Below are 55952 nucleotides of genomic sequence, written 5' to 3'. Positions count from 1 at the left end.
GGCGCTGTACTACCACTTCAAGACCAAGGAAGAGATCATCGTCAGCCTCTTCGAGGACCTGACGCAGCCGATCGAGGCCCTGATCGAGTGGGGCAGGGGACAGCCGGGCACCCTGGAGACCAAAGAGGAGATCATCCGCCGCTACAGCGAGGCGCTCGCGGGTGCGGAACCACTGTTCCGCTTCATGCAGGAGAACCAGGCGACGGTGCGCGAACTGCGCATCGGCGACACCTTCAAGGACCGGATGCGCGGCCTGCGGGACATCCTCGTCACGCCCGGGGCGGAGCTGGTGGACCAGGTGCGCTCGGTCAGCGCGATGTTCACGCTGCACGCCGGGATGTTCGTACTGCAGGACGTCGAAAGCGACTCCGAGAAGCGGCGCGAAGCCGTTCTCGAAGTCGCCCTGGACATGATCCGGCAGGCGCACGAACACGCCCGCCGCAAGGACTAGGTCAGACCGCCACGCCGTGGGAGCGCAGGAACGCGACCGGGTTGACGGCGGAGCCGTAGTTCGGGGTGGTGCGGATCTCGAAGTGCAGGTGGGGACCGGTGGAGTTGCCGGTGGAGCCGGACAGCGCGATGTGCTGGCCGGTCGCCACGACCTGGCCGATCCGCACGTCGATGCGGGACAGGTGCGCGTACTGCGAGTAGGTGCCGTTGCCGTGCTTGATGACGATGGCGTTGCCGTACGCCGGGCCGTCACCGGCGCCGTTGGGGCCGGCCTTGACGACGGTGCCGCCGTGCGCGGCGACGACCTCGGTGCCGGTCGGCACGGCGAAGTCCTGGCCGCTGTGCTTGGCGACCCAGTGGCCACCGGCCTGCATGAAGCTGGCGGAGAGCGTGTAGTGCTTCACCGGGTCGACCCAGGACGTGGCGGACGCGGTGGCGGCGCTCGCGACCCCGGTGCCCAGGACGGCCGTGGCGCCGAGACCGGCGGCCATGACGGCCACGCGGGCGCGGAGCGAGGACGTGCGGGCGGAGCGGGACGTGAAGCGTCGGAACATCGTGACCTCGTGAACTCGGGGACTGGTCGGCCACCCGGCACACGGACGTCCGTCGAGGACGTCCACCGAAGCGGCCATTACTTGGTAACCGAGCACCCCGAGGGCTGACAAAGGGTGCCTCTACGGCACCGAGTAGTAGATGCCCTCTAAAACCGGTCGATTCCCGGCACGTGCCGCATCCGGCGGACACCGCCCCTGACGTCGGGGTTCTCTCCGCTTTCCGCCCTCGACTTCGGCAATAAAAGTCCCTTTTATCCGCCTATTTCCGTTCACCGGGCGGGTTAGTAGGTGACTTACCTCTCGTGCGGCATGTCACCGGCCGCATAAACGGCCGGGCACGGAATTGTGACGCGGACCTCTATCCCCCTACCGCCCGGTAACCCTACGGTTCCCCACACGCCACCCCCGGCTCGGATCATGTCCCTGACCTTCGGGACGCGTACGGACACGCGTACGGACGTGAGAGGACCCCCACCGATGACCAGACGCCCCTGGGCACGCCGCAGCTCCGTGACCGCCGTCTCCCTGGCCGCGCTGGCCGCCCTGGCGGTACAGGCCGCACCGGCGCAGGCCGCACCGGCCCGGACCGCGGCCGACGCCACGGCCGCGGCCGGCGCCACGGCCCCGGCCGGCGCCACGGCCGCGAAGGTCGACCGCGCCACCTGGCAGAAGGACTGCCAGGCGGTCATGGGCCAGGCCCTGCCCTATCTGAAGCAGCGCGTCGCCGCCGCCCGGCCCGGCGAGAAGCAGGCCATCGTCTTCGACATCGACAACACCACGCTGGAGACCGACTTCGGCTTCAGCTACCCCCAGCCCGCCAATCGCCCCGTCCTCGACGTCGCCCGCTACGCCCAGGAGCACGGCGTCTCCCTCTTCTTCGTCACCGCCCGCCCCGGCGTCCTGTACTGGCCCACCCAGTACAACCTCGAACACGACGGCTACGAGGTCACCGGCCTGCGCGTCCGCGGCCTGACCGACCTCTTCAAGGACGTCGCCGCCTACAAGACCGCCCAGCGCGCCGGCATCGAGAACGACGGTTACACGATCATCGCGAACATAGGCAACAACACCACGGACCTCTCCGGCGGCCACGCCGAGAAGACCTTCAAGCTGCCGGACTACGACGGGCAGCTGTCGTAACACCGCACGTTTGCACTGACTAGGCTCACCCCATACGTCGGTACGCACACGGGGGTGGCGGATGGAGCCGGCCGTACTGGGCAGCAAACTGGCCTCCGGCCTGATCGGCCCGCTGGTGAGGAAGCTGTTCGTCCAGGACGGCCCCGGCGCGGGCCTGGCCGACCGCCCGGTACGGCTGTCGGCGCTGGTGTCGTTCCGGGGCGAGAAACGGACGCTGGGCGAGAAGGACGTCCACCGGCTGGCCGGGCGGATCGTGGCCCGGGCGGTGGAGTCGCCCGGCGAGCCCCCGTTCCCCGCCGACGAGCGGGAGGCGGTCGCCGACGCGCTCGCCCGCCGCCTGCTCGCCCTCGGCGAGCTGGAGATGGAGGACGTCCAGGCCGTACGGCTGGGCAGCGCGGAATTCGCCCGGCGGCTGCTGCGCCACGCCCCGGCCCCGGACGGTCTGTCCGCCGACGCCTGCGCCTTCCTCGACTCCGCCGCCGAGTGGGCTTGCCTGCACATCCTGGAGTTCTTCACCCGGCGGTCGACCTTCGTCGCCCGCACCCTGGTGGAGCAGAGCCGCGCCCAGGCGGAGCTCATCGCCAAAGTGGACGAACTGATCGCCCGCACCCCGCGCCCCGACGCCCGCGACACGGCCTTCGAACGCCGCTACCTCCCCTACCTCGCCGACCGCCACGACCACATCACCATCTACGGCATCGACCTGCGCGACTCCCCCGACCGGTGGCCACTCGAAGTCGCCTACCTCAGCCTGGAGGCGACCGCCCAGGACGAGTGGCCGCGCGATCCGGAACCCGCGGAGCACCCGCACGTCACGGCCGGCCGGCTCTCCGCCGAGGAGGCGCTGACCGGCGGCTCCCGCGTGCTGCTGCGCGGGGACGCCGGTTCCGGCAAGACGACGCTGGTGCAGTGGCTGGCGGTCACCGCGGCCCGCGACGCCGACCGTGTCCCCTTCGTCCTCCCGCTGCGCACCCTGGTCCGCACCGGCCCGCTGCCCGCGCCGGACGGCTTCCTGACGGCGGTGAGCTGCCCGCTGACCCCGCCGGAGGGCTGGACCGAACGGCTCCTGGCCGCGGGCCGGGGCCTGCTCCTGGTCGACGGCCTGGACGAGATCCCGGCCGCCGACCGCCACCGCGTCCGCGACTGGCTGCGCTCGCTGCTCGCCGCCTACCCCGGCAACGCCGTCCTCCTGACCTCCCGCCCGACCGCCGCACGCCCCGACTGGCTGGCCCCGGAAGGCTTCCGGGAACTGACCCTCGCCCCGATGCGCCGTACCGAGGTGGCGACGTTCGTGCACCGCTGGCACGAGGCGGCGCGGGCACCGGAGTACGAGCAGCCGCTGCTGGATTCCCTGCGCACCAAGCGCGATCTGGCCCGGCTGGCCACCAACCCGCTGATGTGCGGCCTGATCTGCGCCCTGCACCGGGAACGCCGGGGCTATCTCCCCACCGGCCGCAAGGAGTTGTACGACGCCGCCCTCACCATGCTCCTCGCCCGCCGGGACCGGGAACGGGGCATGGGCGCCGAACTCGGTGAGGAGGCGCAGCTGGAACTGCTCCAGCGGCTGGCGTACGCGCTGGTGCTGAGCGGCCGCACGGAGATGGACCTCGATACGGCCGAGGGGATCGTGGAGCGGTGTCTGCCCGCGATCGCGTCGGCGTCCGGGGACGCGGCCACGGTGCTGCGAGCGCTGCTGCTGCGCAGCGGCCTGCTGCGGCAGCCGGCGGAAGAGGTGGTCGACTTCGTCCACCGCACCTTCCAGGACTACCTGGGCGCACGGTACGCGGTGGAGGAGGGCCACCTCGACGTCCTCCTCGGCCACGCCGACGACGCCCAGTGGGAGGACGTCATCCGCATGGCGGTGGCCCACGCCCGGCCACGCGAACGGGCATCCCTGCTACGGCGGTTGCTGGCCCGGGGCACTCCCCGCCTGACCCTGCTGGCACTGGCCTGCCTGGAACACGCGACCGCCCTGGACCCCGGGGTGCGGGCGGAGGTCGAGGACCGGGCGGGCGCGCTGATCCCGCCACGGACGACGGAGGAGGCGAGGACCCTGGCGGAAGCGGGACCGCTGGTTCTGGAGCTGCTGCCCGGGCCCGAGGGCCTGACCGCCGAGGAGGCCCGCGGGGTCACGGTCACCGCCTCCCTGCTGGGAACGGAGGAGCCGGACGCCGCGCTGGCCGTACTGCGACGGTTCCGGGACCACCCGGACCTCGATGTAAGACGGCAGCTCGTGGGCACCTGGGGACGCTTCGACGCCGATGTCTACGCGGTCGAGGTGCTGGACCATCTGGACCGCACGGACCTCGTCCTCACCTGCGATTCGGCCGAACAGCGCGCCACCCTCGCCCGGATGCGTCCCTGGCAACGCCTGCACTTCCGGGGCGTGCACCTGATCGGGGACCTCCTCGCCGCGGTTCCGGCACCCGACACGGTGCTGGCACTCACCCTGTCGGCCAATCCGCATCTCACCGATCTGGGCGCCCTGACGCGGTTCCGTGCACTGCACGGCCTGTCGGTGTACGCCTGTCCCACGGTAAGCGGCGTGGACCGCCTCGCCGAGCTGCCGCTCGCGCAGTTCGACTGCCCGGACATCGCCGATCCGGCCCAGCTGCGTGCCTTGCGGTCGCTCTCCAGGCTCGCCGTGACCCAGCGGTTGCCGGGCACCGATCTCCGCCACGCCCTGCCCGTCGATGCTCCGCTGAGGTTCCTGCATCTCGGTGGGGACAGCACCGAGAGCACGGGACTGCGCGGGCTGGAGCACTGGACCGAGCTGCGGACGCTGAGCCTCGGACTGCTGACCACAGAGCTGACGGCCGACGACTGGAGACGCGTCACCGGACTGCCCTGCCTCGTCCGGCTTCAGCTGAGGGGGAGCACCTGCCGGGGCTCGCACCTCATGCCGGAACTTCCCGGCATTCGAGAGTTGTGTGTCTCCTCGGCCCTCGGCCCGGAGGAACTGTCCGCTCTGGCGTCTCGTCTGCCGGGCCTCCGCTCGGTGAGCGTGGTGCCCCACCCGGGCGTTCCGCCCTCCCGCGTCGAGCCGTTCTTCCCCCACGCGCAAGTGGCCCTGGAACAACGCTGAAGGGGCCGGTGCCCACAGGCACCGGCCCCTTCAGTTCGGTCGAACCGCCGGAGGCTTACGCGTCCTTGCTCAGGTTGGGACCCGCCCCACCCGCGGCCTGCTCGATCGGCGGGGCGTCCGGCAGGGCCGACTTCTCCTCACCGCGGAAGGTGAAGGTGGCGGCGTCGCCCTCGCCCTCGGTGTCCACGACCACGATGTGACCGGGACGCAGCTCGCCGAAGAGGATCTTCTCCGAGAGCGTGTCCTCGATCTCGCGCTGGATCGTGCGGCGCAGCGGCCGGGCACCCAGCACCGGGTCGTAACCCTTCTTGGACAGCAGCTCCTTGGCGGACTGGGACAGCTCGATGCCCATGTCCCGGTCCTTCAGGCGCTCGTCCACCTTGCCGACCATGAGGTCGACGATCCGCAGGATGTCCTCCTGCGTGAGCTGCGGGAAGACGACCACGTCGTCGACGCGGTTGAGGAACTCGGGGCGGAAGTGCTGCTTGAGCTCGTCCGACACCTTGTTCTTCATGCGCTCGTAGTTGGTCTTCGTGTCACCCGCGGCGGCGAAGCCGAGGTTGAAGCCCTTGGAGATGTCCCGGGTGCCGAGGTTGGTCGTCATGATGATGACCGTGTTCTTGAAGTCCACGACCCGGCCCTGGGAGTCGGTCAGGCGACCGTCCTCCAGGATCTGCAGCAGCGAGTTGAAGATGTCCGGGTGGGCCTTCTCGACCTCGTCGAAGAGGACGACCGAGAACGGCTTGCGGCGGACCTTCTCCGTCAGCTGGCCGCCCTCCTCGTAGCCCACGTAGCCGGGGGGCGAGCCGAAGAGACGGGAGACCGTGTGCTTCTCGCTGAACTCCGACATGTCGAGGGAGATCAGGGCGTCCTCGTCACCGAAGAGGAACTCGGCGAGCGCCTTGGACAGCTCGGTCTTACCGACACCGGACGGGCCGGCGAAGATGAACGAACCACCCGGACGCTTCGGGTCCTTCAGGCCGGCGCGAGTACGGCGGATCGCCTTCGACAGCGCCTTGACGGCGTCGTTCTGGCCGATGACCCGCTTGTGCAGCTCCTCCTCCATGCGGAGCAGGCGGCTGGACTCCTCCTCGGTCAGCTTGAAGACCGGGATGCCGGTGGCCGTGGCGAGGACCTCGGCGATCAGCTCGCCGTCGACCTCGGCGACGACGTCCATGTCGCCGGCCTTCCACTCCTTCTCCCGCTTCGCCTTCGCGGCCAGGAGCTGCTTCTCCTTGTCGCGCAGCGACGCGGCCTTCTCGAAGTCCTGCGAGTCGATCGCGGACTCCTTGTCCCGGCGGACGCCGGCGATCTTCTCGTCGAACTCGCGCAGGTCCGGCGGAGCGGTCATCCGGCGGATGCGCATCCGGGAACCGGCCTCGTCGATCAGGTCGATCGCCTTGTCCGGCAGGAAGCGGTCCGAGATGTACCGGTCGGCCAGGGTGGCCGCCTGGACCAGGGCCTCGTCCGTGATGGAGACGCGGTGGTGCGCCTCGTACCGGTCGCGCAGGCCCTTGAGGATCTCGATCGTGTGCGGCAGGGACGGCTCGGCGACCTGGATGGGCTGGAAGCGGCGCTCCAGGGCCGCGTCCTTCTCCAGGTGCTTGCGGTACTCGTCCAGCGTGGTGGCACCGATGGTCTGGAGTTCGCCGCGGGCCAGCATCGGCTTGAGGATGCTCGCCGCGTCGATGGCGCCCTCGGCGGCACCCGCACCGACCAGCGTGTGCAGCTCGTCGATGAACAGGATGATGTCGCCGCGGGTGCGGATCTCCTTGAGCACCTTCTTCAGGCGCTCCTCGAAGTCACCGCGGTAGCGGGAGCCGGCGACCAGGGCGCCGAGGTCCAGCGTGTAGAGGTGCTTGTCCTTGAGGGTCTCGGGCACCTCGCCCTTGACGATGGCCTGGGCGAGGCCCTCGACGACGGCGGTCTTGCCGACGCCCGGCTCACCGATGAGGACCGGGTTGTTCTTCGTGCGGCGGGACAGCACCTGCATGACCCGCTCGATCTCCTTCTCGCGCCCGATGACCGGGTCGAGCTTGGACTCGCGAGCGGCCTGGGTGAGGTTCCGGCCGAACTGGTCCAGGACGAGAGAGGTCGAGGGGGTGCCCTCGGCCGGGCCGCCCGCGGTGGCGGTCTCCTTGCCCTGGTAACCGGAGAGCAGCTGGATGACCTGCTGCCGCACCCGGTTGAGGTCTGCGCCCAGCTTGACCAGGACCTGGGCGGCGACGCCCTCGCCCTCGCGGATCAGGCCGAGCAGGATGTGCTCCGTGCCGATGTAGTTGTGGCCCAGCTGAAGGGCCTCGCGGAGCGACAGCTCCAGGACCTTCTTGGCACGGGGGGTGAAGGGGATGTGCCCGGACGGAGCCTGCTGGCCCTGACCGATGATCTCCTCCACCTGCTGGCGGACCGCCTCAAGCGAAATGCCGAGGCTCTCCAGGGCCTTAGCGGCGACACCTTCGCCCTCGTGGATGAGACCCAGGAGGATGTGCTCGGTGCCGATGTAGTTGTGGTTGAGCATCCGGGCTTCTTCCTGAGCCAGGACGACAACCCGCCGCGCGCGGTCGGTGAACCTCTCGAACATCGTTAATCGCTCCTCAGAGCGGTCAGGCAGTGGGGGGAACTTCCCCTCCCTGTCCTTCCGCAGCTTAGTCCCGCAAGCGGGGACCGCTCATTCCAACTGCCGACACCGTCGATGGCCTCCTGACCGTGTGCGCCGACATCTGCTCCAACCCGATGGTGCGAGACGATGTTCCCGCAGGCCAGGCAGTTACCCCACTCGCCAGTACGCCGTTGGCGAACGTGAGACGGCCCGTTCTGCGTGTCGCCCCCTCCCACTAGGGATGTCTTACCCGCAGGGACTGACACTCCATGCCGCGCGCACCGGTTCCCTCCGCTACGGGCGAACAGCCTTGCGCGGCCCCCGGCCCCCACCCGCCCCCTCTTCCGGCACTCAGCGCGGCCGACGAGGCACCCAGCGTAACCCTGACGCCTCTCCCGCGGTTGCAGTGGGCATGGCTGGCTCCGTCCCCGTGACGACCTCGGTCCCCCCGCCCCGCCGGCCCGTCGTGGCGGCCGCGCCGCCCGGTGGCCCGGGCGCCGGCCCGGACGCCCGGGCCCGGCACTGGTACGAGAACGAACTGGGCTGGCCGACCGCGCCCGGACGGCCGCTGCGGCTGGTCACGGGGGTGCGGTTCGACGTGCTGGACGTGCCGGCCGAGGCGGGCGCGCGGGCGCTGCGGCATCTCGCGCCGGGCTCCCCGGTGATCCTCCGGGGCGATCGCATGGAGCTGCTGGTGGCTCCGGGCGGCGCGGAGGAGCTGCCGGGACTGCTGGAGTGGCTGGAATGGGGTCCGGTGTCCCTGGACCTGCGGGCCCTGGGACCGGGCGGCACGCTGTGCGCCCCGGCGCCGGCCGGGTGCGGGCGGGCCGGGTCAGCGCAGGGGGCCGCCGTGTGGCTGCGGCCCCCCGGACCGGGGCGCGAGGACGTCGGGTCCTCGCTGCCGGCCATGCCGGGCGTGCCCGGTGTGACGGCCGTGCCGGCCATGGGGCGCGAGGGGAGCGCCCCCGATCTCGTACGGCTGGTGGACACGGTGGCAGCGCACTGTCACCGGGTCCGGCTGCGGCGCGGGTGCGCCGGGCGTTCCGCCGGCCGGCGGGATCAGCCGTTGGCCTTCTCGTAGGCCTCGCGAATCGACGCGGGAACGCGGCCCCGGTCGTTGACCTCGTAACCGTTCTCCTTCGCCCAGGCGCGGATGGCCGCGGTGTCCTGGTTGCCGCCGGAAGCGGCACGCGCCTTTCCGCGCCCGCCGGAAGCACGGCCCCCGGTACGGCGCCCGCCCTTCACGTAGGGGTCGAGGAGACCGCGCAGCTTGTCCGCGTTGGCGGTCGTGAGGTCGATCTCGTACGTCTTGCCGTCCAGCGCGAACGTCACGGTCTCGTCCGCCTCGCCGCCGTCGAGGTCGTCGACAAGAAGGACCTGAACCTTCTGTGCCACCGCATTTCCTTTCATCGATAACGTTGAGGACCAGGGGTGTGCGGCGTCCGCCGTTTCGCCGCCCCTGTTATATGCAGTACTGCAGTACGTCGGAAAGCAAACCGCTTTTGCCGGAAAAACACAAACCCTCGGGAGTGCCCCGGCACCCCGGCCCGGCCCGGAAACATGCGCGTTTCGGACATAGGGCACCGCTGGCAATGACGATCACAGATGCAGAAGCATCCGACTGTTGCCCAAGGTGTTCGGCTTCACTCGTTCGAGACCGAGGAACTCCGCGACGCCCTCGTCATAGGAACGCAACAGCTCCGCGTACACATCGGTGTCGACCGGCGTCTCCCCGATCTCCACGAAGCCGTGCTTCCCGAAGAAGTCCACTTCGAAGGTCAGGCAGAAAACCCGGCGAACGCCGAGCCAGCGCGCGGTCTCCACCAACTTCTCCAGCAACCGATGTCCCACGCCGGCGCCCTTGAGGCCGGGCTTCACCGCGAGAGTGCGCACTTCCGCCAGGTCCTCCCACATGACGTGCAGCGCGCCGCAGCCGACGACCTCGGCGTTGTCGTCGCGTTCGGCGACCCAGAACTCCTGGATGTCCTCGTAAAGCGTGACGGTGGCTTTGTCGAGCAGGATGCGGTCGCGGACGTAGGCGTCGAGGAGGCGGCGCACGGCCGGGACATCGCTGGTCCGGGCCCGCCGGACGGTGATGGCTTTTGCGGAGACTTCGGCACGCTCTGCTGACATGAGCGGACGCTATCGCCCGCCGGCGCCCTCTGCCGAGCCGGGGTTCTCCTCTTGCCGGGCTTCGGGCGCTTCCCGTTGCCGGGCTTCGGCGGCTTCCCGGGTTTCTTCCGGCCCCTGGACGATGCGTACGGCGTCCCTGAGGGCCTGGCGCTGTTCCTCGCTCATCATGCCGAAGAACGCGACGAGAGCGGCCGCGGGGTTGTCGCTCTGGGACCAGGCGTCGTTCATCAGGGCGGCGGCGTACGCGGCGCGTGTCGACACGGCCTCATATCGATAGGCCCGGCCTTCCGCCTCACGGCGCACCCAGCCCTTCTGATGGAGATTGTCCAAAACGGTCATCACGGTGGTGTACGCGATGGAGCGTTCCTGCTGGAGGTCTTCCAGGACTTCTCGAACGGTCACCGGGCGGTTCCACTTCCACACCCGCGTCATGACCGCGTCTTCGAGTTCTCCCAATGGGCGAGGCACAGCTCAGAACAATAGTGGGAGAACCGGTCAATGGCGTGCCGGACGTGCGCTAAGACGGCAAACCCGAACAAAAAGGCGCGTCGAGGGGGAAGCGGGGCCTTGCGAGCGAGGGTGCCGGGCCCACCGGGGCGGACGACGCCGCCGGGCAGCGCACGGCGGCCGCGCGGGCGTCCCGCGCGGCCGGGTCCCACCCGGGTCCGCGTCCGGCCGGGGCCGCTCAGACGTCGGCGGCGGGGCGCGTGGGCGCGCCGTCCACGCGGGCGAGGGCGGCGTCGACGGCCGCGTCCTCCTTGGCCTTGGCGGCCCCGCCCTGGGTCTTCACGATCACCCTGACCACACCGATGAAGAACGCGGCCATGACGACCGGGGGCACGAGCGCGGAGACGTAGTCCATGCCTCCAGAGTAGCCACGGCGACCCGCGCGAAAGGCCCGGGGTGCGACGAACCACCCCCACGCACCACAAGCCCCACCGACAACCGCGGAAACGCCCGCCCCGGCCGGCCGCACGCCGTGAACGGTGAACCGCCCGGCGGGGCGGGGCGCCTCAGACCGCGGCCAGCCGCTGCGGAGCCGCCGGCCCGGCGGGCGGTGCCGGCTTGCGGCGCGGGAAGACCTCGCCCGGCGTGGGAATGGGCCGCTTGGGTGCCCCCGGCTCCGCACCGGGCCGCTCCTCCGGGGGCACGGGCGCCGGCTTCTCCGCCGGCTTCGGCGGCTCCCCGGCCGCCACGGCGCCCTGCCGCGCCCCGGACTCCCCCGCCCCGCCCGCGAGGGCCAGCAGCCGCGTCCGCGCGGCCGGCACGGCGGGCGCCGGCACCCTGCGCGCCCCCTGGGCGAACCGTGCCCGTACGTCCTGCCCGGCCAGCGCCCGGCAGCGGTCCAGCAGCGCCGCCGCCACCCGGTTCCCGCGCAGCGCCCGGAGCGCGGCGAGATCGTCGGGCGTCGGACGGTGCCCGGCTCCGAGGGCCTCCTCCAGCAGGACGAGGTAACCGGCGGCCGTACCCGGCAGAGCGGCCCGGTAGCGGCCCAGGTCGGCCACCAGGAAGGCGCGCAGCCTGGCCCCCTCGCACAACGCCTCGTCCAGCGAGTCGGCGAGCCGGAGGCAGTCCTGCACGTCCTCGGCGGAGGCGTGGCCGGGGTGGAGGGCGAGGGCGAGGGCACGGCGGAGCACACGCAGCTCCTCCGCGCCGAACGCCATGCCGCCGCGGGATCCGTATGGCGTGGGCATGCGGCGACGCTAGCGCTAATCGGACAAAAGCGACACAACAGGATGTTTTTTCGCCGCGTGTCGCTCCCCGGTTCCCCCGTCCGGGCCCTCCGAGCCCCTTACAGCCGGGACACGTTCCGTTCGTAGACCAGGCGCAGCCCGATCAGCGTCAGCCACGGCTGGTGCTCGTCGATCACCGAGGACTCCCCCAGCACCATCGGCGCGAGCCCGCCCGTGGCGATCACCGTCACGTCGTCCGGGTCGCCGGCCAGCTCCCGGGCCATCCGCTCCACCACGCCGTCGACCTGGCCGGCGAACCCGTACACGATGCCCGCCTGCATGGCCTCGACGGTGTTCTTGCCGATCACGCTGCGCGGCCGGGCCACCTCGATCTTCCGCAGCTGCGCGCCCTTGACGCCGAGCGCCTCCACCGAGATCTCGATACCGGGCGCGATCACCCCGCCGACGTACTCGCCGCGCGCGGAGACCGCGTCGAACGTCGTCGCCGTGCCGAAGTCGACGACGATCGCCGGGCCGCCGTACAGCTCGACGGCCGCGACCGCGTTGATGATCCGGTCGGCGCCGACCTCCTTGGGGTTGTCGGTGAGGATCGGCACGCCCGTCTTCACGCCCGGTTCGACCAGGACGGCGGGTACGTCGCCGTAGTACCGCCGGGTGACCTCGCGCAGCTCGTGCAGGACCGACGGCACGGTCGCGCAGATCGCGATGCCGTCGATGCCGTCGCCCAGTTCCTCGCCGAGCAGCGGGTGCATGCCCATCAGGCCCTGGAGCAGCACCGCCAGCTCGTCCGCCGTGCGGCGCGCGTCCGTGGAGATGCGCCAGTGCTCGACGATGTCCTCGCCGTCGAACAGACCGAGGACGGTGTGCGTGTTGCCGACGTCGATGGTGAGCAGCATGGCCGTTACTCCGCCTCGCGCAGATCCAGGCCGATGTCCAGGATCGGCGAGGAGTGGGTGAGCGCGCCGACGGCCAGGAAGTCCACGCCCGTGCCGGCGTACGCGCGCGCGTTCGCGAGCGTCAGCCGGCCGGAGGCCTCCAGCAGCGCCCGGCCGCCGACGATGCCGACGGCCTCCTCGCACTCGCCGGGCGTGAAGTTGTCCAGCAGGATCAGGTCGGCGCCCGCGTCCACCACCTCGCGCAGCTGGTGCAGGGTGTCGACCTCGACCTCGATCGGCACGTCCGGGAAGGCCTCCCGCACGGCCGTGAACGCCTGCGCGACGCCGCCGGCGGCCACCACGTGGTTGTCCTTCACCAGGGCCGCGTCGGACAGCGACATGCGGTGGTTGACGCCCCCGCCGCAGCGGACGGCGAACTTCTCCAGCGCGCGCAGGCCCGGGGTCGTCTTGCGGGTGTCCCGCACGCGCGCCTCGGTGCCCTCCAGCGCGTCCGCCCACGCGCGCGTGGCGGTCGCGATGCCGGAGAGCCGGCACAGCAGGTTCAGCGCGCTGCGCTCGGCGGTGAGCAGGTCACGGGTGCGCGTGGTGACCGACAGCAGCTTCTGCCCGGCCTCGACCCGGTCGCCGTCGTCCACGTGCCGCTCGACCTCGAACTCGGCCGTGCAGACCACGGAGAGCACGGCCTCGGCGACCCGGAGGCCGGCCACGACGCCCGCCTCGCGCGCGGTGAAGTCGCCGGTGGCCACCGCGTCCTCGGGGATGGTCGCGACCGTGGTCACGTCGACGCCGCCGGCCAGGTCCTCCTGGATGGCGACGGTCGCGATGTCCTCGACCTCGACCGGGTCGAGCCCGGCGGCGGCCAGCAGCTCGGCGAGCGCGGGGTCCAGCCCGCACTCCAGGTACTCCTCGTCGCCCTCGGCGCCGCAGCCGCAGCCGTCGCCGCAGCCGCCGGTCGGGGCGAGAGGAAGGTCGTCGGTGCTCACGTCTGTCACTGCTCCTGGGGGCGCTGGGATTGCCGGGTAGGGGGGAAGTCTGCGGTGTCGGTGGTGCGTACGGCCAGCGACCGGTCCGGATTCAGCCGTACGACGATGTGGCGCCGCCAGTGGGCGTCGTCGCGGTCGGCGCGGTCCTCGCGCCAGTGGCAGCCGCGGGTCTCCTCGCGCAGCCGGGCGGCGGCGACCAGCACCCGGGCCACGCACAGGAGGTTGGTCGCCTCCCACGTGTCCACGCCGGGCTCGGCGGTCTTGCCGTTCTCCTCCAGCGCCTCCCGGGCCTCGGCGTGCAGCCACTGGAGCCGGTCGGCGGCCCGGGCGAGGGACTCCTCGGAGCGCAGGACGCCCGCGCCCTCGGTCATGGCCCGCTGGACGGCGAACCGGGTCTCGGGGGCGAGCAGCGGGTGCGCGGGCCGGTCCGGCTGCGGGACCGGCACGGGCACGCGCGCGTCGAGGGCGCCGTCCGCCCGCGCGGCGGCGATGTCGGCGGCGATCCGCTCGGCGTAGACGAGCCCTTCGAGCAGGGAGTTGGAGGCGAGCCGGTTGGCGCCGTGCACGCCGGTGCACGCGACCTCGCCGCACGCGTACAGGCCGGGCACGGTGGTGCGGCCGTGGGCGTCGGTGCGCACGCCCCCGGAGGCGTAGTGGGCGGCCGGGGCGATCGGGATGGGTTCGGTGACCGGGTCGATGCCGTGGGCGCGGCAGGAGGCCAGGATGGTCGGGAAGCGCTGCTCCCACATCTCGGCGCCGAAGTGCCGCGCGTCCAGGTACATGTGCTCGGCGCCCTGCTCCAGCATCCGCCGCAGGATGCCCTTGGCGACGATGTCCCGGGGCGCCAGCTCGGCCAGCTCGTGCCGGCCGACCATGAAGCGCACGCCGTCGCCGTCGACCAGGTGGGCGCCCTCGCCGCGCACGGCCTCGGAGACCAGCGGCTGCTGGCCCTCGGCGCCCGCGCCGAGGAACAGCACGGTCGGGTGGAACTGCACGAACTCCAGGTCGGAGACCTCGGCGCCCGCGCGCAGCGCCAGCGCCACGCCGTCGCCGGTCGACACCGACGGATTGGTGGTCGCGGAGAACACCTGGCCCATGCCGCCGGTCGCGAGGACCACCGCGGGGGCGTGCACGGCACCCACGCCGTCGTGCTGGCCCTCGCCCATCACGTGCAGGGTGACCCCGGCCGTACGGCCCTCGGCGTCCGTCAGCAGGTCCAGGACGAGCGCGTTCTCGATGGTGTGCAGCCCGCGTGCGCGGACCGCCTCCACCAGGGCGCGGGAGACCTCGGCGCCGGTCGCGTCGCCGCCGGCGTGCGCGATGCGGCGCCGGTGGTGGCCGCCCTCGCGGGTGAGGTGGATGCCGCCCCCGTCGTCGGTGTCGAAGTGGGCGCCGGTGGAGATCAGCCGCCGGACCGCGTCGGGGCCCTCGGTGACGAGGGTCCGTACGGCCTCCTCGTCGCACAGGCCCGCGCCGGCGACGAGGGTGTCCTCCAGGTGCTGTTCGGGGGTGTCGCCCTCGCCGAGGGCGGCGGCGATGCCGCCCTGCGCCCAGCGCGTGGAGCCGTCGTCGAGCCGCGCCTTGGTGACCACGACGGTGGTGAGACCGGCGGCCTCGCAGCGCAGGGCCGCGGTCAGGCCGGCCACACCGGAGCCGACGACGACCACGTCCGCGGAGATGGCCCAGCCGGGGGCGGGCGCGTGCAGTCGTATGCCTGTGCTGGTCACGAGGCGGCTCCGAAGGTGAGGGGGAGGTTGTCGATCAGCCGGGTCGAGCCGACCCGCGCGGCGACGGCGAGGACGGCCTCGCCGGTGAAGTCGTCGCCGATCTCGGTGAAGTCGGCGGGGTCGACCAGCGCCAGGTAGTCCAGCCGCAGCGGCGGGTCGAGGCGGAGTGCCTCGTCCAGGACCTGCTGGGCGGCGGCGCGCACGGCCGCCGGGCCGCCGGGCACGGCGGTGGCCACGGCGTGCGCGTCGGCGGCGGCGCGGGACTCGCCTATGGCGCTGAGCGCTTCGGCACGCGCGTGCGTGGAGGGCACTTCCCGGGCCCGCGCGCGCAGCGCCTCCTGGGCCGCGTGCCGGTCCCGGCCGGCGAACAGCGCGCGGGACAGCGCGAGCGCGGTCCGGCGCTCCCCGGGCGACAGATAGCGGTTGCGGCTGGACAGGGCGAGCCCGTCCTCCTCGCGCACGGTGGGTACGGCGACGATCTCGACGCCGAAGTTCAGGTCCCGCACCATGCGCCGGATCAGGGCGAGCTGCTGGGCGTCCTTCTGCCCGAACAGGGCGACGTCGGGGCGGGTGAGGTGCAGCAGCTTGGCGACGACGGTGAGCATGCCGTCGAAGTGGCCGGGCCGCGCGGCACCCTCCAGGCGCTCGCCCATGGGGCCGGCGCTGACGCGCACCTGGGGCTCGCCGCCGGGGTACACCTCGTCCACGGAGGGCGCGAACACGGCGTCCGCGCCAGCCCGCCCGGCCAGTTCCAGGTCGGCGTCCAGGGTGCGCGGGTAGCGGTCCAGGTCCTCGCCCGCGCCGAACTGGAGCGGGTTGACGAAGACCGTGACGACGACCTCGCCGTCCGGGCCCGCGATCCGTCGCGCGGAGCGGATCAGGGTCGCGTGGCCCTCGTGCAGGGCGCCCATGGTCATCACGACGGCGCGGCGGCCGTGGCGCACGCGCGCGTGCAGCTCTTCGGCGGTGCTCAGCAGGGCGGTGGTCATCGGTCGTTCCCCTCGATGCCGTTCGTGCCGTCGGTGCCGTCGGTGCCGTGGCCCGTGCGGCACCCGTCGGCGAGTACCCCGAGGAGGTCCTCGGCGAGTTCCGGCTTCAGCAGGCCGCCGGCGAGCGCGCGGTCGGCGGTCGCGCGCGCCATCGCCAGATAGCCGGCCACGGTCTGCGGGGCGTGCTTGCGCAGTTCCGTGATGTGCGCGGCGACCGTGCCGGCGTCCCCGCGCGCGACCGGCCCGGTCAGGGCGGCGTCACCGGAGCGCAGCGCGTTGTCCAGGGCGGCGCCGAGCAGCGGGCCGAGCATCCGGTCGGGGGCGCCCACGCCGGCCGTGCGCAGCAGGTCCATGGACTGGGCGACCAGGGTCACCAGGTGGTTGGAGCCGAGGGCGAGGGCCGCGTGGTACAGCGGGCGGTTCTCCTCGCAGATCCACTCCGGCTCGCCGCCCATCTCGATCACCAGGGCCTCGGCGGCCAGCCGCAGTTCCTCCGGCGCGGTGACGCCGAAGGAGCAGCCCGCGAGGCGCTGGACGTCCACCGGGGTGCCGGTGAAGGTCATCGCCGGGTGCAGGGCCAGCGGCAGGGCGCCCGCGCGCAGGGCGGGGTCGAGGACCCTCGCGCCGTAGCGGCCGGAGGTGTGCACCAGCAGCTGTCCCGGCCGCACCGCACCGGTCTCGGCGAGGCCGGCGACCAGGCCGGGCAGGGCGTCGTCGGGGACCGTGAGCAGGACCAGGTCGGCGCGCTGGAGCACCTCGGCGGGCGGCACCAGCGCAACGCCCGGGAGCATGGCCTCGGCGCGCCTGCGGGAGGCGTCGGAGACTCCGGAGACGGCCACCGGGCGGTGCCCGGCGAGCTGGAGGGACGCGGCCAGCGCGGGGCCCACGCGGCCGGCGCCGACGACACCGACGGTGAGCCGCGCGGGGCGGTCCTTGAGGTCTGGCTGGTGGACTGTACTCACGCGACGGAGGCCTTCCCGTTCCAGTCCGCTCTGGGTACCGGACGATTTCTCGTCATGTTAACGCTATCGGGTGCGGCGGCGGCCGGTCGTCCACAGGCTGTGGGTTTGTCCACACCTCCGGGCGGAAATCCGAGCGCCCACGCGCGCGTGGGGCGGCATGATCCGTCCATGACTGATGCGGCGGTACCGGACGGACACGAGGACGACGACCGGCGGGCGGACCCGGAGGACCCCGCGGCGGAGCGGATGCGGCAGCGGCGCCGGGCCGCCTTCGTGAAGGCGGAACGCGTGCTGTCGCGGCCGGGCTACCGGCGCACGATCCGGGAGCGGCTGGCGGTCCTGGAGGCGGCGTCCGGGGTGTACGACCTGGACCGGTACTCGGACGTCTACGGCGACGGGATCGTGGCGGACCTGGAGGAGCGGGTCGCGGCCCTGCTCGGCACGGAGGCCGCCGCGTTCTTCCCGACCGGCACGATGGCCCAGCAGGTGGCCCTGCGCTGCTGGGCGGGCCGCACCGGGAACCCGACGGTGGCCCTGCACGCCCTGGCCCACCCCGAGGTGCACGAACGGCATGCGTTCAGCCAGGTCAGCGGCTTGCGACCGGTGCGGGTGACCGGCGCGCCCCGGCTGCCCACGGCGGCCGAGATACGCGACTTCCCCGAGCCCTTCGGGACGCTGGCGCTGGAGCTGCCCCTCCGGGACGCCGGATTCGTGCTGCCCACCTGGGAGGAGCTGACGGAGGTCGTCGAGGCCGCGCGGGAGCGCGACGCGGTGGTGCACTTCGACGGCGCACGCCTGTGGGAGTGCACGGTCCGCCTCGGCCGGCCCCTGGCGGAGATCGCGGGCCTCGCCGACAGCGTCTACGTGTCGTTCTACAAGTCCCTCGACGGATTCGGCGGCGCCGCGCTGGCCGGCCCGAGGACCCTGGTGGAGGAGGCCAGGACCTGGCGGCACCGGTACGGCGGCGCGGTCTACCAGCAGTTCCCCACCGTGCTGTCCGCGCTCGTCGGGCTGGAGCGCGAGCTGCCCCGGCTGCCGGACTACGTGCGGCACGCGCGCGTGGTCGCCGCCGCGCTGCGCGAGGGCTTCGCCGCGGCCGGCCTCCCGTGGGCCCGCGTGCACCCCGGGGAGCCGCACACCCACGAGTTCCGGGTCTGGCTGCCGTACGACGCCGACGTCCTGACGGAGGCGGCCGTGCGGCAGGCGGAGGAGACGGGCACGTTCCTCTTCGCCGACGCCTGGGACCACGGCGGTCCGGGGCTCGCCTTCACCGAGGTCTCGGTGCGCGCGCAGGGCCTGGACTGGACGGCGGACGACGTACGGGCGGCCGTCGCCGGCTTCGCGCGCCGACTGCCCGACGCGTGACCGGCGCGCACGATGTGCGCGGCCCGCGCACCGGCGCGGCTTGTGCGACGTCGCGCGCCGCTACGACCGCCGGGCCGTCACGACGTCCGCGCCCGCGCGGCCCGCACGCCGTGCGGCACGGAGCACGGGCGGTGGGGGCCACGGTGCGCGAGGCGTCACAGCGCTCTCGGCCGCAGCCACCGGCGCAGGGCGTACCGCAGCCTCCCGCGCGCCGGGCGCCCGGCGATGACGGCGTCGAAGCGCCGGTGCTCCCGCAGTCCGCGCAGCGCGTCCAGGTCGTGCCGGCCCGGCGCGGGCGGTCCGGGCTCGCCGTGCAGACGGGCGCGGTAGGTGTCGAGGAGGTACTGCTGGGTGACGCTCATGACGGATCGCCTTCTCGGGACGTGAACTGATCGGGTGACTGATCGGGCTCCGCGGCTGCCCCGGTGCCTTCAGCCTGCTGTCCGGCCCGCGCGGTTGTCCCGTCGATTGACGGCTGCCGTCAATCGACGGGGGCACTGTCGGTGGTCCGGTGCACGATGGGGGCATGAGCGTGACCATCGACATCACCGGACTGCCGCTGGAGCAGGTCAGCGTCGTGCCGTCTCCGCTGGCGGAACTGGGGATGGCGCTGCACGCGCTGAGCGAGCCCGGCCACCATCCCGACCTGCGGGGCTGGGCGACCGCCGTCTCCTCCCGGCTGGAGCCCTGCCTGGCCGACCGGCTGTGCGAGGCGGACTTCCTGTGGCACTCGACGTTCTCGGACGTCTTCGCCCCGTTCGCCGGCATCCCGGGCGGACGCACGCTGCCCGGGGCCACGCTCGCCGAGGAACTGGACCTGCTGGACAAGCTGACGGACGGGCAGTTCGTCAACGCGGCGCTGGAGTTCACCTGCCAGCTGCGCTACGACGTCCAGGAGACCGGCCCGCTGGAGGACCCGGAACTGCGCCGCCGCTCCCTGGAGCTGGCCGCCGCGCGCGGTGCCGTGCAGGAGCGGTTCACGCGCCGCCTGCTGACCGACCCGCCGGCCGTGCGCGCCTGGTTCCGGCAGCTGATGCTCGACTGCGACGACGCGTTCTTCGCCGACACCTGGGCCCGGATCCAGCCCCAGCTGGCCGCGGACGCCCGGCACAAGACCGAGCTGCTGCGCCGCAAGGGCCTCGGCGAGGCCCTCGCCTCGCTGTCCGCGGCGGTGTCGCTGGACGAGGAGGGCCGGCTGATCAGGGTCGACAAGCTGCTGACCGGCCGCACCGCCACCGGCGACGGCGGCCTGGTCCTGGTGCCGACCAGCCTCGGCTGGCCGCACCTGATGGTCCTGCACCGGTACGGCTGGCAGCCGACGATCACCTATCCCGCGAGCGGCCCCCGGCCGCAGGCCCCGTCCGTCGAGCAGCTCACGCGCCGGCTCGACGCGCTGGCGCACCCGGTGCGGATGCGGCTGTGCCGGCACCTCGCGCGCGCCCCGCACACCACCAGCGAGCTGGCCGACGCGCACGGCATGACGGCGCCCGAGATATCCCGGCACCTGTCGGTGCTGAAGAAGGCGGGCCTGATCACCGACTGCCGGCGCGGCCGGTACGTCCAGCACCAGCTGGACCTGGCCGCGGTGGCCCGGCTGGGCAGCGACTTCATCGAGGGCGTCCTGCGCTGAGCCGCCGTCCCGGAACCGGCCGGGGTGTCAGCCGTGACCGCCCGCGCGCACGAGTCCCGTCTCGTACGCCAGGACGACCACCTGCACCCGGTCCCGGAGGCCGAGCTTGGTCAGGATGCGGCCCACGTGGGTCTTCACCGTGGCCTCGCTCAGTACCAGCCGGGCCGCGATCTCGCCGTTGGACAGGCCCTGGGCGACCAGCACCATGACCTCGCGCTCGCGCTCGGTGAGCCGCTCCAGCTCCTTGTGCCGGGGCTCCTTGCCGGTGGCGGGCAGCATCGGCGCGAAGCGGTCCAGCAGCCGCCGGGTGGTGGAGGGCGCGACGACCGCGTCACCGCTGTGCACGGCGCGGATCGCGGCCAGCAGGTCGCCGGGCGGCACGTCCTTGAGCATGAAGCCGGACGCGCCCGCCTTCAGCCCGGAGAAGGCGTACTCGTCCAGGTCGAACGTGGTCAGGATGAGCACCTTCGGCGGCTCGGGCTCGGAGCAGATCCGCCGGGTGGCCTCCACGCCGTCCAGTTTCGGCATCCGGACGTCCATCAGGATGACGTCGACGGCGGTGGACCGCAGCACCTGGAGGGCCTCCACGCCGTCGCCCGCCTCCGCGACGACGTCCATGTCCGGCTGGGCGTCGAGCACCATCCGGAACCCGGTGCGCAGCAGCACCTGGTCGTCGACGAGCATCACGCGGATCGTCATGGGTCCTCTTCCGTGTCGTCGGCCGCCGTCTCCGGTGGCCGTCCTGGGGGTGCGGTCTCAGGGTGCCGTCTTGCGTGGCGGCGGGGCGCGCGGCGGGGTCAGTGCGCCGGCTTGAGCGGCAGCAGGGCACTGATGCGGAATCCTCCGCCGGGGCGCGGGCCCGCGTCCAGCGTGCCGCCGACCATGCCGACGCGCTCGCGCATGCCGATCAGGCCGTGCCCCCGGCCGTCGGCACCGCCCTCCTCGTACAGCTCGTGCGGGGCGCCCTTGCCGTCGTCCTCGACCAGCAGGCCGAGACCGTCGTCGAAGTAGACCAGGCGCACGCTCGCGCCCGCGCCCGGCCCGCCGTGCTTGCGGGTGTTGGTCAGCGCCTCCTGCACGATCCGGTACGCGGTCAGCTCCACCCCGCTGGGCAGCGGGCGCGGGGTGCCCTCCACCTTGAAGTCGACCGGCAGGCCGGAACCGCGGCACTGCTCGACGAGGTCGTCGATCTGCTCGACGTCGGGCTGCGGGACGTACTCCCCGCTCTCCTGGTGTTCGCCGGTGCGCAGCACGCCCAGCAGGCGGCGCATCTCGGCCAGGGCCTGGCGGCCGGTGGAGGAGATCGTCTCCAGGGCCTTCCTGGCCTGGTCGGGCGCGGTGTCCATGACGTAGGCGGCGCCGTCGGCCTGCACCACCATCACCGACACGTTGTGCGCGACCACGTCGTGCAGCTCGCGTGCGATACGGGCGCGCTCGGCGGCGACCGCGACCTTCGACTGCGCCTCGCGCTCCTTCTCCAGACGGGCCGCGCGCTCCTCCAGCTGGGCGAAGTAGGCACGCCGGGTGCGCATGGAGTCACCGAGCACCCAGGCGAGGACGAAGGGCACCGTCTGGAAGACCGCGATGGCGACCTGCCCGGCGAAGCTGGCCTGCTCCTGCGGCCAGCGGATCTGGGCCACGGCCGCCGCGCAGAGGCTGACGGAGAGGGCGAGCCGGGAGGACCAGCGCGCGCCGACGGCCGCGACCGTGTAGGTGATCACCAGCATGGCGAAGTCGGCGACGGTCGTCTCGACGTCCAGGACCAGCTGGGCCAGCCCGGTCGCCACGGCGACCAGCAGCATCGGCTCCGGGAAGCGGCGGCGCAGCGCCACGACCACGCACAGGACGGCGGACACGGCGATACCGGCGGGCAGCGACCCGTGGTGGTGCGGCGACCCGTCGAAACTGACCTCGCTCATCCCGGACATCCCGAACAGGACGACGGCCCAGAAGGTGTCGACCCAGAACGGGTGGCGGCGGAGGAAGTCATAGAGGCGCTGCACGTAACCCAGCGTAGGGAAACCGGGTGTGTGTAGGGGTCAACCGGAGGGCCGATCCGCGCCCGGCGCGCGTACTCCGCAAGGTGGATGCCGTGATCACCTGTGCGCCTACGCTGGCCCCGTGACGGATGAGACGACCACGGGCGTACGCCGCGGGGAGCCCGGCCCGCGCGGCTGGCGCGCGGCGGCCGGGGCGGCGCTGTACGGGCCGGACGGCTTCTACCGGCGCCCGGAGGGCCCGGCCGGTCACTTCCGTACGTCCGTGCACGCCTCCCCGCTGTTCGCGCGGGCCGTGGCCCGGCTGTTGTGCCGGGTGGACGCGGCGCTCGGGCGCCCCGCCGTGCTGGACTTCGTCGACATGGGCGCCGGGCGGGGGGAACTGGCCGGCGGGGTGCTCGCCGCGCTGCCGGGCGAGGTGGCCGCGCGCACGCGTGCGTACGCCGTCGAACTCGCCGGCCGCCCGCCCGGCCTGGACGAACGGATCGTCTGGCGCGGCGAGCCGCCGGACGCGGTCACCGGGCTGCTGTTCGCCAACGAGTGGCTGGACAACGTCCCCGTGGACGTCGTGGAGGTGGACGCGGCGGGCGTGCCCCGGCTGGTGCTCGTCGCGGAGGACGGCTCCGAGCGGCTCGGGGAGCCCGTGACGGGGGCGGCGGCCGACTGGCTCGCGCGCTGGTGGCCGCTGCCGCCCGAGGAGGGGCTGCGGGCGGAGATCGGGCTGCCCCGGGACCGGGCCTGGGCGGCGGCCGTGGCCCGGGTGACACGGGGACTCGCGGTGGCCGTGGACTACGCGCACACCCTGGACACGCGCCCGCCCTTCGGAACGCTCACCGGCTTCCGCGCGGGCCGGGAGACGGCGCCCGTGCCGGACGGCTCGTGCGACATCACGGCACACGTCGCCCTGGACGCGTGCGCGGCGGAACCGGGCGCGCAGTGCACGCCGTCGGCTCCGGGGCGTACGACACCGCTCACGCGCCCTGGGGCGCCTTCCGTGCCCTCCGCCACGCCCGAGACGGCGCAGGTCACCCCCGAAACGGCGCGCGAGCTTCCCGTTCCACGCCTGCTCACGCAGCGCGCTGCCCTGCGCGCCTTGGACCTCACCGGCGCACGCCCCCCGCTCGCGCTGGCCTCCACGGACCCCTCCGGATATCTGCGCGCCCTCGCGAGCGCCGGGGAGGCCGCCGAACTCACGGCACCGGGCGGCCTGGGCGACTTCGGCTGGCTGCTCCAGCCGGTCGGTGTCCCGGACCCCCTGGAGCCGGGGCGGTAGCGGCCCCGGAGCCGGGGCGGCGGCGACCGGCGGCCTACTTGTCGATGTCGCCGACCACGAAGAACAGCGAGCCCAGGATCGCGACCATGTCCGCCACCAACGTCCCCGGCAGCAGCTCGGTCAGCGCCTGGATGTTGTTGTACGAGGCCGAGCGCAGCTTCAGCCGGTACGGGGTCTTCTCACCCTTGCTGACCAGGTAGTAGCCGTTGATGCCGAGCGGGTTCTCGGTCCACGCGTACGTGTGCCCCTCGGGCGCCTTCAGCACCTTCGGCAGCCGCTGGTTGATCGGGCCGGGCGGCAGCCCGGCGAGCCGGTCCAGGCAGGCGTCGGCGAGGTCCAGGGCGTTGTGGGTCTGCTCCAGCAGCACCTCGAAGCGGGCGAGGCAGTCGCCCTCGGCGCGGGTCACCACCTTCAGGACGTCCTGGAGGGCGCCGTAGGCCAGGTACGGCTCGTCGCGGCGCAGGTCGAAGTCGACGCCCGAGGCGCGCGCGATGGGCCCGCTCACGCCGTAGGCGTGCACCGCCTCGGGCGCGAGCGTCCCCACGCCCCGCGTGCGCCCCCGGAAGATCTCGTTGCCGAGCACCAGGTCGTCGAAGACGTCCATCCGCGAACGCACCGCGGCGACGGCCTCGCGCACGCGTGCCGTCCAGCCCGCCGGCAGATCCTCCTTGAGGCCGCCGACGCGGTTGAACATGTAGTGCATGCGCCCGCCGGAGACCTCCTCCATGACGTTCTGGAGCACCTCACGCTCCCGGAAGGCGTAGAACACCGGCGTGATCCCGCCCAGCTCCAGCGGGTAGGAGCCGAGGAACATCAGGTGGTTCAGCACCCGGTTCAGCTCGGCCAGCAGGGTGCGCGTCCACACCGCCCGCTCCGGGACCTCCATGCCGAGCATCCGCTCCACCGCGAGGACCACGCCCAGCTCGTTCGAGAACGCCGACAGCCAGTCGTGGCGGTTGGCGAGCACGATGATCTGCCGGTAGTCGCGCGCCTCGAACAGCTTCTCGGCACCCCGGTGCATGTATCCGATCACCGGCTCCGCGCGGAGGATGCGCTCCCCGTCCAGCACGAGCTTGAGCCGCAGCACCCCGTGCGTGGACGGGTGCTGGGGCCCGATGTTGAGCACCATGTCGGTGCTCTCCGCCGCGCCGCCGATACCGACCGTGGTCTCCGTCGTAGGAGTCATGGGCCCAGTTTCCCCTACGTAGGCTGGGCCCATGGAAACGGGGAGTCTGGACGGGACCGGAGCGGCGGCGGACCAGCCGGCGTGGCGGCGGCTGGAGCCCGGCCTGCTGCGGGTGCGGCGACTGCTGCTGGTGGTGTGGACGGGGGTGTTCGCGGTGGCGGCCGGGCTGCTGCCGGGGCTCTTCGCGGGGCCCGCGTGGGCGGCGTGCGCGCTGCTGCCGCCGGCGTGCGCCGCCGTGTGCTGGCGGCTGCTGGGGCGCAACTGGCACTCCTGGCGGTACGCCGAGCGCGCCGACGACCTGCTGATCAGCCGCGGTGTCCTGTGGCGCGAGGAGACGGTGGTGCCGTACGGACGGATGCAGCTGGTGGAGGTGACCTCCGGGCCCGTGGAGCGGCGCTTCGGGCTGGCCACCGTGCAGCTGCACACGGCCGCCGCCGCGACCGACGCGACCATCCCCGGCCTGGACCCGGCCGAGGCGGAACGGCTGCGCGACCGGCTCACCGAGCTGGGCGAGGCACGATCGGCGGGCCTGTGACGCCCCCGGACCACGCCGGGGGCGGCATACCGGAGCGTGCGCCCGTCATCGAGCGCCGGCTGCATCCGGTCACGCCCCTGCGCCGGGCGTGGGCGCCGCTCGCCGTGCTGGCCGGCTGGGCCGTGCACGACCCGAACGGCACGCAGGAGCAGCTCGCGCGGCTGACCGACACCATGCTGCTGCTGGGGCTCGCGGTGCTGGTGCCGGCGGCCGGCCTCTACGGCTTCCTGTCCTGGTGGTTCACGCATTACGCCGTCACCGACACCGAGCTGCGGATACGCACCGGACTGCTGTTCCGGCGCACCGCGCACATCCGGCTGGAGCGCGTGCAGGCCGTGGACGTCTCCCGCCCGCTCCTCGCGCGCGTGACGGGCGTCGCCAAGCTGCGCATCGACGTCGTGGGCGCCGACGACAAGGACGAACTGGCCTTCCTCGGCGAGCGCGAAGCGCACGCCCTGCGCGCGGAGCTGCTCGCGCGCGCGGCCGGTTTCGCTCCCGAGACGGCGCGTGAGGTCGGTGAAGCACCGGCGCACGTCCTGCTGCGCGTGCCCCCGCGCGAGCTGGCGCGCTCGTTGGTGCTGACCGGCGCCACCTGGGGCTCGCTGTGCGCCGCGCTGATCGTCCCGACCGTGCTGTGGCTCGTCACGGACAACCTGTGGACGGTCCTCGCCACCGCCCTGCCGCTGCTCGGCACGGCCGGGGCCAGCAGTGTGGGACGGTTCGTCACCGAGTTCGACTGGACGGTGAGCGAGTCCCCGGACGGGCTGCGCATCGACCACGGACTGCTGGACCGGGCGCACGAGACGGTGCCGCCCGGCCGGGTGCAGACCGTGCGGATCGTGGAACCGCTGCTGTGGCGGTGGCGCGGCTGGGTGCGGGTGGAACTGGACGTGGCCGGATCCGACAACTCCGTGCTGATACCGGTCGCCCCGCGCGCGGTCGCCGTATCCGTCCTCGCGCGCGTGCTGCCCGGTATGACGGTGCCGCCGGAGCTGTCGCCCGTGCCGCGCCGGGCCCGGTGGTGCGTACCGGTGTGGTGGCGCGGGCACCGGCTCGCCGTCACCGGCACGGTGTTCGCCGCTCGCAGCGGCCTGCTGTGCCGCCGGCTGTCGCTGGTCCCGCACGCCAAGGTGCAGAGCGTACGGCTCACCCAGGGGCCCTGGGAGCGCTGCTGGAAACTCGCCGACGTACGGGTGGACACCGGGGCGGACAAGACCGTCACGGCCCGGCTGCGCGACGCCGGGGAGGCCGCGCGGCTGCTCGCGGAACAGGCGGAGAGGTCACGCACGGGCCGCCGGGACGCCCCGCCGGACCGCTGGATGACGGCGGGCTGACCGGCACGGGCCCCGGGCCGGGCAGACCACGGGCCCGGCTCCCCCGCGGGAGGACCGGGCCCGTCTCGTCGCCGGCGGCGGCTCAGTAGGCCGCGCTGCGCAGCCCCTGCACGTCGATCTGCTCGGTCTCGTCGTGCGCGGTCAGGTCGATGACCTGGCCGACGCCCCGGGACCGCTCGTCGGCGGGCTTGAACGCGGCCTCGGCCTCGGCCTTGTGCACGGCGAGCGCCTCCGGGCCCACGACATCGGCCAGGTCCTCGTTCTGTACGGCGTCCAGCGCGGCCTTCGGGGCGCCCTTCTGCGAGTCCTTCTGCGTACCGAAGAAGTCGAACCCGCCCTCGGCCACCGGCCGCCGCGCGGGCGCGGGCGACACGACGGCCGCGGCGGGCGGCACCACCGGCCCGGCGCCACCGGCCGGCCGCTCCGCGACGCCCTGCGCCTCGGGAGCGGGCCGGGACGCGGGGGCGGGGCCGCCGGAGCCGGAGTCAGGACTACCGGAGGCGAACCCAGGGGTTCCGGAGACGAAGCCAGGGGTTCCGGACGCGGGCCCGGCGGTCTCGGACGGCGCCCCGGCGGCGGTCAGGGGAGCGGCCCCGGACACGGGAGCAACGCCGGAAGCGGACGCGACTCCGGGCACGGGAGCCGACCCGGACACGGAAGCAGCCCCGGACACAGGAGCGGCCCCGGACACGGGAGCCGGCCCGGACACGGGAGCCGGCCCGGACACGGGAGTGGGAGCAGCCCCCGAAGCGGAAGCACCCTGGGACGCGGAAGCAGACCCGGGCACGGAGGCAGGAGCCGACCCGGACACGGAAGCAGCCCCGGACACAGGAGCGGCCCCAGACACGGGAGCCGACCCGGACACGGGAGCAGCCCCCGAAGCGGAAGCACCCTGGGACGCGGAAGCAGACCCGGACACGGAAGCAGACCCGGACACGGAAGCAGACCCGGGCGCGGGAGCCGACCCGGGCTGAGGGACGTACCCCGTCCCGGCGGCGGGAACGGCCACCGTTCCCGGGACGGACCCGGCGACGGGAACCGGCCTGGCCCCGCCGTCCACGACGGCCCCGGCCGCACCCCCGGCGCCCTCGGGGGTCTCCTGCCCGGAGACCCGCGCCGGGCCGGCCACGGGCGCCGTCGCCCCCGGCGTCCCGGACACGAACGCCTCCGCCTCGGGCGTTCCCGCACGAAGCCCGGTCGCGCCGGGCTCCCCCGTCACCGCGTCCGGCGTGGCCGGCTCCCCCGTCGCGGTCCGAAGCGCCCCGGACTCCGCGGTCGCGGTCTCGGGAGCCCCGGGCTCCCCCGGCGCGTCCCCCGCGGGGCCGGCCTCCGCCGGTGTGTCCCCCTGGCCGCGCGGGCCGTCGCCGTCCCCCGGCTCGTGCGGGGGCTCGCGGTCGAAGCGGGACAGCGCCGTGAGGGCCCGGCGGTACAGGCGGGCGCCCTCGGGGGAGAAGACCGCGGGGGCCGCCGGGGCGGGCGCGGGCGGCAGGGCCGGGGCCGACGGACGGGCGGGCCCCGGTTCCGGTGCCGTCGTCTCGAGTTCCAGCAGCCGGCGGCCCTCCAGGGCGCTGGCCCGCTCGGTCTCGGCGGTGGCGTACCGGCGCAGCAGGGCCGCGTGCTCGTTGCGCAGGCCGGCCAGCTCGGCGCGCTTGGCGCGCAGCCGCTGTTCCAGCTTCGCGCGCAGCTCGCGGGACTCCTCCAGGTCGGTCTCCAGTTCGGCGACGCGCTCCTCGAAGCGCCATTCGTCACCGGCACGCGCACGCGTCAGCTCGGCGACCCGCCGGCCCGCCCGCACGTCCCATCGGCGCATCACGAACGCGCCGAGGACCGACGTGGCCGCCGCCGCGGCGGCCAGCGCCCGCAACACCGTGGCCTCGGAGAACACCCAGGGGGCCGACGCACAGACGACGGAGACGCCGGCGATCGCCGAGGGAGGCAACAGCCGGTGCAGGGGGGAGGAATGGCGGTGGCGTCCACGTGGCATGGCCAGAAACTTACCGCGCGTAGGTGAATCATGGGCCCCGGGCCGTAAAAACACGGCCACACCGGGGGCTTCACGAGCCGTCAGGGCGCCCGCCGGCTCAGCGCTCGGAGAGCCGCCCGCTGATCCACTGGAGCGTCGGCGGGATCTCGCGCCGCCAGGTGTTGAAGTTGTGGCCGCCGCTGTCGAGGATGATCGACGAGATCCGGGTCCGGCCGGTGGCCCGCACCCGCCGGATGAAGTCCAGCGTGGACTTGTAGTTGTGCTCGCCGACCTTGCTGCTGGTGACGAGCAGCGAGGTGTCCGGCGCGGGCTCGTGCCGCAGCAGCCAGAACAGGTCGGCGCGGTCGCGCAGCCCGGCGTCGCCGTGGAAGAGGTCGCCGGTCGTGGGGTCGATCGGCGCCTTGTAGTACGGCGACAGGCCCGCGCCGGCCGCGTACACGTCCGGGTGGTGCATGGCGAGCTTGAGCGCGCAGTAGCCGCCGGTGGAGTCGCCGATGACGCCCCAGCCGCCCGGCCGCCCGGCGGACCGGTAGTGGCCGCGGACGGCGTCCGGCAGATCCTTGGCGAAGAACGTCTCCGTCCGCGGCCCGCCCGGAACGTCGACGCACTCGGTGTCCCGCGGCGGTGCCACGGTCGGCCGCATCATCACCAGGATCATCGGCTGCGCCCGGCCGTCCCCGGCCAGCCGCTGCGCGGTGCTCGGATAGTCCAGCTTGTCGACCAGCGCCCGCGCGGTGCCCGGGTAGCCGGTCAGCACGACGGCCGTCGGGAAGGTGCGGGTGCGGTACTGCGGCTGGAAGTACTCCGGCGGCAGGTACACGTACGCCGGGGTCGCGATGCGGGTCGTACGGCCGACGATGTCCACCTTCTGGATCTGCCCGCCCCGCTCCGGCCGCGTGGCGCGCACGCCGGGCACCTCGGAGGTGGAGGTCACCCGGAGCGGGCCGCCGGCCGTGCCGTCGGCCGCGTGGTCGACGACCACGCCCTGCCCGGTCTCCGTGCCGAACAGGTCGGCCCAGCTGGCGTAGAAGCCGAAGGCCTGGTTGGCGGCGAGGCCGACGGAGACGAAGAGGGCCACCTGGGTGGACAGCAGCAGGCCGATCCGCCCGCTGACGGTCCGCCAGCTCTGCCGGGCCAGGCGCGGCCACAGCCACACCGTGCCGATGAACAGCACGGCGGCGATCGCTATCGCCAGCCACAGCACTGTGTTGCTCGTGAGACCCATGGGGTGTTCCCTGCCTGCGCTTTCCGCCCGCGCCGTGCCCACGCCTGGTGCGTGCGCTTGCCCGGGGCTTTCCTTGCCCTTTGACCCGACTTTCCGGTGGGGAGTGAACCTCCCTCCCCCAGACACCGTCCTAGAGGGCGCAATGTCGCCGGATGCCCCGATCGGCACCGGGTTCAAGGTCTCTCGCACAACTACGGGATGCGATGTCTGTCAGGATAGATGGGGAAGTGTCGGGCGGGGTTCTGAGCCGATCAAGCCGTGGACGGCGCCTGCTGCGCGGTCCGCGCCCCGAGGCCGTTCCCGTTCTGGTCGGCCGGGCGGCCACGCTCGTGGGCCTCCTGGACATCGCCGCGGGTGTCTTCCCGCGCTTCAGGCACAGCCGTATGCACGCCCTGGCCGAGGTGCTGCCGGGCTCGTTCGGGCCGTTCGCGGCGGCGCTCTCGCTCAGCTCGGGCGTGCTGTTGCTGCTGCTCGCGCACGGGCTCAAGCGGCGCAAGCGCCGGGCGTGGCGGGCCGCGGTGGCGCTGCTCCCGGTGGGCGCGGCGGCGCAGTTCGCGTACCGGCACTCGCTCGTCGGCGCGCTCATCGCGGTCGCCCTGCTCGTGCCCCTGCTGCGCCACCGGGACCAGTTCGGCGCCCTGCCGGACCCGCGCAGCCGGTGGCGCGCCCTCGCGAACTTCGTACTGATGAGCGCCGGTTCGGTCCTGCTCGGACTCCTCATCGTGAGCGTCCACCCGGGCCGCACGATCGGCGACCCGAGCCTGGCCGACCGGCTGACGCACGTCATCTACGGCCTGTTCGGCTTCGAGGGCCCGGTCGACTACCAGGGCAACACCTCCTGGACGGTGGCCTTCTCCCTCGGCGCGCTCGGCTGGATCACCGCGGCGACCACCGCCTACCTGGCCTTCCGCCCGGAGCACCCGGCCGCGCGCCTCACCGAGGACGACGAGGTGAGGCTGCGCGCCCTGCTGGAGCGGCACGGCGGGCGGGACTCGCTCGGCCACTTCGCGCTGCGCCGCGACAAGGCCGTGGTGTTCTCCCCGAGCGGCAAGGCCGCGGTCACCTACCGGGTCGTCTCCGGTGTGATGCTCGCCAGCGGCGACCCCATCGGGGACGTCGAGGCCTGGCCGGGTGCCATCGAGCGCTTCATGGACGAGGCCCGGGCCCACTCCTGGACGCCCGCCGTCATGGGCTGTTCGGAGACCGGCGGCGAGGTGTGGACCCGCGAGACCGGCCTGGACGCCCTGGAGCTGGGCGACGAGGCGGTGGTGGACGTGGCGGATTTCTCGCTCGCCGGACGCGCGATGCGCAACGTGCGCCAGATGGTCAAGCGCATCGAGCGGGCCGGCTACGAAACCCGGGTCCGGCGCATCCGTGACCTCGGGGACGCGGAGCTGGAACGGATCCGCCGGGCGGCGGAGGACTGGCGCGGCACGGACACCGAGCGCGGCTTCTCCATGGCGCTCGGCCGCATCGGCGACCCGGCCGACGGCGACTGCCTGATCGCCACCGCGCACAAGCAGGACGACGAGCCGGGCGAGTACGGTGACCTGAAGGCCATCCTGCACTTCGTGCCGTGGGGTGGGGACGGCGTCTCGCTGGACCTGATGCGCCGCGACCGCGCCGCCGACCCGGGCATGAACGAGCTGCTGATCGTCGCCGCCCTCCAGGCCGCCCCGAAGTTCGGCATCGCCCGGGTCTCGCTGAACTTCGCGATGTTCCGTTCCGCCCTCGCGCGCGGGGAGAAGATCGGCGCCGGTCCGGTGCTGCGCGCCTGGCGCGGGCTGCTCGTGTTCCTCTCGCGCTGGTTCCAGATCGAGTCGCTGTACAAGTTCAACGCCAAGTTCCAGCCACGCTGGGAGCCGCGGTTCGTGGTCTACCGGGCCCCCGCCGACCTGCCCCGCATCGGCTTCGCCGCCATGCAGGCGGAGGGCTTCGTCAACCTCGCCGTGCCGCTGCCGCGCTTCCTGCGCCGGCGCCGGCCCGCCGCCGGGCGCCCGTGCGCGCACGTGGGCGAGCGCGACGTCCGGGCCGCCTGAGCCCCGGGCACCGGGCGGTACGGCCCGGCGACCGGCCCCGCGCGGCCCCCTCCCCCGAGGGGGCCGCCGCGCGTTCCCGGCACCGACCTGGGCCTACGCTGAACGTATGAACAGCATCAGCGGGCGCGGCCGGGTGGCCGGCCTTCCGGCATGGGACCGGTGCGCGGTCATGGGGGTCGTGAACGTCACCCCCGACTCCTTCTCCGACGGCGGCCGCTGGTTCGACACCACCGTCGCCGTCAAGCACGGCCTGGACCTGGTCGCCGAGGGCGCGGACCTGGTCGACGTGGGCGGCGAGTCCACCCGGCCCGGCGCCACCCGCGTGGACGAGGCCGAGGAGCTGCGCCGGGTCGTCCCCGTGGTGCGCGGCCTGGCCTCCGAAGGCGTCGTCGTCTCCGTCGACACCATGCGCGCCTCCGTCGCCGAGCAGTCCCTCGCGGCCGGCGCCGCCCTCGTCAACGACGTCAGCGGCGGCCTCGCCGACCCCGCGATGATCCCCGTGGTGGCCGCCGCGGGCGCCCCCTTCGTCGTCATGCACTGGCGCGGTTTCCTCCAGGGCGGCAATGTCAAGGGGGTCTACGAGGACGTCGTCGGCGAAGTCGTCACGGAGCTGCACGCGCGCGTGGAGGCCGTGCTCGCCGGCGGCATCGCCCCGGACCGCGTCGTCGTCGACCCGGGCCTCGGCTTCTCCAAGGAGGCCGGCCACGATCTCGCCCTCCTCGCCCACCTGGACCGGCTGCGCGCCCTCGGGCACCCCCTGCTGGTCGCCGCGTCCCGCAAGCGGTTCCTCGGCCGGGTCCTGGCCGGGCCGCAGGGCGCGCCCCCGCCCGCCCGGGAGCGCGACGCGGCCACGGCCGCCGTCTCCGCGCTCGCCGCGCAGGCGGGCGCCTGGGCGGTGCGCGTCCACGAGGTGCGCGCCACGGCGGACGCGGTACGGGTCGCGCGGGCCGTGGCCGAGGCGCGCGGCACGGCGCGCACGCCCGGCGCGGACGACGAGCGCGGGCCGGAAGGAGCCCGGTGAGCGCCCCCCACACCGACGTCGAGCAGGTGGAGGCCGCCAACACCGCCTTTTACGAGGCGCTGGAACGCGGCGACTTCGAAGAGGTCTCCGGCCTCTGGCTGACGCCCGCGGACCTGGGCGTGGACGAGACGTACCACGACCCCGCGGACTCCGGCGTGGTCTCCTGCGTGCACCCCGGCTGGCCGGTGCTGACCGGCCGCGGCGAGGTCCTCAGGTCGTACGCCCTGATCATGGCGAACACCGACTACATCCAGTTCTTCCTGACCGATGTGCACGTCTCCGTGACCGGTGACACGGCCCTGGTGACGTGCACGGAGAACATCCTCAGCGGCGGGCCCGCCCCGGAGGAGGGCGCGGAGCTGGGGCCGCTGGTGGGCCAGCTCGTCGTCGCCACCAACGTGTTCCGGCGCACCCCCACCGGCTGGAAGCTCTGGTCGCACCACGCCTCCCCCGTGCTGACCGAGAGCGCCGAGGACGACGAGAACGGCGGCGTGAATGGCGTGAATCCGGACGACGGCCCCCTCGCCTGACCGGGTACCCGGACCCACGAGGGACGGCAGGCGCGGTACGGGAGCGGGCCCCGGACCGGCCCGGCCGGACGGCGGCCGGCACCGGTCACGGGCACGTGGCCGGAATCACCTACCCCCGGGTAGCAGCGGCTACGGGCCCGTGACAGGGTCGGGTTCCGCAGGGGAAACCGCCGGTGAACCCTCCGGGTTCCGGCCCGGTCCCCGCCCCCGCGGCCGGGCTCTGTCGGTGCCCGCAGGTAGATTCGTCCGAGGCCGGTGTGCCGCCCGCACGCGGTACGGGCCGGCCCTTCCCGACGATTGCAGGAGTGATTCGCGTGGATCGTGTCGCGCTGCGCGGCCTCAAGGCCCGTGGGCACCACGGGGTGTTCCCCAAGGAGCGCGAGGAGGGTCAGACCTTCATCGTGGACCTCGTCCTCGGTCTGGACACCCGGCCGGCCGCGGCCGACGACGACCTGACGAAGACCGTGCACTACGGCATCGTGGCCGAGGAGGTCGTGGCCGTGGTCGAAGGCGACCCGGTGGACCTCATCGAGACCCTCGCCGAGCGGATCGCCCGGACCTGCCTGAAGCACGAAGCGGTCGAGGAGGTCGAGGTGTGCGTCCACAAACCGGACGCGCCGATCACCGTCCCCTTCGACGACGTGACCGTCACCATCACCCGGAGCCGAGCATGACCCGACCTTTCCGCCAGGGTCACAGCGACCCGACCGTCCAGCCGGTGCCCGCCTCGGTCGTCGAGAAGGTGGACGCCGCCGACACCACCCTGCACAACCCCCAGTGGGCCGTGATCTCCCTCGGCTCCAACCTGGGCAACCGCCTGGAGACCCTCCAGGGGGCCGTGGACGCCCTGGAGGACACCCCGGGCGTCCGGGTGAAGGCCGTCTCCCCGGTGTACGAGACCGCGCCGTGGGGCGTCGAGCCCGGCAGCCAGCCGTCGTACTTCAACGCGGTCGTGGTGCTGAAGACGACGCTGCCCCCCGCCTCCCTGCTGGAGCGGGCGCACGCCGTCGAAGAGGCCTTCCACCGCGTCCGGGACGAGCGCTGGGGCCCGCGCACCCTGGACGTCGACATCGTGGCCTACGCCGACGTCACCTCGGACGACCCGGGGCTCACCCTGCCCCATCCGCGCGCCCACGAGCGTGCCTTCGTGCTGGCGCCCTGGCACGACGTGGACCCCGAGGCACAGCTCCCCGGCCGCGGCACGGTGGCCGAACTGCTGTCCGTGATCACCCGTGAGGGTGTGGCGCACCGCGGGGACCTGGAACTCCGGCTGCCCGAGTAGTCGTTAAGGTCGAGACGGATCAAGTCAAGACCAAGACGGCCACCGTCCGGAATGGTCCGGGGGAAACCGAAGGGACACCGTGAGAGAGCTGCGCATCAGGGTGCTGGCGGGCGTGTTCGTCGTGGCCGGCGTCCTGTCCTGGGCGGGCGCCCGCCTCTGGAACTCGATCGGGACCCTCCCGAGCGTCCCCCTGGCCGCGCCCGTGGTCCTCGCGCTGATCGCGGTGGTCCTGCTGTCGACGGCGCTCTCGCTGCGGGCCCGGCTGAAGGCCCAGCGCGAGCGCCGGCCCGGCGCCAAGGGCGTCGACCCGCTGATGGCCGCCCGGGCGGTCGTCTTCGGCCAGGCCAGCGCCCTGGTCGCGGCCCTCGTCGCCGGTATGTACGGCGGCACGGGCGTCCTGCTGCTGGAGCTGCTGGACTTCCCCGCCCGCCGCGACCAGGCGATCTACGCGGGCTTCTCGGTGCTGGCCGGCCTCGCCGTGATAGCGGCCGCCCTGTTCCTGGAGCGGATCTGCCGGCTCCCGGAGGACGACGACCAGAACCCGCCGGGAGCGGAGCCGGCGGCCTGAGCCCCGGCGCCGCCCGGCGGCCTGATCAGCGCGCCATGATCAGGCTCATGGCCTCGTTGCGCGTGGCGACGTGCCGCAGCTGTCCGCGCACCGCCGACGTTATGGTCTTCGCACCCGGCTTGCGGATGCCGCGCATCGACATGCACATGTGCTCGCACTCGACGACGACGATGACGCCCCGCGGCTCCAGGATCTCCATCAGGGAGTCCGCGATCTGCGTGGTGAGGCGCTCCTGCACCTGCGGCCGGCGGGCGTAGACGTCGACGAGGCGGGCGAGCTTGGACAGCCCGGTGATCTTGCCGCTCTCGGACGGGATGTAGCCGACGTGGGCGACGCCCCGGAACGGCACCAGGTGGTGCTCGCAGGTCGAGTACACCTCGATGTCCTTCACCAGGACCATCTCGTCGTGCCCGAGGTCGAACGTCGTCGTCAGGACGTCCTCCGGCTGCTGCCACAGACCGGCGAAGATCTCCCGGTAGGCCCGCGCGACCCGGGCCGGCGTCTCCCTGAGCCCCTCGCGGTCCGGGTCCTCCCCGATCGCGATCAGCAGCTCGCGTACGGCGTTCTCGGCGCGCTTCTCGTCGAATTCGCCGATGCGTCCCTCGCCGTCCAGCGTCACCGGGTCGGTCATCTGGTTCCTCGTTCCTGCGCCATGACGCGCGTGTGTCTCGCGTTCCGAAACTGCGGACATGCGAAATGCCGCGCCCCCAGGCTAGAACCCGAGGGACGCGGCATTCATTCCGGCCCGTGTGTCCGGCGCACGGTCAGCTATCGGAGCGGTCCTCCGGGGTCTGCTCCGTCGCCGGGGCGGACTCCGCCGCCGTCGCCTTGGCGGTGCTGATCGACGCCGTGGCGCCGTTCGCGCCGTTGGTCAGTGCCAGCTCCTTCGGGGAGAGCACCGGCGGACGGGTGGACGGGGTGCGGCGGGAGGAACCGGTCCAGGCCGGCCGCGGCGGGCGCTTGACGATCGGGGCGAAGATCTCGGCGATCTCCTCCTTGCCCAGGGTCTCCCTCTCCAGCAGCTGGAGAACGAGGTTGTCGAGCACGTCGCGGTTCTCGACCAGGATCTCCCAGGCCTCGTTGTGCGCGGTCTCGATGAGCTTCTTGACCTCTTCGTCGACCAGCGCGGCGACCTCTTCCGAGTAGTCCCGCTGGTGGGCCATCTCCCGGCCGAGGAACGGCTCGCTGTTGTCGCCGCCGAACTTGATCGCGCCGAGACGCTCGGTCATGCCGTACTGCGTGACCATCGCGCGGGCCAGGTTGGTGGCCTTCTCGATGTCGTTCGCGGCACCGGTGGTCGGGTCGTGGAAGACCAGTTCCTCGGCCGCCCGGCCGCCCAGCATGTAGGCGAGCTGGTCGAGCATCTCGTTGCGGGTGGTCGAGTACTTGTCCTCGTCGGGCAGGACCATCGTGTAGCCGAGGGCACGGCCGCGGGACAAGATCGTGATCTTGTGGACCGGGTCGGAGTTCGGCGAGGCCGCCGCGACCAGGGCGTGACCGCCCTCGTGGTACGCGGTGATCTTCTTCTCCTTGTCCGACATGATCCGGGTCCGCTTCTGCGGGCCCGCGACCACGCGGTCGATCGCCTCGTCCAGCGCCTTGTTGTCGATCAGCTTCTGGTCGCCGCGGGCGGTGAGCAGCGCGGCCTCGTTCAGCACGTTGGCGAGGTCGGCACCGGTCATGCCCGGGGTGCGGCGGGCCACGGCGGACAGGTCGACGTCGGGCGCGACCGGCTTGCCCTTCTGGTGGACCTTGAGGATCTCCAGACGGCCCTGGAGGTCCGGCGGGTCGACCGCGATCTGCCGGTCGAAGCGGCCGGGGCGCAGCAGGGCGGGGTCGAGGATGTCCGGACGGTTGGTGGCGGCGATGAGGATCACACCGCCCTTGACGTCGAACCCGTCCATCTCGACCAGCAGCTGGTTCAGGGTCTGCTCGCGCTCGTCGTGACCGCCGCCGAGGCCGGCGCCGCGGTGGCGGCCGACCGCGTCGATCTCGTCGACGAAGACGATCGCCGGGGCGTTCGCCTTGGCCTGCTCGAACAGGTCGCGCACACGGGAGGCACCGACACCGACGAACATCTCGACGAAGTCGGAACCGGAGATCGAGTAGAACGGCACGCCCGCCTCGCCCGCGACGGCGCGCGCGAGCAGGGTCTTGCCGGTACCCGGGCGGCCGTAGAGCAGCACACCCTTGGGGATCTTGGCGCCGACGGCCTGGAACTTGGCCGGCTCCTGGAGGAACTCCTTGATCTCCTGGAGCTCCTCGACGGCCTCGTCACAGCCGGCGACGTCGGAGAAGGTGGTCTTCGGGGTGTCCTTGGTGATGAGCTTCGCCTTGGACTTGCCGAAGTTCATGACCCGGGAGCCGCCGCCCTGCATCTGATTCATCAGGAACAGGAAGACGACCACGATCAGGACGAAGGGGAGCAGGGACAGCAGGACGCCGACGAACGGGTTCTGCTTGGACGGCGAGACCGTGTAGCCGTCCGTGATCTGCTTTTCCTGGTACTTGGTCTGCAGCGTGCCGGCGAGCTGCACACCCTGGTCGCCGATGTAGCTCGCCTGGATCTTCGAGCTGCCCTCGACCTTGTAGCCGTCCTTGAGCGTGACCTTGATGCTCTGCTCGTCACCGGTGGTGAGCTTGGCCGACTCGACCTTGTTGTCGTTGATCGCCGCCACGACCTGGCCGGTGTCCACCGTCTTGTAGCCGCCGGACGAGCCGACGACCTGCATCAACACGACCACGGCAAGGACGGCCAGCACGATCCACATGACCGGCCCACGGAAGTATCGCTTCACGTCCATCCATACGGAGCGGTGCCGCCCCGTCCCTCCTGCCATAGTGAGTTTGATAAGACAGTTCTTCTGACGGTACCCCAGCATTGTTGCCCGAAGCCGCACGGAGCCGATTCGACGGCTGGGAAAACCCGTCTCCGCTTGCTTCAACGGCAGGGAACCCGCTGGGGTTCCCGATCGTCCTCGTGGGCTTGGGCCGACCGGCTCAGCCGCCGTAGACGTGAGGCGCGAGCGTACCGACGAACGGCAGGTTGCGGTACTTCTCGGCGTAGTCGAGGCCGTAGCCCACGACGAACTCGTTCGGGATGTCGAAGCCGACCCACTCCACGTCGATGGCGACCTTGGCGGCGTCCGGCTTGCGCAGCAGCGTGCACACCTTCAGGGACGCGGGCTCGCGGGAGCCGAGGTTGTTGATCAGCCAGGACAGGGTCAGGCCCGAGTCGATGATGTCCTCGACGATCAGGACGTGCCGGCCCTTGATGTCGGTGTCGAGGTCCTTGAGGATGCGGACGACACCGGAGGACTGGGTGCCCGCGCCGTAGGAGGACACGGCCATCCAGTCCATGGTGACGGGGGTGGACAGCGCCCGGGCGAGGTCCGCCATGACCATCACCGCGCCCTTGAGGACGCCGACGATGAGCAGGTCCTTGCCCGCGTATTCCGCGTCGATCTTCGCGGCCAGCTCGGCCAGCTTCGCGTCGATCTCTTCCTTGGTGATGAGCACCCGCTGGAGGTCGGCACCCATGTCTTTCGCGTCCACCCGCATCACTTTCGGTCGTCCCGCACTTACGGCCGCGAGCGCGGCCACCGGCTACGGCCGCAGGTACGGCCCGTGGGCCGCCCGGCCCGCCGGGGCACCGGGTGAGGGCACTCCGCGGGGCCGGTCGTCAGCCTTGCCGAATCACCAGTCTGCCACCCTGGCGCTGGGCGACGACCCGGCCGGGGAGGTTGATGGCCCCCTGGCCGCGCCAGCCGGTGATCAGACGGTCGACTTCCTCGATGTGGCGGGCGAACAGCGCACCGGCCGGGGCTCCCGCCTCGATGGCCGCGCGGCGCAGGATCCGGCGGCGCACGGCGGGCGGCAGGGCGTACAGCTTGGCGCACTCCAGCAGGCCGGCCGCGTCCCGTACGGAGGCCTCGGCCTGCCGGGCCCAGGCGTCCAGGGCGTCGGCGTCGTCGCGGGAGAGCTGGGCGGTGCGGGCCAGCGCCTCCACCACGCCCTTGCCGAGGGCCTTCTCCAGGGCGGGCAGGCCCTCGTGCCGCAGCCGGGAGCGGGTGTAGGCCGGGTCGGTGTTGTGCGGGTCGTCCCAGACCGGCAGCGACTGGACCATGCAGGCCTTGCGGGCGGTCTGCCGGTCCAGGTGCAGGAAGGGCCGCCGGTAACGGCCGTCGGCCCCCGAGACCGCGGCCATGCCGGACAGGGAGCGGATGCCGGAGCCGCGGGCGAGTCCCAGCAGGACGGTCTCGGCCTGGTCGTCGCGGGTGTGGCCGAGCAGGACCGCGGCGGCGCCGTGGCATTCGGCGGCGGCGTCCAGGGCGGCGTAGCGGGCGTCGCGGGCGGCGGCCTCGGGGCCGCCTTCGCGGCCGACGGTCACGGCGACGGACTCGGCCGGGTCGAGGCCCAGTTCGCGCAGGCGCAGGACGACCTCCTCGGCGCGGAGGTCGGAGCCGGCCTGGAGGCCGTGGTCGACGGTGACCCCGCCGGCGCGGACGCCGAGCTTGGGGGCCTCGAAGGCGAGGGCGGAGGCGAGGGCCATGGAGTCGGCGCCGCCGGAGCACGCGACGAGGACGAGCGGGGAGGGGGGCCGCTCGGCCGTCCGGCCCGCGGGCGCGCGGGAGGTCTGGTCGTTCAGGATGTCGTGGAGGACGCGGCGGACCGCCAGGCGTATCGCCGCGACCGCAGGATGGGGACCCATGTCCGGTTCCCTTCATGAAGTTTTCCGGGGGGCGAGCCCGGGACGGTCACTCAGAGTGTGTAAATGGTGACAGAACCGGGCCGTTCCCCGAGCATCGCACGCCTACGCATGGCATACGGTCCCTCGGACGGGTGATTGGAGGGGCGTTCGCCTGCCGTCGGCCGGACTCGCTTCACGACTCCCCCGCGCCGTTCACCCCTCGGCCCTGCCGTGCACCCTCGTGACCCAGTCCGCCGGTTTGGCGATCTCCGCCTTGGTGGGAAGGGTGTTGGGCGAGGTCCACACGCGGTTGAAGCCGTCGGTGCCGACCTGCTCGACGACGGCCCGCACGAACCGCTCGCCGTCGCGGTACTGCCTCAGCTTGGCGTCCAGCCCGAGCAGCTTGCGCAGGGCGGCGTCCAGGCGGGAGGCGCCCTTGGCCCGCCGCTGCTGGAACTTCTCGCGGATCTCGGCGACGCTCGGCACGACGCTGGGGCCGACGCCGTCCATGACGTAGTCGGCGTGGCCCTCCAGCAGGGACATCACGGCGGTGAGCCGGCCGAGGATCTCCCGCTGGGCCGGGGTCTGCACGAGTTCCACGAAGGAGCGCCCGCCGTCCTCCTCCTCGCCCTCGGGACGGCCGCCGACCAGGGACTGGGCGGCGTCCCGGATGCGCTCCAGGAAGGTCATCGGGTCGACGTCGGTCTCCGCGAGGAACGACTGGATCTCGCCCTCCAGGTGGTCCCGCAGCCAGGGCACGGCGGTGAACTGCGTGCGGTGGGTCTCCTCGTGCAGGCACACCCACAGGCGGAAGTCGTGCGGCTCGACGTCGAGTTCGCGCTCCACGTGGACGATGTTGGGCGCCACGAGCAGCAGCCGGCCGCCGCCGTTCGCGCCGGCCGGCAGGTCGCGGGCGGCCGGGGCGAAGGTCTCGTACTGGCCGAGGACCCGGGAGGACAGGAACGACAGGAGCATGCCCACCTCCACGCCGGTGACCTTGCCGCCGACGGCGCCGAGGACCGCGCCGCCCGGGCCGCCGCCGCGCCGTTCCTGCATCTTCTCCAGCAGCGGCTTGAGCAGTTCCCGGAAGCCCGCGACGTTGGCGCGGACCCAGCCGGGGCGGTCGACGACGAGGACGGGGGTGTCGTGGGTCTCCTCGGTGCCCATCCGGGTGAAGCCCCGGACGTGCTCCTCCGATGCCTTCGCGTGCCGGCGCAGCTCCGCGACGACGGCCCTGGCCTCGTCGCGGCTGACGTCGGGGCCGGGCCGTACGAGCCGCGTCGCGGTCGCCACAGCGAGGTTCCAGTCGACCATCCCGGGAGATGCGGTGCCACCGAAGCCAGTCATGCTGTCAACCGTACGTGCTCGCCGCCGCTTGGGGCAGGCCGTGGGGGGCCGACGGGGGCCGGCGCCCCGGCCGTGGCGATCAGCCCGCCAGTGCCGTCGCCGCCTCGTCCAGGGCCGACTGGGCCTGGACCGGGTCCGTGGTGCCGGAGGCCAGGAAGGCGAAGGCCAGGAGGTGGCCGGTGGGCGTGACGACCGTGCCGGCGAGGGTGTTCACACCGGTCAGGGTGCCGGTCTTGGCGCGTACGACACCGGAGGCGCCGTCGGCGTAACGATTGCTCAGGGTGCCGGTGAAGCCCGCGACGGGCAGGCCCGTGAGGACCGGGCGCAGGCCGGGGCGGTCCGGGTCGGCGGCCCGGACCAGCAGACCCGTCAGCAGGCCGGCGGTGAGCCGGTCGGCGCGGTTCAGGCCGCTGCCGTCGTGGAAGACGGCGCCCGCCATCGGCAGGCCGAGCTCGCGCAGCTGGGTGGCGATGGCCCCGGCCCCGCCCGCGAAGCTGGCCGGCCGCCCGCCGGCCAGGGCCGTGTGCCGGGCCAGGGCCTCCGCGATGTCGTTGTCGCTGTTGGTCAGCATCCGCTCGACCAGGGCGGACAGCGGGGGCGAGGAGACGCCGGCGAGGGTCTGCGCACGCGTGCTGGCCTTGGACGGGCCGGGGTGCGTGGCCGTGATGCCGGCGCCCTTCAGGAGGCCCGCGAACTTGGCCGCCGCGTCCGCCGCCGGGTCGCCCACGCGGATCACCGGCCCGCTGGTGGAGTCGTCGGTGCGGCCCTCGTCGACAGTCAGGGCGGTGACCGGGGCGAGGTTGTCGTTGACGCCGATGGGGTGCAGGGCGGGGCCGGTGAACAGCGTGGTGTCGTAGGACAGGGTGACCTCGCGGATGCCGCGCTCGGCGAGGGCCTTCGCGGTGTCGGCGGCCAGCGCCCGCAGGCTCGCCCAGCCGCCGTCCCGGGCGTGCGCGGTGAGGGTGGGGTCGCCGCCGCCGACCAGGACCAGTTCCCCGGTGTCGGGTTCCAGGGCGGTGCGGGTGGTGAGGCGGTGGTCGGGGCCGAGGGCGGACAGGGCGGCGACGGCGGTGGCGATCTTGGTGGTGGAGGCGGGGGTGAGGGCCTTGCCGCCGTCGGCGTCGTACAGGCGTTCGCCGGTCGTGACGTCGACGACGGCCGCCGCTCGGCCGCCGCCGAGCGCGGGGGCGTCCAGCAGGGGCCCCAGGGCGTCGGAGACGGCCCGGGCGTCCGGCGCGGTCCGCTGGGTGCCCACGGCGCCCGAGGCGCCGCCGAGGCCCGTCAGGACGGGTCCGGCGCTCGGCGCGGGCCGGGGCACCCCCGCGCCCGTGCCGGCGCGACCGTGATCTGCGCCACCTGACGGTTCCAGAGCGGCGGCGCGGTGCCGCTCGGCCGTACGCTGACCCGTGGCGTCCCAGGGTCCGGCCACGGTCACCGCACCGGCGGCCAGTGCCAGGCCGGCGGTGGCGGCGCCCGCGGTGTACCGCCAGGCGCGGGCGTCGCGCGGACGGGGGAGACGGGGGAGGTGCGCAGGGCCGGTCCGCACGGCCTTCGGCAGCCGCGCGAGCGACGGCCGCACGGCCGTCACGGCGCGCGTGAGACGTGGTCGGACGGCGTTCGCGAGCCGCGCCACCCGCGGTCTCGCGGCTCGCCAAGGCCCCAGCTCTGGCACGACCACCAGCCCCTTTCGCGATCACACACCTGCGTGAGGGACACTTAACCACCAGAACTATGTGCTGATCATGGAGGAGCCACCGGTGGAGTTCGACGTCACGATCGAGATCCCGAAGGGTTCGCGGAACAAGTACGAGGTGGACCACGAGACCGGCCGGATCCGCCTGGACCGTCGCCTCTTCACCTCGACCGCCTACCCGACCGACTACGGCTTCGTCGAGAACACCCTCGGCGAGGACGGCGACCCGCTGGACGCGCTGGTCATCCTGGACGAGCCGACCTTCCCGGGCTGCCTGATCCGCTGCCGCGCGATCGGCATGTTCCGGATGACGGACGAGGCCGGCGGCGACGACAAGCTGCTGTGCGTTCCGGCCACCGACCCGCGTGTGGAGCACCTGCGTGACATCCACCACGTGTCGGAGTTCGACCGCCTGGAGATCCAGCACTTCTTCGAGGTGTACAAGGACCTGGAGCCCGGCAAGTCGGTCGAGGGCGCCAACTGGGTGGGCCGTACGGACGCCGAGGCGGAGATCGAGCGGTCGTACAAGCGCTTCGAGGAGCAGGGCGGTCACTGAGCCCCTCTCCCCGTGAACGGGCCGCACGCGCAGGCGTGCGGCCCGTTCGCGTGTGTGCACGCATACGGCCGGACGGGGTACGCGTGCGCATACTGAGGCCCAGCGAAGGTGTCGTGCAGGGAGCGGTGCGAAGTGACGGAGGCGGAGGACCGCAAGCCCCGGTCCGACGAGGCGCGGTACGACCCGGAGATCACCTCCGAGTTCGCCGTTCCGCGGGGTCTCGATGTCCCGAAGGGCCCGGGTGAGGGCGAGACGACCTCCGAGTTCGCCATGCCGGAGGGGCTGCCGGCGCCGCCGCAGCCGCCCGCCGCCGAGCCGGAGGGCTCCGCGTTCAGCCCGCCGCGGACCTACAGCGCGAAGGACGCGCCGGCCGTCTTCACCCCGCCGGCCGGGGTGCCGCTGGTCAGTCTGATCAAGGACGCGCCCTGGCAGGACCGGATGCGCACGATGCTGCGGATGCCGGTCACCGAGCGGCCGGCCCCGGAGCCGGTGCAGCGCGAGGAGGAGGACGGCCCGGCCGTCCCGCGCGTGCTGGACCTGACCCTGCGCATCGGCGAGCTGCTGCTGGCCGGCGGCGAGGGGGCGGAGGACGTGGAGGCCGCGATGTTCGCGGTGTGCCGGTCCTACGGCCTGGACCGGTGCGAGCCGAACGTCACCTTCACCCTGCTGTCGATCTCGCACCAGCCGTCCCTGGTGGAGGACCCGGTGACGGCGTCGCGGACGGTACGGCGGCGGGGCACCGACTACACCCGGCTGGCGGCCGTCTTCCGCCTGGTGGACGACCTGACCGACCCGGAGACCGAGGTCTCCCTGGAGGAGGCCTACCGGCGCCTGGCGGAGATCCGCCGCAACCGGCACCCCTACCCCGGCTGGGCGCTGACCCTGGCCGGCGGGCTGCTGGCCGGCGCGGCGTCCGTGCTGGTCGGCGGCGCCGATCCGATCGTGTTCGTGGCGGCGGCCGTCGGCGCGATGCTCGGCGACCGGCTGGCCTGGCTGTGCGCGGGACGCGGGCTGCCGGAGTTCTACCAGTTCACGGTGGCCGCGATGCCGCCGGCGGCGATCGGGGTGGCGCTGACCCTGGCCCACGTGGACGTGAAGGGCTCCGCGGTGATCACCGGTGGGCTGTTCGCGCTGCTGCCCGGACGGGCGCTGGTGGCGGGGGTGCAGGACGGACTGACGGGCTTCTACATCACCGCCTCCGCGCGCCTGCTGGAGGTCATGTACTTCTTCGTCGGCATCGTCATCGGCGTGCTGACCGTCCTGTACTTCGGGGTGCAGATCGGCGGCAAGCTGAACCCGGAGGCGAAACCGGGCGGCTACGAGGAGCCGCTGGTCCAGTTGGCGGCCTCGATGCTGCTGTCGCTGACCTTCGCCGTCCTGCTCCAGCAGGAACGTTCCACCGTGCTGTGGGTGACCCTCAACGGGGGCGTCGCCTGGACGGTGTACGGCGCGATGTACTACGCCGGCGACCTCTCGCCGGTGGCCTCCACGGCGGTGGCGGCGGGCCTGGTGGGCCTGTTCGGGCAGCTGCTGGCCCGGTACCGGTTCGCCTCCGCGCTGCCCTACACCACGGCGGCGATCGGGCCGTTGCTGCCCGGTTCCGCGACCTACTTCGGCCTGCTGTCCATGGCCCAGAACGACATGGACAAGGGGCTGGTGTCGCTGGCCAAGGCCGCGTCGCTGGCCATGGCCATCGCCATCGGGGTCAACCTGGGATCGGAGATCTTCCGGCTGTTCCTGCGGATCGGCTCCGCCGGAAAGCGCCGGGCGGCGAAGCGGACGAGGGGCTTCTGAGCGACGCCCGGCCCGGGCCCGGGGCGGTCACTGGCGGCGCTGGTCGTACGGGTAGCCGTTCTCGTCGTACTGCTGCTGGTCGTAGCCCTGCCGCCGGTCCCAGTCCTGCTGCTGCGGGTACTGCTGCTGGTCGTACGGCTGCTGGTACTGCTGCTGTCCGTCGTAGTACTGGTCGTAGCCCTGCTGCTGGTTCCAGTCCTGCTGCTGCGGCTGCTGGTACGGGGCCTGCCCGCCGTACGGGGGCTGTCCGTGCTGCGGCTGCCCGTACTGCGGCCGCTGTTCGTGGGACGGCTGGTCCGGCTCGATGCGGCGCAGGCGGGTGGTGGCGTCGTCCATGACCGGGGGCCGCTGCGGCTGCTGGTACCGGGGCTGCTGGTGCGCGGGCTGCTGCTGCGGGACCGGCCGCGGCCCGGCCTGGGCGGCCTTCTTCTCCTTGGAGCGGGCCCGCAGGAACTCGATCGCGATCGGGATCACGGAGACGAGGACGATCAGGATGAGGATCGCCTCGATGTTGGTCTTGACGAACTCGATGTTGCCGAGCCAGGAGCCGAGCAGGGTGACGCCGGCCCCCCACAGGACGCCACCGATGACGTTGAAGGCCAGGAACGAGCGGTACCGCATGCCGCTGACGCCCGCGATGATCGGCGTGAACGTGCGCACGATGGGCACGAAGCGGGCCAGGACCAGGGACTTCGGGCCGTACTTCTCGAAGAACTCGTGCGCCTTGGTGACGTTCTCCTGCTTGAACAGGCGGGAGTCCGGCCGGTTGAACAGGGACGGGCCGACCTTCTTGCCGAACATGTAGCCCGCCTGGTCGCCCAGGACCGCCGCGAGGCAGATCAGGCCGATCGCCGCCCACAGCGGGAAGTCCAGATCGCCCGAGGTGATCAGCAGACCGCAGGTGAACAGCAGCGAGTCGCCCGGCAGGAAGAAGCCGATGAGCAGACCGGACTCGGCGAAGACGATGAGCAGCAGACCCCAGATGCTGTACGTGTCGAGCAGGTAGTTCGGATCGAGCCAGCTCGGGCCTAGGGCGAGTGTCATCACGGGTCCGGGCTCCTGAAGGGGTGAGGGCGGCTACGGCGTCCAAGTGCGGCCGCACAAAGCTATCAACGCGATGTGACCGCCCCAGGTTCCACCGGTGGCTCCAGGATGCCCTGTGCGAGGCCCCGGAGAAAGCTGTGACTCCGGGGACCCGTGTGACCTTTCAGGACGCGGTGTGCCGGGCCGTGTTCGCCGCGATCGCGTCCCGCATGTACCCCGCCAGACCGGGACGGATCGCCTCGTACGTGGCGGTGAACCGCTCGTCGGTGACGTACATCTCACCGAGGCACGCGTGCAGCTCGTGCCCGCAGTCGTAGTACGCGCCCGTGATGAACCGGCGGTGCTCCTCGGCGACGTCCATGGCCGCCGGCGAGTTAGCGGGAACGCCCTCGGCGAGCAGGGCGGCCATGCGGCCGTGGACCGCGTCCAGCTCGCCGTTGACCCGCTTCCAGTCCTCCTTGGTGTAGGCGGCGGTCCGGCGCCGCGACTGCCGGTAGGCCTCGGTGTCGCCCCAGCGCCGCTCCACCTCGTCCGCGTGCCGGTCCGGGTCGAAGTCGCCGAAGACCTCGAACTTCTCCTCGGGTGTCAGGTTGATGCCCATCGTGCGTGCCTCCATGGCGTGCTCCACGGCCGCGGCCATCTCGCGCAGCTTCTCGATCCGGGCGGTCAGCAGGCCGTGCTGCCGGCGCAGGTGCGCGCGCGGGTCCGCGTCCGGGTCGTCGAGCAGGGCCGCGACCTCGTCGAGCGGGAAGCCGAGCTCCCGGTAGAACAGGATCTGCTGGAGCCGGTCGAGATCGGCGTCGGTGTAGCGCCGGTGCCCGGCGTGGGTGCGCTCGCCGGGCACGAGCAGGCCGATCCCGTCGTAGTGGTGCAGGGTGCGCACCGTGATCCCGGCGAATCCGGCGACCTGCCCCACGGTGTAGACCCGTCCCACGGAGGGCTCCCGGTCCACGGGGTGACTCACTGCTTCCGCTCCTTCGGTCGGTACGCCGTCCACACTGGGGCCTCACGTCGCGTGAGGTGCAAGCCGGCTTCGATTCGGGATGTTGATGGCGTTCTGTCCGTTTATGGTGTGTCCATGGCGCTGCACAGAGGTTCCGGGCGGCACGAGGCGCGGACGGTGTCGGTCAACCCGTTCTTCGGGGCGGCCGACCCGGTCGGCGGCATGACCGAGGCCCCGCCCACGCACCGGCTGCCGGACACCCCGCTGCCCCCGTCCACGGCGTACCAGCTGGTCCACGACGAGCTGATGCTGGACGGCAACTCCCGGCTGAACCTGGCCACCTTCGTCACCACCTGGATGGAGCCGCAGGCCGGGGTGCTGATGGCGGAGTGCCGGGACAAGAACATGATCGACAAGGACGAGTACCCGCGCACGGCCGAGCTGGAGCGGCGCTGCGTGGCGATCCTCGCCGACCTGTGGCACGCGCCGGACCCGTCGGCCGCGGTGGGCTGTTCGACCACCGGGTCGAGCGAGGCGTGCATGCTCGCCGGGATGGCGCTGAAGCGGCGCTGGGCGAAGGCCAACGCGGACCGGTACCCGGGGGCGCGGCCCAACCTGGTGATGGGGATCAACGTCCAGGTGTGCTGGGAGAAGTTCTGCGACTTCTGGGAGGTCGAGGCCCGGCAGGTCCCCATGGAGGGCGACCGCTTCCACCTGGACCCGGAGGCCGCCGCCGGGCTGTGCGACGAGAACACCATCGGCGTGGTCGGCGTCCTCGGCTCGACCTTCGACGGCTCCTACGAACCGGTAGCCGGCCTGTGCGCGGCCCTGGACGCCCTCCAGGAGCGCACCGGGCTCGACGTCCCGGTGCACGTGGACGCGGCGTCCGGCGGCATGGTGGCGCCGTTCCTGGACGAGGATCTGGTGTGGGACTTCCGGCTGCCGCGGGTGGCCTCCATCAACACCTCGGGGCACAAGTACGGCCTGGTCTACCCGGGTGTCGGCTGGGCCCTGTGGCGGGACGGCTCGGCCCTGCCCGAGGAGCTGGTCTTCCGGGTCGACTACCTGGGCGGGAACATGCCGACCTTCGCCCTGAACTTCTCCCGGCCCGGCGCCCAGGTGGTGGCGCAGTACTACACGTTCCTGCGGCTCGGCCGGGAGGGCTACCGCGCGGTCCAGGGGGCGACCCGGGACGTGGCGACCTCGCTGGCCCGGCGGATCGCGGAACTCGGCGACTTCCGGCTGCTCACCCACGGCGACCAGCTCCCCGTGTTCGCGCTGACCACGGCCGGGGACGTCACGTCGTACGACGTCTTCGACGTCTCCCGGCGGCTGCGCGAGCGCGGCTGGCTGGTGCCCGCCTACACCTTCCCGGCGCACCGCGAGGACCTGTCGGTGCTGCGGGTCGTGTGCCGCAACGGCTTCTCGCACGATCTCGCCGACCTGTTCCTGGCCGACCTGGCCCGGCTGCTGCCGGAGCTGCGCCGGCAGCCGCGTCCGCTGACCCGGGACAAGGCGGCGGCCACCGGCTTCCACCACTGAAAACCGCCCCCAGCGCCGCGGGCGGCGTTCAGTGGTCGTCCCCCGGGTGCCGCTCCCCCGTCGCGTAGGGGTTCTCCTGGCCCTCGGCGAGGACCCCGACGAACGGCTCGCCCTCCCCCGCGAAGGTGTAGGCGCCCGCCTCCAGGCGGTCGATCAGGCCCTGGGTCCAGGCCGCGTCGGAGTCGGCCGTGTGGAGCCACATGCGCATGATCTCGCCGATGTGGCCGAGCTGTTCCGGGCCGCCCTCGGGGAGGTAGTGCCCGGTGACGGAGTCCCGCCACCGCCCGATCCGGCGGATCCGCTCCCGCAGCAGCTCCAGGGCCTCGGCGCGGGGCAGCTCGACCAGGAAGCCGACGGCCGCCGACTGGACGTCGGTCTTCTGGTCGTAGGAGACCAGGGACTCGCGCAGCAGCCGGAGGAACTCCTCCTCGCCGCGGGGGGTGATCTCGTACTCGGTGCGCGGCGGCCCGCCGGCCGTGGACGGCGCCGTCTCGTGCGCGTGCAGCAGTCCCTGCCGGGCCATCTGCTTCAGGGCGTGGTAGACCGAGCCGGGCTTGGCGTTGGACCACTCGTGCGCGCCCCAGTACTCCAGGTCGTTGCGCACCTGGTAGCCGTGGGCCCGGCCGTGCTGACGGACCGCGCCCAGCACGAGGAGACGGATCGCTGACATGGGGTCCAGGTTAGGACCCCGTGTCAGGCCCGGATGCGCACGACCACGGTCCGCCGCCTCTCGTCCGGCCCCTCACCGGGGCGCTTCCCCGGACCGGACGGGCGCTAGAACGGGAATCCGCTGCGGCCGTGCTGGATCGAGATCCACTTGACCGTGGTGAACGCCTCCAGCGTGGTCTCGCCGTTGAGGCGGCCGACACCCGAGTGCTTCTCCCCGCCGAAGGGCACGATCGGCTCGTCGTGGACGGTGCCGTCGTTCACGTGGAACATGCCGGTGTCGATCCGCTTGGCGAAGGCCACACCGCGCTCGATGTTCCCGGTGTGGACGGCGCCGCTGAGGCCGTAGGGGGTGCCGTTGACGATCCGCACCGCGTCCTCCTCGCCGTCGAACGGGATGAGGAAGACGACCGGGCCGAACACCTCCTGCTGGAGCAGCGGGGAGCCGGCCGGGATGCCGGTCAGCACGCTCGGCTCGACCAGGTTGTTGGTCGTGGTGCCGTGCACCAGGGCGGTGGCGCCCTCGGCGAGCGCCTGCTCGACGGTGCCGGAGATCGCGTTGGCCTGCGCGGAGTTGATCATCGGGCCGATCACGGTCTGCGGGTCGCGCGGGTCGCCGACCTTGAGGCTCCGGACCTTGGCGACGAACTTCTCGGTGAACTCCTCGTGGACGGAGCGGTCCACCAGCACCCGGTTGGCGGCCATGCAGACCTGCCCCTGGTGCACGAACCGGCTGAAGACGGCCGCATCCACCGCGTAGTCGACGTCGGCGTCGTCCAGCACCACCAGGGCGCTGTTGCCGCCCAGTTCGAGGACCGAGCGCTTGAAGTGCTTGGCGCACACGGTGGCGACGTGCCGGCCGACCTTGTCCGAGCCGGTGAAGGAGATCACCTTCGGGACGGGGTGCTCGATGAACGCGTCGCCGATCTCGGCGATGTCGGTGACCAGGACGTTCAGCAGGCCGCCGGGCAGACCGGCGTCCTCGAAGATCTTCGCGATCAGGGTGCCGCCGGCGATCGGGGTGTTCTGGTGCGGCTTGAGCACCACGGCGTTGCCGAGCGCGAGGGCCGGGGCGACCGACTTCAGCGACAGCAGGAAGGGGAAGTTGAACGGGCTGATCACGCCCACGACGCCGACCGGGACGCGGTAGACGCGGTTCTCCTTGCCGTCGCCCGGGGAGGGCAGGATCCTGCCCTCGGGGCGCAGCGCGAGGTGGATCGACTCGCGCAGGAACTCCTTGGCGAGGTGCAGCTCGAAGCCGGCCTTCACCCGCGTGCCGCCCAGCTCCGCGGTGATCAGGTCCGCTATCTCCTGCTCGCGGTCCTCCACCAGCCGCAGCGCCCGCTCGAAGACGGCCCGCCGGGTGTAGGGGTTGGTCTCGGCCCACTCCTTCTGGGCGCGGGCGGCCGCCTGGTAGGCCAGGTCCACCTCGTCGACGGTGGCCACCGTGATCGAGGCCAGCTTCTCGTCGTTGTAGGGGTTGAAGTCGATGACGTCCCAGGAGCCCGAGCCCGGGCGCCATTCGCCGTCGATGTACTGCCGGGCCAGGTCGCTGAAGTAGGACGACATGTGATCCCTCGATCGCTAGCGGACACCAGATCTACGCCACGTCTGATTGGACGTCATGGTACTTGTGACCGTGGCGAGTTGAGAGCCGCAATCGCTCAGGAGAGTTGCAGGAGGCCGCGGAGCAGGTCCCGGCTCTCGTCCGGGCCGGGGCTGTCCTGCTGGAGTTCCTTCAGGGCCTGCTCGTACTGGGCGACGTCCTCGCGCTTGTCCAGGTAGAGGGCGCTGGTCAGCTGTTCCAGGTAGACCACGTCCGACAGGTCGGACTCGGGGAAGCTGAGGATGGTGAAGGCGCCGCTCTCACCGGAGTGCCCGCCGAAGCTGAACGGCATGACCTGGAGCCGCACGTTGGGCCGCTCGGAGATGTCGATCAGGTGCTGGAGCTGGCCGCGCATCACGTCCCGGTCGCCGTAGGGGCGGCGCAGGGCGGCCTCGTCCAGGACGATGTGCAGCTCCGGGGCGTTGTCGGAGAGCAGGTGCCGCTGCCGCTCCAGGCGCAGGGCGACCCGGCGCTCGATGTCGGCGACGCTCGCGCCCTTCATGCCGCGCCGGACCACCTCGCGGGCGTACTCCTCGGTCTGCAGCAGGCCGTGCACGAACTGCACCTCGTAGACCCGGATCAGCGAGGCGGCGCCCTCCAGGCCCACATAGGTGGGGAACCAGCTCGGCAGGACGTCCGTGTAACTGTGCCACCAGCCCGCCACGTTCGCCTCCCGGGCGAGGGAGAGCAGCGACTCGCGCTCCGACTCGTCGGTGATGCCGTAGAGCGTCAGCAGGTCTTCCACGTCTCTGGTCTTGAAGCTCACCCGGCCCAGCTCCATCCGGCTGATCTTCGACTCGGAGGCGCGGATCGAGTAACCCGCCGCCTCGCGCGTGATCCCCCGCGCTTCCCGCAGTCGCCTGAGTTGCGAGCCGAGCAGCATCCGCCGCACCACCGATCCGGGCTCTCCCGCGCTCACTTTCGCCAGCCTCCCCAACCGTCTCCCAGGGGCCGAAGTCTGCCACTAAAACACTCCGAGCAGTACTCGCCCGGTTACGGAAACGGAAAGAGCTCGGCCGTTTCCGTCTGGCCCGGACCGGGAAAGAGGTCCGGACCTCTGGCGGGTGACGAGGTGAACTCGGCGGAAAAAATGGCCAAGAAGTGGTACGGGCAGTGCCATTTCGCTCGCGTGCACGTGCATCTGCCCTTGCATCTGCTCTGCGCTTCCGAAACCATGGGTGCCGCGCCACCGCTGCATCGCAACGACCGCGAATTCCCGGGAGTGCCTCGCATGGGGACGAATGGATCGACCATGCTCAAGCCGTTACGGCAGGGCCTTCCGCCGCTGGATCCCGCGGCCGTGTCCGATGCCGCCTCCTGCGCCCTCCCCGCCCGCTACGAGGCGGTGCGCGAGGCCCGGCGCTTCACCCGGGACACCCTGGCCCAGTGGGACGTCGGCGACCGCTTCGACGACGTGTGCCTCGTCGTCTCCGAACTCGTCACCAACGCCCTGCGCCACGCGGTGCCGGCGGACCCGTGTCCCGTCGGCGGGCTCCCCTCCGTGCGGCTGCACCTGATGCGCTGGCGCGAGCGGCTGGTGTGCGCGGTGCGCGACCCGAGCCACGAGACGCCCGTGCCGCAGGACTCGGACGACTTCTCGGCCGAGTCCGGCCGCGGCCTCTTCCTCGTCGACTCCTTCGCCGACAGCTGGGGCTGGCACCCGCTCGCGGGCACGCTGGAGGGCAAGGTGGTCTGGGCGCTGTTCCGGCTGCACCCGGCGGGCTGATCCGGCCCGGCGCGGGCGCGCGGGCGGGATCTACGCGCGTACACCCGTCGCCCGTGCGGTGACGTCTTCGGCCGGCGGCCGCCCGTCGGCCGTACGCGGCGCCCCGCGCCCGCTTCCGCGTACGCGCGCGGACCGGGCCGTCGGGCGGTCAGCTCGCGATCAGGTGGTCGAACTCGCCGTCCTTGATCCCGAGGAGCATCGCCTCGATCTCGGCGCGGGTGTAGACGAGCGCCGGCCCGTCCGGGAAGCGCGAGTTGCGCACGGCGACATCGCCGCCCGGCAGCCGCGCGAACTCCACGCAGGAACCCTGCGAGTTGCTGTGCCTGCTCTTCTGCCAGGCCACTCCGTCCAGCTGCGTGGCAGCCATGCCGTTGTACACGTCGTACCCCCCGTACACGCCGTCAACGTCGCGGTCCACAGGTCGCTCCCCGGTGGTGCACTGGCTGTGTGGCCATAGGTGCTGTGGTCAACTGACCCGGATCATAACTCTGTTCACGTGCGGATGCATGAGCAGATGCACGTGCACGAGCGGTGTTCCCGCGATTACAGCTTTGACGTGTGCTTTGCCAGAGCCGCTCCCGCGCCCACCCCGGAGCAGGCACGACATGCCCGGCCCCGCACTAGGGAGAGACGCGTGCGACGCCCTCCATGTTCCATCCTCCGGGCAAGTGACGGCCCGCCGGACTGGCCGGAACGGCGTCCGCCCACCGGAGGGACGGCCTCCGGTGGGTGGCGTAGACCGGCGGCCCCGCCGTTACGGCACCGGGCCGCGGGTGCCGGGACACGTGACGGAGATCATCCGGTGCCGGTCGGCGCAGCCCTCCGGAGCGACTCGTTCCGCAGTACCCCCCGGTACGGCGAGAGGCAGGGCAGCAGTGCCGTCCCCCGGGCGTTCTTCACGGCCCGTGCGAGCAGTCGCTGCCGGCGGGCGGTGACCCGGGTCACCCGGCGGCTGCGGATCTCGCCCCGGTCCGGGAGGAACTCCCGCGGCAGGCGGTGTCTTTGCAGTCCATGAAGGTGATCCCGGACACATCCAGGGGGCTGGGGCGGTTCCGGGCGGACGGACGGTCGCCCTCCCGGGGCATCAGACCCTCAGCAGGGTGTCGAAGGCGGGCGGGAGCCGGCGCCAAAGGTCCCGTCCGGCGGCGTACTCGGCGTTGGTGAGCAGGCAGGACTCCAGCAGCCGGACCAGACCCTCGCGGTCGAGGCCGGGCGAGGTGAACACGAGGTGGTTGCGGCGGTCGCCGTGCTCCGGGTGCCAGTCCAGCGCGGCGGCGGCGCGGCGCACCGGCGGGACCAGCTCCCAGGCCGCGTCCGGCAGCGCGGCGAGCCAGGGCCCGGCGCTCTCCACGCACAGTGCCCCGCCGGCCGCGTCCCAGTGCAGCAGCGTGTCCGGCTTGTCGGCGAGCCAGAACCGGCCCCGGCTGCGGGCGGCGGCACAGGTCAGGTCCTCCAGCGCCCCGTACAGCCGCTCCGGGTGGAAAGGGCGGCGGTGGCGCCAGACCAGGGTGGTGACGCCGTGGTCGTCGGCCTCCTGGGGCAGCAGGGCGCAGGCCGGGTGCTGGGCAGCGGCGGCGGCGGCCACGTCGAATCCGGCGAGGGCGGCCCGGGCGAGCGGCCCGGGAGCACCGGCGTCGGCGCCGGCCGGGGCCCGGCGGTCGGGGTCTTCCACGCCGATCGGGATCCGGCGGGCCGTCGGGTGGAGCTGGGCCAGCAGTTCGTGGTCCTCGTCGTCGGCCTCCGGGGAGTCGGCGACGGCGAGCACGGGGGCGTACTCCAGCTGCCGGGCGAAGGTGTCGGCGACCGTGCGCCGGTCGGTGGCCGCCGCGGCGAGCCCGGCCTCGGCGAGGTCGTCGCCGTTGCCGAGGTACGGCAGCACCAGCGCCGGGTCCACGGCGGTGATCACCGAGGTGACGGCCAGCCCGCCGGACGCGATCACCTCGGCCATCGCCTTGGGCTCGACCGAGTCCCACAGCTCGACGATCGCCAGCCGGATGACACCGGTGTCGGCGAGCCGGCGCAGCTCGGGCACCAGGTCCTCGCGCAGCGCGCAGCAGGCACAGTCGTCGACCAGGGGCGTCGTTCCGCTCGACACGACGCCGTCGCGGTCGCGGACCGTGCGCGCGACGGTGCCGGCACGGGCCGCGGACAGGTCGTGGTGGAGCACGACGCTCCCGGCCACGTCGGCGAGCAGCCGGCCGACGGCCGCCGAGCGGGCGGCGGCGTGCAGCCCGCCGACGACGGCCACCGCCAGGCTCACGCCCCGCCCCGCTTCCCGAACCGGCGCTCGAAGCGCTCCACGCGTCCGGCGGTGTCCAGCACCCGTGCGGTGCCCGTGTAGAAGGGGTGGCTGACGTCGGAGATCTCCACGTCCACGACGGGATAGGTGTGCCCGTCCTCCCACTCGACCGTCTTGTCGCTCGTCATGGTCGACCGGGTGAGGAAGGCGTGTCCGGCGGCGCGGTCGCGGAAGACGACCGGTCCGTAGGCGGGGTGGATTCCCTTGCGCATGGCGGAGGTTCAGCGCTCCTCTCGGTAATCGACGTGCCGGCCGGCGACGGGGTCGTACTTGCGCAGCGTCAGACGGTCGGGGTCGTTGCGGCGGTTCTTGCGGGTCACGTAGGTGTGGCCGGTTCCGGCGGTGGACTTCAGCCGGACGACCGGGCGCAGCTCGTTGCGTGGCATGCTGCTACCTTACTGAAAATGAATTCCATTTACTGACTCGTTCGAGGAGAGCTACGTCACCATGTCCGCGCACTGCATGCTCACCGGGGCCCGGCCGGGCTTCGGCAACCGCGTGTCCCACTCCCACCGGCGCACCTCCCGCCGCTTCGACCCCAACATCCAGACCAAGCGCTACTGGCTGCCCGGCGAGGGGCGGTACGTCCGGCTGCGGCTGAGCGCCAAGGGCGTCAAGACGGTGGACGCGATCGGCGTCGAGGCGGCCGTCGCCCGGATCCGCGCCCGGGGGGTGCGGGTCTGATGGCGAAGAAGAGCAAGATCGCGAAGAACGAGCGGCGCAAGGCGGTCGTCGCCCGGTACGCCGAGCGCCGCGCCGAGCTGAAGGAGATCCTCCGCCGGCCCGACACCCCGGAGGCCGAACGGCTCGCCGCCCGGCGGGAGCTGCGCGCACAGCCGAGGGACGCCAGTGCCACGCGCGTCCG

54 protein-coding genes and 1 pseudogene (2 of these 55 cut by a window edge) are annotated in these 55952 nt (G+C 72.8%); 21 read left to right on the top strand and 34 right to left on the bottom strand.

Annotation, left to right across the window (positions count from 1 at the left end):
* A protein-coding gene (locus ACZ4W9_RS16565; RefSeq protein WP_467936170.1) for a TetR/AcrR family transcriptional regulator crosses the window boundary here: on the top strand, nt 1–451 show its 3' portion. 149 nt of this gene lie to the left of the window's left edge; the window shows 451 of its 600 coding nt (coding positions 150–600); its start codon lies off the left edge, out of view; it ends in the stop codon at nt 449–451.
* Between the two features lies 1 nt (nt 452).
* Here the strand turns inward: ACZ4W9_RS16565 and ACZ4W9_RS16560 are convergent, their stop codons facing one another.
* Complete coding sequence (locus tag ACZ4W9_RS16560; protein WP_467936168.1) at nt 453–1004, bottom strand: M23 family metallopeptidase; 552 nt, start codon at nt 1002–1004, stop codon at nt 453–455.
* A gap of 477 nt (nt 1005–1481) precedes the next feature.
* On the opposite strand from ACZ4W9_RS16560, the gene ACZ4W9_RS16555 reads away from it, so the two are divergent.
* Together ACZ4W9_RS16555 and ACZ4W9_RS16550 are read left to right on the top strand one after the other, a co-directional pair.
* Nucleotides 1482–2144: an HAD family acid phosphatase gene (locus tag ACZ4W9_RS16555; protein WP_467936166.1), complete on the top strand. Its 663-nt coding sequence runs from the start codon at nt 1482–1484 to the stop codon at nt 2142–2144.
* A gap of 61 nt (nt 2145–2205) precedes the next feature.
* Nucleotides 2206–5229: an NACHT domain-containing protein gene (locus tag ACZ4W9_RS16550; protein ID WP_467936164.1), complete on the top strand. Its 3024-nt coding sequence runs from the start codon at nt 2206–2208 to the stop codon at nt 5227–5229.
* Between the two features lie 55 nt (nt 5230–5284).
* Here the strand turns inward: ACZ4W9_RS16550 and ACZ4W9_RS16545 are convergent, their stop codons facing one another.
* The gene (locus tag ACZ4W9_RS16545) at nt 5285–7810 is read right to left on the bottom strand and encodes an ATP-dependent Clp protease ATP-binding subunit (RefSeq protein WP_318202086.1); all 2526 of its coding nucleotides are present in this window, start codon (nt 7808–7810) and stop codon (nt 5285–5287) included.
* Between the two features lie 430 nt (nt 7811–8240).
* On the opposite strand from ACZ4W9_RS16545, the gene ACZ4W9_RS16540 reads away from it, so the two are divergent.
* On the top strand, nt 8241–8909 hold the full coding sequence (locus tag ACZ4W9_RS16540) for an SCO3374 family protein (protein WP_467936162.1): 669 nt from the start codon (nt 8241–8243) through the stop codon (nt 8907–8909).
* Here the strand turns inward: ACZ4W9_RS16540 and ACZ4W9_RS16535 are convergent.
* From ACZ4W9_RS16535 to ACZ4W9_RS16490, 10 genes are all read right to left on the bottom strand, one after another.
* Nucleotides 8888–9223 carry a histone-like nucleoid-structuring protein Lsr2 gene (locus ACZ4W9_RS16535; protein ID WP_030751806.1) on the bottom strand — a complete coding sequence of 112 codons (336 nt, stop codon included), beginning with the start codon at nt 9221–9223 and terminating at the stop codon, nt 8888–8890. The two genes, ACZ4W9_RS16540 and ACZ4W9_RS16535, sit on opposite strands and share 22 nt — an antisense overlap.
* 204 nt (nt 9224–9427) lie before the next feature.
* Nucleotides 9428–9961 carry an amino-acid N-acetyltransferase gene (locus ACZ4W9_RS16530; protein WP_467936160.1) on the bottom strand — a complete coding sequence of 178 codons (534 nt, stop codon included), beginning with the start codon at nt 9959–9961 and terminating at the stop codon, nt 9428–9430.
* Nucleotides 9962–9970: 9 nt separating this feature from the next.
* The gene (locus ACZ4W9_RS16525) at nt 9971–10393 is read right to left on the bottom strand and encodes a BlaI/MecI/CopY family transcriptional regulator (protein ID WP_467936158.1); all 423 of its coding nucleotides are present in this window, start codon (nt 10391–10393) and stop codon (nt 9971–9973) included.
* Between the two features lie 253 nt (nt 10394–10646).
* Entirely contained in the window at nt 10647–10823 is a 177-nt protein-coding gene (locus ACZ4W9_RS16520) for a hypothetical protein (RefSeq protein ID WP_467936156.1), read from the bottom strand.
* Nucleotides 10824–10974: 151 nt separating this feature from the next.
* Nucleotides 10975–11625, bottom strand: coding sequence for a hypothetical protein (locus ACZ4W9_RS16515; protein WP_467936222.1), 651 nt, complete (start codon nt 11623–11625; stop codon nt 10975–10977).
* A gap of 128 nt (nt 11626–11753) precedes the next feature.
* Complete coding sequence (locus tag ACZ4W9_RS16510) at nt 11754–12551, bottom strand: type III pantothenate kinase (protein WP_467936154.1); 798 nt, start codon at nt 12549–12551, stop codon at nt 11754–11756.
* A gap of 5 nt (nt 12552–12556) precedes the next feature.
* On the bottom strand, nt 12557–13534 hold the full coding sequence (nadC, locus tag ACZ4W9_RS16505) for a carboxylating nicotinate-nucleotide diphosphorylase (RefSeq protein WP_467936152.1): 978 nt from the start codon (nt 13532–13534) through the stop codon (nt 12557–12559).
* Between the two features lie 5 nt (nt 13535–13539).
* Nucleotides 13540–15261: an L-aspartate oxidase gene (locus ACZ4W9_RS16500; protein ID WP_467936150.1), complete on the bottom strand. Its 1722-nt coding sequence runs from the start codon at nt 15259–15261 to the stop codon at nt 13540–13542.
* Complete coding sequence (panC, locus tag ACZ4W9_RS16495; protein ID WP_467936148.1) at nt 15258–16250, bottom strand: pantoate--beta-alanine ligase; 993 nt, start codon at nt 16248–16250, stop codon at nt 15258–15260. Before panC ends, ACZ4W9_RS16500 begins: the two co-directional genes overlap by 4 nt.
* Nucleotides 16247–17212: a Rossmann-like and DUF2520 domain-containing protein gene (locus tag ACZ4W9_RS16490; RefSeq protein ID WP_467936146.1), complete on the bottom strand. Its 966-nt coding sequence runs from the start codon at nt 17210–17212 to the stop codon at nt 16247–16249. Before ACZ4W9_RS16490 ends, panC begins: the two co-directional genes overlap by 4 nt.
* Before the next feature lie 168 nt (nt 17213–17380).
* On the opposite strand from ACZ4W9_RS16490, the gene ACZ4W9_RS16485 reads away from it, so the two are divergent.
* Nucleotides 17381–18577: a threonine aldolase family protein gene (locus tag ACZ4W9_RS16485; RefSeq protein WP_467936144.1), complete on the top strand. Its 1197-nt coding sequence runs from the start codon at nt 17381–17383 to the stop codon at nt 18575–18577.
* Nucleotides 18578–18732: 155 nt separating this feature from the next.
* Here ACZ4W9_RS16485 and ACZ4W9_RS16480 read toward each other — a convergent pair whose 3' ends face one another.
* Nucleotides 18733–18939: a hypothetical protein gene (locus ACZ4W9_RS16480; RefSeq protein ID WP_467936143.1), complete on the bottom strand. Its 207-nt coding sequence runs from the start codon at nt 18937–18939 to the stop codon at nt 18733–18735.
* A gap of 164 nt (nt 18940–19103) precedes the next feature.
* Between ACZ4W9_RS16480 and ACZ4W9_RS16475 the strand changes: the two genes are divergently transcribed.
* Entirely contained in the window at nt 19104–20207 is a 1104-nt protein-coding gene (locus tag ACZ4W9_RS16475) for a DUF5937 family protein (protein ID WP_467936141.1), read from the top strand.
* A 27-nt stretch (nt 20208–20234) separates the two neighbouring features.
* Here ACZ4W9_RS16475 and ACZ4W9_RS16470 read toward each other — a convergent pair whose 3' ends face one another.
* On the bottom strand, nt 20235–20906 hold the full coding sequence (locus ACZ4W9_RS16470; RefSeq protein ID WP_467936139.1) for a response regulator: 672 nt from the start codon (nt 20904–20906) through the stop codon (nt 20235–20237).
* Nucleotides 20907–21004: 98 nt separating this feature from the next.
* Complete coding sequence (locus ACZ4W9_RS16465) at nt 21005–22210, bottom strand: sensor histidine kinase (protein ID WP_467936137.1); 1206 nt, start codon at nt 22208–22210, stop codon at nt 21005–21007.
* Between the two features lie 118 nt (nt 22211–22328).
* Here ACZ4W9_RS16465 and ACZ4W9_RS16460 point away from each other — a divergent pair, with 118 nt between their 5' ends.
* Nucleotides 22329–23477 (top strand): SAM-dependent methyltransferase, encoded by a 1149-nt coding sequence (locus ACZ4W9_RS16460; protein WP_467936135.1) that lies wholly within the window; start codon nt 22329–22331, stop codon nt 23475–23477.
* A gap of 34 nt (nt 23478–23511) precedes the next feature.
* On the opposite strand, the gene ACZ4W9_RS16455 is transcribed toward ACZ4W9_RS16460, so the two are convergent.
* Entirely contained in the window at nt 23512–24663 is a 1152-nt protein-coding gene (locus ACZ4W9_RS16455; RefSeq protein ID WP_467936133.1) for an NADH-quinone oxidoreductase subunit D, read from the bottom strand.
* Between the two features lie 31 nt (nt 24664–24694).
* Here ACZ4W9_RS16455 and ACZ4W9_RS16450 point away from each other — a divergent pair, with 31 nt between their 5' ends.
* Both ACZ4W9_RS16450 and ACZ4W9_RS16445 read left to right on the top strand, forming a co-directional pair.
* Nucleotides 24695–25198, top strand: coding sequence for a PH domain-containing protein (locus ACZ4W9_RS16450; RefSeq protein WP_467936131.1), 504 nt, complete (start codon nt 24695–24697; stop codon nt 25196–25198).
* A complete protein-coding gene (locus ACZ4W9_RS16445; protein WP_467936129.1) occupies nt 25195–26532 on the top strand; it encodes a PH domain-containing protein in 1338 nt (445 codons plus the stop codon). The genes ACZ4W9_RS16450 and ACZ4W9_RS16445 overlap by 4 nt, the downstream gene beginning before the upstream one ends.
* Before the next feature lie 82 nt (nt 26533–26614).
* On the opposite strand, the gene ACZ4W9_RS16440 is transcribed toward ACZ4W9_RS16445, so the two are convergent.
* On the bottom strand, nt 26615–28516 hold the full coding sequence (locus ACZ4W9_RS16440) for a hypothetical protein (protein ID WP_467936127.1): 1902 nt from the start codon (nt 28514–28516) through the stop codon (nt 26615–26617).
* A 97-nt stretch (nt 28517–28613) separates the two neighbouring features.
* Nucleotides 28614–29741, bottom strand: a complete 1128-nt coding sequence (locus ACZ4W9_RS16435) for an alpha/beta hydrolase (RefSeq protein ID WP_467936125.1) — start codon at nt 29739–29741, stop codon at nt 28614–28616.
* A gap of 227 nt (nt 29742–29968) precedes the next feature.
* Here ACZ4W9_RS16435 and ACZ4W9_RS16430 point away from each other — a divergent pair, with 227 nt between their 5' ends.
* From ACZ4W9_RS16430 to ACZ4W9_RS16405, 6 genes are all read left to right on the top strand, one after another.
* A complete protein-coding gene (locus ACZ4W9_RS16430; protein WP_467936123.1) occupies nt 29969–31780 on the top strand; it encodes a phosphatidylglycerol lysyltransferase domain-containing protein in 1812 nt (603 codons plus the stop codon).
* Nucleotides 31781–31886: 106 nt separating this feature from the next.
* Entirely contained in the window at nt 31887–32801 is a 915-nt protein-coding gene (folP, locus tag ACZ4W9_RS16425; protein WP_467936121.1) for a dihydropteroate synthase, read from the top strand.
* Entirely contained in the window at nt 32798–33331 is a 534-nt protein-coding gene (locus ACZ4W9_RS16420; RefSeq protein ID WP_467936119.1) for a nuclear transport factor 2 family protein, read from the top strand. Before folP ends, ACZ4W9_RS16420 begins: the two co-directional genes overlap by 4 nt.
* Nucleotides 33332–33645: 314 nt before the next feature.
* Entirely contained in the window at nt 33646–34005 is a 360-nt protein-coding gene (folB, locus tag ACZ4W9_RS16415) for a dihydroneopterin aldolase (protein WP_467936117.1), read from the top strand.
* Nucleotides 34002–34613, top strand: a complete 612-nt coding sequence (folK, locus tag ACZ4W9_RS16410) for a 2-amino-4-hydroxy-6-hydroxymethyldihydropteridine diphosphokinase (protein WP_467936115.1) — start codon at nt 34002–34004, stop codon at nt 34611–34613. Before folB ends, folK begins: the two co-directional genes overlap by 4 nt.
* A gap of 79 nt (nt 34614–34692) precedes the next feature.
* Nucleotides 34693–35181, top strand: coding sequence for a DUF3180 domain-containing protein (locus ACZ4W9_RS16405; RefSeq protein ID WP_318202111.1), 489 nt, complete (start codon nt 34693–34695; stop codon nt 35179–35181).
* Between the two features lie 25 nt (nt 35182–35206).
* On the opposite strand, the gene folE is transcribed toward ACZ4W9_RS16405, so the two are convergent.
* From folE to dacB, 6 genes are all read right to left on the bottom strand, one after another.
* Nucleotides 35207–35812 carry a GTP cyclohydrolase I FolE gene (gene folE / locus ACZ4W9_RS16400; RefSeq protein ID WP_467936113.1) on the bottom strand — a complete coding sequence of 202 codons (606 nt, stop codon included), beginning with the start codon at nt 35810–35812 and terminating at the stop codon, nt 35207–35209.
* A gap of 133 nt (nt 35813–35945) precedes the next feature.
* Nucleotides 35946–37985, bottom strand: coding sequence for an ATP-dependent zinc metalloprotease FtsH (gene ftsH, locus ACZ4W9_RS16395; protein ID WP_467936111.1), 2040 nt, complete (start codon nt 37983–37985; stop codon nt 35946–35948).
* 196 nt (nt 37986–38181) lie between these two features.
* Entirely contained in the window at nt 38182–38742 is a 561-nt protein-coding gene (gene hpt, locus ACZ4W9_RS16390; protein WP_030606186.1) for a hypoxanthine phosphoribosyltransferase, read from the bottom strand.
* Between the two features lie 121 nt (nt 38743–38863).
* Nucleotides 38864–39892, bottom strand: coding sequence for a tRNA lysidine(34) synthetase TilS (gene tilS, locus ACZ4W9_RS16385; RefSeq protein ID WP_467936110.1), 1029 nt, complete (start codon nt 39890–39892; stop codon nt 38864–38866).
* 192 nt (nt 39893–40084) lie between these two features.
* Nucleotides 40085–41185 carry a zinc-dependent metalloprotease gene (locus ACZ4W9_RS16380; RefSeq protein WP_467936220.1) on the bottom strand — a complete coding sequence of 367 codons (1101 nt, stop codon included), beginning with the start codon at nt 41183–41185 and terminating at the stop codon, nt 40085–40087.
* A 112-nt stretch (nt 41186–41297) separates the two neighbouring features.
* Nucleotides 41298–42851 (bottom strand): D-alanyl-D-alanine carboxypeptidase/D-alanyl-D-alanine endopeptidase, encoded by a 1554-nt coding sequence (gene dacB / locus ACZ4W9_RS16375; protein ID WP_467936108.1) that lies wholly within the window; start codon nt 42849–42851, stop codon nt 41298–41300.
* A 124-nt stretch (nt 42852–42975) separates the two neighbouring features.
* Between dacB and ACZ4W9_RS16370 the strand changes: the two genes are divergently transcribed.
* Nucleotides 42976–43467: an inorganic diphosphatase gene (locus ACZ4W9_RS16370; protein ID WP_189303680.1), complete on the top strand. Its 492-nt coding sequence runs from the start codon at nt 42976–42978 to the stop codon at nt 43465–43467.
* A 132-nt stretch (nt 43468–43599) separates the two neighbouring features.
* A complete protein-coding gene (locus ACZ4W9_RS16365) occupies nt 43600–45261 on the top strand; it encodes a threonine/serine exporter family protein (RefSeq protein WP_467936106.1) in 1662 nt (553 codons plus the stop codon).
* Between the two features lie 27 nt (nt 45262–45288).
* Here ACZ4W9_RS16365 and ACZ4W9_RS16360 read toward each other — a convergent pair whose 3' ends face one another.
* Nucleotides 45289–46305 (bottom strand): DedA family protein, encoded by a 1017-nt coding sequence (locus tag ACZ4W9_RS16360; RefSeq protein ID WP_467936104.1) that lies wholly within the window; start codon nt 46303–46305, stop codon nt 45289–45291.
* A 163-nt stretch (nt 46306–46468) separates the two neighbouring features.
* Entirely contained in the window at nt 46469–47269 is an 801-nt protein-coding gene (locus ACZ4W9_RS16355) for a MerR family transcriptional regulator (protein WP_467936102.1), read from the bottom strand.
* 114 nt (nt 47270–47383) lie between these two features.
* Here ACZ4W9_RS16355 and ACZ4W9_RS16350 point away from each other — a divergent pair, with 114 nt between their 5' ends.
* Nucleotides 47384–48790 carry a glutamate decarboxylase gene (locus ACZ4W9_RS16350; RefSeq protein WP_467936100.1) on the top strand — a complete coding sequence of 469 codons (1407 nt, stop codon included), beginning with the start codon at nt 47384–47386 and terminating at the stop codon, nt 48788–48790.
* A 28-nt stretch (nt 48791–48818) separates the two neighbouring features.
* Here ACZ4W9_RS16350 and ACZ4W9_RS16345 read toward each other — a convergent pair whose 3' ends face one another.
* From ACZ4W9_RS16345 to ACZ4W9_RS16335, 3 genes are all read right to left on the bottom strand, one after another.
* Entirely contained in the window at nt 48819–49460 is a 642-nt protein-coding gene (locus ACZ4W9_RS16345; RefSeq protein WP_467936098.1) for a PadR family transcriptional regulator, read from the bottom strand.
* 104 nt (nt 49461–49564) lie between these two features.
* Nucleotides 49565–51025, bottom strand: a complete 1461-nt coding sequence (locus ACZ4W9_RS16340; RefSeq protein ID WP_467936096.1) for an aldehyde dehydrogenase family protein — start codon at nt 51023–51025, stop codon at nt 49565–49567.
* Nucleotides 51026–51120: 95 nt separating this feature from the next.
* Nucleotides 51121–51945: a helix-turn-helix domain-containing protein gene (locus ACZ4W9_RS16335; protein WP_467936218.1), complete on the bottom strand. Its 825-nt coding sequence runs from the start codon at nt 51943–51945 to the stop codon at nt 51121–51123.
* A gap of 369 nt (nt 51946–52314) precedes the next feature.
* Here ACZ4W9_RS16335 and ACZ4W9_RS16330 point away from each other — a divergent pair, with 369 nt between their 5' ends.
* On the top strand, nt 52315–52788 hold the full coding sequence (locus ACZ4W9_RS16330) for an ATP-binding protein (protein WP_467936094.1): 474 nt from the start codon (nt 52315–52317) through the stop codon (nt 52786–52788).
* 148 nt (nt 52789–52936) lie between these two features.
* Here the strand turns inward: ACZ4W9_RS16330 and ACZ4W9_RS16325 are convergent, their stop codons facing one another.
* From ACZ4W9_RS16325 to rpmG, 5 genes and pseudogenes are all read right to left on the bottom strand, one after another.
* Nucleotides 52937–53206, bottom strand: coding sequence for a DUF397 domain-containing protein (locus ACZ4W9_RS16325; protein WP_318202125.1), 270 nt, complete (start codon nt 53204–53206; stop codon nt 52937–52939).
* 377 nt (nt 53207–53583) lie between these two features.
* Nucleotides 53584–53873 (bottom strand): annotated as a pseudogene (rpsR, locus tag ACZ4W9_RS16320) (30S ribosomal protein S18).
* Nucleotides 53873–55048: a CobW family GTP-binding protein gene (locus tag ACZ4W9_RS16315; protein ID WP_467936091.1), complete on the bottom strand. Its 1176-nt coding sequence runs from the start codon at nt 55046–55048 to the stop codon at nt 53873–53875. Before ACZ4W9_RS16315 ends, rpsR begins: the two are co-directional and overlap by 1 nt.
* Nucleotides 55045–55299 (bottom strand): type B 50S ribosomal protein L31, encoded by a 255-nt coding sequence (locus ACZ4W9_RS16310; protein ID WP_318202127.1) that lies wholly within the window; start codon nt 55297–55299, stop codon nt 55045–55047. The genes ACZ4W9_RS16315 and ACZ4W9_RS16310 overlap by 4 nt, the downstream gene beginning before the upstream one ends.
* A 9-nt stretch (nt 55300–55308) precedes the next feature.
* Complete coding sequence (rpmG, locus tag ACZ4W9_RS16305) at nt 55309–55473, bottom strand: 50S ribosomal protein L33 (protein ID WP_467936089.1); 165 nt, start codon at nt 55471–55473, stop codon at nt 55309–55311.
* A 61-nt stretch (nt 55474–55534) separates the two neighbouring features.
* Here rpmG and rpmB point away from each other — a divergent pair, with 61 nt between their 5' ends.
* Together rpmB and rpsN are read left to right on the top strand one after the other, a co-directional pair.
* The gene (gene rpmB, locus ACZ4W9_RS16300) at nt 55535–55771 is read left to right on the top strand and encodes a 50S ribosomal protein L28 (RefSeq protein ID WP_189997928.1); all 237 of its coding nucleotides are present in this window, start codon (nt 55535–55537) and stop codon (nt 55769–55771) included.
* Nucleotides 55771–55952: the 5' portion of a 30S ribosomal protein S14 gene (rpsN, locus tag ACZ4W9_RS16295; protein ID WP_467936087.1), read on the top strand. The gene runs 124 nt beyond the window's last position; only the first 182 of its 306 coding nucleotides appear in the window; the start codon lies at nt 55771–55773; its stop codon lies off the right edge, out of view. Before rpmB ends, rpsN begins: the two co-directional genes overlap by 1 nt.

Source organism: Streptomyces sp. NPDC029296, assembly GCF_055569255.1.
The sequence above is the reverse complement of the archived record's forward strand: the minus strand, read 5'-3'. Positions and strand labels throughout refer to the sequence as shown.

Coding starts and splice junctions, on each gene's coding strand:
- ACZ4W9_RS16560 (WP_467936168.1), bottom strand. CDS start 1,004: ATGTTCCGACGCTTCACGTCCCGCTCCGCCCGCACGTCCTCGCTCCGC.
- ACZ4W9_RS16555 (WP_467936166.1), top strand. CDS start 1,482: ATGACCAGACGCCCCTGGGCACGCCGCAGCTCCGTGACCGCCGTCTCC.
- ACZ4W9_RS16550 (WP_467936164.1), top strand. CDS start 2,206: ATGGAGCCGGCCGTACTGGGCAGCAAACTGGCCTCCGGCCTGATCGGC.
- ACZ4W9_RS16545 (WP_318202086.1), bottom strand. CDS start 7,810: ATGTTCGAGAGGTTCACCGACCGCGCGCGGCGGGTTGTCGTCCTGGCT.
- ACZ4W9_RS16540 (WP_467936162.1), top strand. CDS start 8,241: ATGGCTGGCTCCGTCCCCGTGACGACCTCGGTCCCCCCGCCCCGCCGG.
- ACZ4W9_RS16530 (WP_467936160.1), bottom strand. CDS start 9,961: ATGTCAGCAGAGCGTGCCGAAGTCTCCGCAAAAGCCATCACCGTCCGG.
- ACZ4W9_RS16525 (WP_467936158.1), bottom strand. CDS start 10,393: ATGACGCGGGTGTGGAAGTGGAACCGCCCGGTGACCGTTCGAGAAGTC.
- ACZ4W9_RS16520 (WP_467936156.1), bottom strand. CDS start 10,823: ATGGACTACGTCTCCGCGCTCGTGCCCCCGGTCGTCATGGCCGCGTTC.
- ACZ4W9_RS16515 (WP_467936222.1), bottom strand. CDS start 11,625: ATGGCGTTCGGCGCGGAGGAGCTGCGTGTGCTCCGCCGTGCCCTCGCC.
- ACZ4W9_RS16510 (WP_467936154.1), bottom strand. CDS start 12,551: ATGCTGCTCACCATCGACGTCGGCAACACGCACACCGTCCTCGGTCTG.
- panC (WP_467936148.1), bottom strand. CDS start 16,250: ATGACCACCGCCCTGCTGAGCACCGCCGAAGAGCTGCACGCGCGCGTG.
- ACZ4W9_RS16485 (WP_467936144.1), top strand. CDS start 17,381: ATGACTGATGCGGCGGTACCGGACGGACACGAGGACGACGACCGGCGG.
- ACZ4W9_RS16480 (WP_467936143.1), bottom strand. CDS start 18,939: ATGAGCGTCACCCAGCAGTACCTCCTCGACACCTACCGCGCCCGTCTG.
- ACZ4W9_RS16475 (WP_467936141.1), top strand. CDS start 19,104: ATGAGCGTGACCATCGACATCACCGGACTGCCGCTGGAGCAGGTCAGC.
- ACZ4W9_RS16470 (WP_467936139.1), bottom strand. CDS start 20,906: ATGACGATCCGCGTGATGCTCGTCGACGACCAGGTGCTGCTGCGCACC.
- ACZ4W9_RS16455 (WP_467936133.1), bottom strand. CDS start 24,663: ATGACTCCTACGACGGAGACCACGGTCGGTATCGGCGGCGCGGCGGAG.
- ACZ4W9_RS16450 (WP_467936131.1), top strand. CDS start 24,695: ATGGAAACGGGGAGTCTGGACGGGACCGGAGCGGCGGCGGACCAGCCG.
- ACZ4W9_RS16440 (WP_467936127.1), bottom strand. CDS start 28,516: ATGCCACGTGGACGCCACCGCCATTCCTCCCCCCTGCACCGGCTGTTG.
- ACZ4W9_RS16435 (WP_467936125.1), bottom strand. CDS start 29,741: ATGGGTCTCACGAGCAACACAGTGCTGTGGCTGGCGATAGCGATCGCC.
- folP (WP_467936121.1), top strand. CDS start 31,887: ATGAACAGCATCAGCGGGCGCGGCCGGGTGGCCGGCCTTCCGGCATGG.
- folK (WP_467936115.1), top strand. CDS start 34,002: ATGACCCGACCTTTCCGCCAGGGTCACAGCGACCCGACCGTCCAGCCG.
- folE (WP_467936113.1), bottom strand. CDS start 35,812: ATGACCGACCCGGTGACGCTGGACGGCGAGGGACGCATCGGCGAATTC.
- ftsH (WP_467936111.1), bottom strand. CDS start 37,985: ATGGACGTGAAGCGATACTTCCGTGGGCCGGTCATGTGGATCGTGCTG.
- hpt (WP_030606186.1), bottom strand. CDS start 38,742: ATGCGGGTGGACGCGAAAGACATGGGTGCCGACCTCCAGCGGGTGCTC.
- tilS (WP_467936110.1), bottom strand. CDS start 39,892: ATGGGTCCCCATCCTGCGGTCGCGGCGATACGCCTGGCGGTCCGCCGC.
- ACZ4W9_RS16380 (WP_467936220.1), bottom strand. CDS start 41,185: ATGGTCGACTGGAACCTCGCTGTGGCGACCGCGACGCGGCTCGTACGG.
- ACZ4W9_RS16360 (WP_467936104.1), bottom strand. CDS start 46,305: ATGACACTCGCCCTAGGCCCGAGCTGGCTCGATCCGAACTACCTGCTC.
- ACZ4W9_RS16350 (WP_467936100.1), top strand. CDS start 47,384: ATGGCGCTGCACAGAGGTTCCGGGCGGCACGAGGCGCGGACGGTGTCG.
- ACZ4W9_RS16345 (WP_467936098.1), bottom strand. CDS start 49,460: ATGTCAGCGATCCGTCTCCTCGTGCTGGGCGCGGTCCGTCAGCACGGC.
- ACZ4W9_RS16340 (WP_467936096.1), bottom strand. CDS start 51,025: ATGTCGTCCTACTTCAGCGACCTGGCCCGGCAGTACATCGACGGCGAA.
- ACZ4W9_RS16335 (WP_467936218.1), bottom strand. CDS start 51,945: ATGCTGCTCGGCTCGCAACTCAGGCGACTGCGGGAAGCGCGGGGGATC.
- ACZ4W9_RS16330 (WP_467936094.1), top strand. CDS start 52,315: ATGCTCAAGCCGTTACGGCAGGGCCTTCCGCCGCTGGATCCCGCGGCC.
- ACZ4W9_RS16310 (WP_318202127.1), bottom strand. CDS start 55,299: ATGCGCAAGGGAATCCACCCCGCCTACGGACCGGTCGTCTTCCGCGAC.
- rpmG (WP_467936089.1), bottom strand. CDS start 55,473: ATGCCACGCAACGAGCTGCGCCCGGTCGTCCGGCTGAAGTCCACCGCC.
- rpmB (WP_189997928.1), top strand. CDS start 55,535: ATGTCCGCGCACTGCATGCTCACCGGGGCCCGGCCGGGCTTCGGCAAC.